This window comes from Providencia sp. NPDC089933, assembly GCF_049545585.1.
In the GTDB taxonomy this organism is placed as follows: domain Bacteria; phylum Pseudomonadota; class Gammaproteobacteria; order Enterobacterales; family Enterobacteriaceae; genus Providencia; species Providencia huashanensis.
Map to the genome: position 1 here is coordinate 1 of NZ_JBMWDT010000011.1, position 57,671 is coordinate 57,671.

46 protein-coding genes and 1 rRNA gene (1 of these 47 running past the window's edge) are annotated in these 57,671 nt (G+C 39.1%); 26 read left to right on the top strand and 21 right to left on the bottom strand.

The window, feature by feature from the left end; genetic code table 11:
* The 5 genes from rrf to aceK form a co-directional block, all read left to right on the top strand.
* Window positions 1-90, top strand: a 5S ribosomal RNA gene (gene rrf, locus ACPEH5_RS15490); the annotation flags it as partial.
* Window positions 91-1,849: 1,759 nt separating this feature from the next.
* The gene (gene metA, locus ACPEH5_RS15495; protein ID WP_048608842.1) at window positions 1,850-2,779 is read left to right on the top strand and encodes a homoserine O-acetyltransferase MetA; all 930 of its coding nucleotides are present in this window, start codon (window positions 1,850-1,852) and stop codon (window positions 2,777-2,779) included.
* A 365-nt stretch (window positions 2,780-3,144) separates the two neighbouring features.
* Entirely contained in the window at window positions 3,145-4,743 is a 1,599-nt protein-coding gene (gene aceB, locus ACPEH5_RS15500) for a malate synthase A (RefSeq protein WP_042848541.1), read from the top strand.
* A 55-nt stretch (window positions 4,744-4,798) separates the two neighbouring features.
* Window positions 4,799-6,106, top strand: a complete 1,308-nt coding sequence (gene aceA, locus ACPEH5_RS15505; protein WP_042848540.1) for an isocitrate lyase — start codon at window positions 4,799-4,801, stop codon at window positions 6,104-6,106.
* Between the two features lie 107 nt (window positions 6,107-6,213).
* Complete coding sequence (aceK, locus tag ACPEH5_RS15510; RefSeq protein WP_166687209.1) at window positions 6,214-7,956, top strand: bifunctional isocitrate dehydrogenase kinase/phosphatase; 1,743 nt, start codon at window positions 6,214-6,216, stop codon at window positions 7,954-7,956.
* A 94-nt stretch (window positions 7,957-8,050) separates the two neighbouring features.
* On the opposite strand, the gene ACPEH5_RS15515 is transcribed toward aceK, so the two are convergent.
* Entirely contained in the window at window positions 8,051-8,692 is a 642-nt protein-coding gene (locus ACPEH5_RS15515; protein WP_166686092.1) for a bifunctional 4-hydroxy-2-oxoglutarate aldolase/2-dehydro-3-deoxy-phosphogluconate aldolase, read from the bottom strand.
* Between the two features lie 27 nt (window positions 8,693-8,719).
* Entirely contained in the window at window positions 8,720-10,570 is a 1,851-nt protein-coding gene (gene edd / locus ACPEH5_RS15520; protein ID WP_166687210.1) for a phosphogluconate dehydratase, read from the bottom strand.
* Between the two features lie 290 nt (window positions 10,571-10,860).
* Here edd and ACPEH5_RS15525 point away from each other — a divergent pair, with 290 nt between their 5' ends.
* The 3 genes from ACPEH5_RS15525 (at window position 10,861) to ACPEH5_RS15535 (ending at window position 13,819) form a co-directional block, all read left to right on the top strand.
* Window positions 10,861-11,682, top strand: coding sequence for an N-acetylmuramoyl-L-alanine amidase-like domain-containing protein (locus ACPEH5_RS15525; protein ID WP_226619013.1), 822 nt, complete (start codon window positions 10,861-10,863; stop codon window positions 11,680-11,682).
* A 448-nt stretch (window positions 11,683-12,130) separates the two neighbouring features.
* Entirely contained in the window at window positions 12,131-12,394 is a 264-nt protein-coding gene (locus tag ACPEH5_RS15530; RefSeq protein ID WP_173424841.1) for a helix-turn-helix domain-containing protein, read from the top strand.
* 567 nt (window positions 12,395-12,961) lie between these two features.
* Complete coding sequence (locus ACPEH5_RS15535; RefSeq protein ID WP_042848535.1) at window positions 12,962-13,819, top strand: N-acetylmuramoyl-L-alanine amidase; 858 nt, start codon at window positions 12,962-12,964, stop codon at window positions 13,817-13,819.
* An 89-nt stretch (window positions 13,820-13,908) separates the two neighbouring features.
* Here the strand turns inward: ACPEH5_RS15535 and iclR are convergent, their stop codons facing one another.
* A complete protein-coding gene (gene iclR / locus ACPEH5_RS15540; protein WP_042848533.1) occupies window positions 13,909-14,739 on the bottom strand; it encodes a glyoxylate bypass operon transcriptional repressor IclR in 831 nt (276 codons plus the stop codon).
* Between the two features lie 202 nt (window positions 14,740-14,941).
* On the opposite strand from iclR, the gene metH reads away from it, so the two are divergent.
* The 3 genes from metH to ACPEH5_RS15555 all read left to right on the top strand — a co-directional run bounded on the left by metH (window position 14,942) and on the right by ACPEH5_RS15555 (window position 20,922).
* On the top strand, window positions 14,942-18,625 hold the full coding sequence (gene metH, locus ACPEH5_RS15545; RefSeq protein ID WP_166686091.1) for a methionine synthase: 3,684 nt from the start codon (window positions 14,942-14,944) through the stop codon (window positions 18,623-18,625).
* A 67-nt stretch (window positions 18,626-18,692) separates the two neighbouring features.
* Window positions 18,693-19,283: a hypothetical protein gene (locus ACPEH5_RS15550; RefSeq protein WP_173424840.1), complete on the top strand. Its 591-nt coding sequence runs from the start codon at window positions 18,693-18,695 to the stop codon at window positions 19,281-19,283.
* 175 nt (window positions 19,284-19,458) lie between these two features.
* Window positions 19,459-20,922 carry an SEL1-like repeat protein gene (locus tag ACPEH5_RS15555; RefSeq protein WP_129466969.1) on the top strand — a complete coding sequence of 488 codons (1,464 nt, stop codon included), beginning with the start codon at window positions 19,459-19,461 and terminating at the stop codon, window positions 20,920-20,922.
* A 52-nt stretch (window positions 20,923-20,974) separates the two neighbouring features.
* Here ACPEH5_RS15555 and lysC read toward each other — a convergent pair whose 3' ends face one another.
* On the bottom strand, window positions 20,975-22,351 hold the full coding sequence (gene lysC, locus ACPEH5_RS15560) for a lysine-sensitive aspartokinase 3 (RefSeq protein WP_042848527.1): 1,377 nt from the start codon (window positions 22,349-22,351) through the stop codon (window positions 20,975-20,977).
* A gap of 40 nt (window positions 22,352-22,391) precedes the next feature.
* The gene (locus tag ACPEH5_RS15565) at window positions 22,392-22,553 is read right to left on the bottom strand and encodes a hypothetical protein (protein WP_155405749.1); all 162 of its coding nucleotides are present in this window, start codon (window positions 22,551-22,553) and stop codon (window positions 22,392-22,394) included.
* 231 nt (window positions 22,554-22,784) lie between these two features.
* On the opposite strand from ACPEH5_RS15565, the gene pgi reads away from it, so the two are divergent.
* The 3 genes from pgi to ubiA all read left to right on the top strand — a co-directional run bounded on the left by pgi (window position 22,785) and on the right by ubiA (window position 26,261).
* Window positions 22,785-24,431, top strand: a complete 1,647-nt coding sequence (gene pgi, locus ACPEH5_RS15570) for a glucose-6-phosphate isomerase (RefSeq protein WP_272663749.1) — start codon at window positions 22,785-22,787, stop codon at window positions 24,429-24,431.
* Window positions 24,432-24,750: 319 nt separating this feature from the next.
* Window positions 24,751-25,254, top strand: a complete 504-nt coding sequence (gene ubiC / locus ACPEH5_RS15575; protein WP_131680234.1) for a chorismate lyase — start codon at window positions 24,751-24,753, stop codon at window positions 25,252-25,254.
* Between the two features lie 152 nt (window positions 25,255-25,406).
* Window positions 25,407-26,261 (top strand): 4-hydroxybenzoate octaprenyltransferase, encoded by an 855-nt coding sequence (ubiA, locus tag ACPEH5_RS15580; protein ID WP_042848521.1) that lies wholly within the window; start codon window positions 25,407-25,409, stop codon window positions 26,259-26,261.
* Between the two features lie 85 nt (window positions 26,262-26,346).
* Here the strand turns inward: ubiA and plsB are convergent, their stop codons facing one another.
* On the bottom strand, window positions 26,347-28,848 hold the full coding sequence (plsB, locus tag ACPEH5_RS15585) for a glycerol-3-phosphate 1-O-acyltransferase PlsB (RefSeq protein ID WP_042848520.1): 2,502 nt from the start codon (window positions 28,846-28,848) through the stop codon (window positions 26,347-26,349).
* 126 nt (window positions 28,849-28,974) lie between these two features.
* On the opposite strand from plsB, the gene ACPEH5_RS15590 reads away from it, so the two are divergent.
* Together ACPEH5_RS15590 and lexA are read left to right on the top strand one after the other, a co-directional pair.
* Window positions 28,975-29,349 carry a diacylglycerol kinase gene (locus tag ACPEH5_RS15590; protein WP_210815379.1) on the top strand — a complete coding sequence of 125 codons (375 nt, stop codon included), beginning with the start codon at window positions 28,975-28,977 and terminating at the stop codon, window positions 29,347-29,349.
* A gap of 135 nt (window positions 29,350-29,484) precedes the next feature.
* Window positions 29,485-30,102 carry a transcriptional repressor LexA gene (gene lexA / locus ACPEH5_RS15595; RefSeq protein WP_042848518.1) on the top strand — a complete coding sequence of 206 codons (618 nt, stop codon included), beginning with the start codon at window positions 29,485-29,487 and terminating at the stop codon, window positions 30,100-30,102.
* A gap of 197 nt (window positions 30,103-30,299) precedes the next feature.
* Here the strand turns inward: lexA and zur are convergent, their stop codons facing one another.
* On the bottom strand, window positions 30,300-30,815 hold the full coding sequence (zur, locus tag ACPEH5_RS15600) for a zinc uptake transcriptional repressor Zur (RefSeq protein WP_042848516.1): 516 nt from the start codon (window positions 30,813-30,815) through the stop codon (window positions 30,300-30,302).
* A 940-nt stretch (window positions 30,816-31,755) separates the two neighbouring features.
* Here zur and ACPEH5_RS15605 point away from each other — a divergent pair.
* The 7 genes from ACPEH5_RS15605 to ACPEH5_RS15635 all read left to right on the top strand — a co-directional run bounded on the left by ACPEH5_RS15605 (window position 31,756) and on the right by ACPEH5_RS15635 (window position 38,187).
* Window positions 31,756-32,352: a fimbrial protein gene (locus ACPEH5_RS15605; RefSeq protein WP_042848515.1), complete on the top strand. Its 597-nt coding sequence runs from the start codon at window positions 31,756-31,758 to the stop codon at window positions 32,350-32,352.
* Between the two features lie 93 nt (window positions 32,353-32,445).
* A complete protein-coding gene (locus ACPEH5_RS15610; protein WP_166696955.1) occupies window positions 32,446-34,932 on the top strand; it encodes a fimbria/pilus outer membrane usher protein in 2,487 nt (828 codons plus the stop codon).
* A gap of 34 nt (window positions 34,933-34,966) precedes the next feature.
* Entirely contained in the window at window positions 34,967-35,704 is a 738-nt protein-coding gene (locus tag ACPEH5_RS15615; RefSeq protein ID WP_071547649.1) for a fimbria/pilus periplasmic chaperone, read from the top strand.
* Window positions 35,705-35,772: 68 nt separating this feature from the next.
* Window positions 35,773-36,222 (top strand): fimbrial protein, encoded by a 450-nt coding sequence (locus tag ACPEH5_RS15620; RefSeq protein WP_226693422.1) that lies wholly within the window; start codon window positions 35,773-35,775, stop codon window positions 36,220-36,222.
* A gap of 10 nt (window positions 36,223-36,232) precedes the next feature.
* Window positions 36,233-36,727 (top strand): fimbrial protein, encoded by a 495-nt coding sequence (locus ACPEH5_RS15625; RefSeq protein ID WP_042848511.1) that lies wholly within the window; start codon window positions 36,233-36,235, stop codon window positions 36,725-36,727.
* Entirely contained in the window at window positions 36,727-37,266 is a 540-nt protein-coding gene (locus tag ACPEH5_RS15630) for a fimbrial protein (protein ID WP_042848509.1), read from the top strand. The genes ACPEH5_RS15625 and ACPEH5_RS15630 overlap by 1 nt, the downstream gene beginning before the upstream one ends.
* 63 nt (window positions 37,267-37,329) lie before the next feature.
* Entirely contained in the window at window positions 37,330-38,187 is an 858-nt protein-coding gene (locus tag ACPEH5_RS15635; RefSeq protein WP_042848508.1) for a hypothetical protein, read from the top strand.
* Between the two features lie 70 nt (window positions 38,188-38,257).
* Here the strand turns inward: ACPEH5_RS15635 and ACPEH5_RS15640 are convergent, their stop codons facing one another.
* From ACPEH5_RS15640 to ACPEH5_RS15675, 8 genes are all read right to left on the bottom strand, one after another.
* Entirely contained in the window at window positions 38,258-38,734 is a 477-nt protein-coding gene (locus ACPEH5_RS15640; protein WP_129466974.1) for a FidL-like protein, read from the bottom strand.
* Window positions 38,735-39,571 carry a winged helix-turn-helix domain-containing protein gene (locus ACPEH5_RS15645; RefSeq protein WP_129466976.1) on the bottom strand — a complete coding sequence of 279 codons (837 nt, stop codon included), beginning with the start codon at window positions 39,569-39,571 and terminating at the stop codon, window positions 38,735-38,737. It lies immediately after the preceding gene.
* 454 nt (window positions 39,572-40,025) lie between these two features.
* Complete coding sequence (locus ACPEH5_RS15650) at window positions 40,026-42,020, bottom strand: TonB-dependent receptor plug domain-containing protein (protein WP_221078380.1); 1,995 nt, start codon at window positions 42,018-42,020, stop codon at window positions 40,026-40,028.
* A 133-nt stretch (window positions 42,021-42,153) separates the two neighbouring features.
* Window positions 42,154-42,999, bottom strand: coding sequence for a ModD protein (modD, locus tag ACPEH5_RS15655; RefSeq protein ID WP_042848502.1), 846 nt, complete (start codon window positions 42,997-42,999; stop codon window positions 42,154-42,156).
* A complete protein-coding gene (locus ACPEH5_RS15660) occupies window positions 42,996-43,814 on the bottom strand; it encodes a class I SAM-dependent methyltransferase (RefSeq protein WP_129466980.1) in 819 nt (272 codons plus the stop codon). The genes modD and ACPEH5_RS15660 overlap by 4 nt, the downstream gene beginning before the upstream one ends.
* An 11-nt stretch (window positions 43,815-43,825) precedes the next feature.
* Window positions 43,826-44,593, bottom strand: a complete 768-nt coding sequence (locus ACPEH5_RS15665) for an ABC transporter ATP-binding protein (protein WP_281110903.1) — start codon at window positions 44,591-44,593, stop codon at window positions 43,826-43,828.
* The gene (locus ACPEH5_RS15670; protein ID WP_071547650.1) at window positions 44,590-45,606 is read right to left on the bottom strand and encodes a FecCD family ABC transporter permease; all 1,017 of its coding nucleotides are present in this window, start codon (window positions 45,604-45,606) and stop codon (window positions 44,590-44,592) included. Before ACPEH5_RS15670 ends, ACPEH5_RS15665 begins: the two co-directional genes overlap by 4 nt.
* A complete protein-coding gene (locus ACPEH5_RS15675) occupies window positions 45,603-46,640 on the bottom strand; it encodes an ABC transporter substrate-binding protein (RefSeq protein WP_042848496.1) in 1,038 nt (345 codons plus the stop codon). Before ACPEH5_RS15675 ends, ACPEH5_RS15670 begins: the two co-directional genes overlap by 4 nt.
* A gap of 199 nt (window positions 46,641-46,839) precedes the next feature.
* On the opposite strand from ACPEH5_RS15675, the gene gntR reads away from it, so the two are divergent.
* The 3 genes from gntR to gntU all read left to right on the top strand — a co-directional run bounded on the left by gntR (window position 46,840) and on the right by gntU (window position 50,260).
* Window positions 46,840-47,835, top strand: coding sequence for a gluconate operon transcriptional repressor GntR (gene gntR / locus ACPEH5_RS15680; protein WP_129466983.1), 996 nt, complete (start codon window positions 46,840-46,842; stop codon window positions 47,833-47,835).
* Window positions 47,836-48,365: 530 nt separating this feature from the next.
* Entirely contained in the window at window positions 48,366-48,908 is a 543-nt protein-coding gene (gene gntK, locus ACPEH5_RS15685) for a gluconokinase (protein ID WP_042848493.1), read from the top strand.
* On the top strand, window positions 48,905-50,260 hold the full coding sequence (gene gntU, locus ACPEH5_RS15690; RefSeq protein WP_042848492.1) for a gluconate transporter: 1,356 nt from the start codon (window positions 48,905-48,907) through the stop codon (window positions 50,258-50,260). Before gntK ends, gntU begins: the two co-directional genes overlap by 4 nt.
* Before the next feature lie 56 nt (window positions 50,261-50,316).
* On the opposite strand, the gene ACPEH5_RS15695 is transcribed toward gntU, so the two are convergent.
* The 6 genes from ACPEH5_RS15695 to ACPEH5_RS15720 form a co-directional block, all read right to left on the bottom strand.
* Window positions 50,317-51,543 carry an SGNH/GDSL hydrolase family protein gene (locus tag ACPEH5_RS15695; RefSeq protein WP_042848490.1) on the bottom strand — a complete coding sequence of 409 codons (1,227 nt, stop codon included), beginning with the start codon at window positions 51,541-51,543 and terminating at the stop codon, window positions 50,317-50,319.
* A complete protein-coding gene (locus ACPEH5_RS15700) occupies window positions 51,515-52,684 on the bottom strand; it encodes a GDSL-type esterase/lipase family protein (protein ID WP_071547652.1) in 1,170 nt (389 codons plus the stop codon). Before ACPEH5_RS15700 ends, ACPEH5_RS15695 begins: the two co-directional genes overlap by 29 nt.
* Window positions 52,671-54,089: an MBOAT family O-acyltransferase gene (locus ACPEH5_RS15705; protein WP_129466985.1), complete on the bottom strand. Its 1,419-nt coding sequence runs from the start codon at window positions 54,087-54,089 to the stop codon at window positions 52,671-52,673. Before ACPEH5_RS15705 ends, ACPEH5_RS15700 begins: the two co-directional genes overlap by 14 nt.
* A gap of 229 nt (window positions 54,090-54,318) precedes the next feature.
* Window positions 54,319-55,125: a protein bax gene (locus ACPEH5_RS15710; RefSeq protein ID WP_042848487.1), complete on the bottom strand. Its 807-nt coding sequence runs from the start codon at window positions 55,123-55,125 to the stop codon at window positions 54,319-54,321.
* Between the two features lie 481 nt (window positions 55,126-55,606).
* Complete coding sequence (locus ACPEH5_RS15715; RefSeq protein ID WP_181469044.1) at window positions 55,607-56,752, bottom strand: DUF4056 domain-containing protein; 1,146 nt, start codon at window positions 56,750-56,752, stop codon at window positions 55,607-55,609.
* On the bottom strand, window positions 56,752-57,671 hold the 3' portion of the coding sequence (locus tag ACPEH5_RS15720) for a BamA/TamA family outer membrane protein (RefSeq protein ID WP_240133493.1). Its footprint extends 226 nt past the window's final position; 920 of the gene's 1,146 nt are visible here — the last part of the coding sequence; its start codon lies beyond the right edge, outside the window — the gene reads right to left on this strand; its stop codon occupies window positions 56,752-56,754. The genes ACPEH5_RS15715 and ACPEH5_RS15720 overlap by 1 nt, the downstream gene beginning before the upstream one ends.

Consider the following 57,671-nt stretch of genomic DNA (forward strand, 5'->3'; position numbering starts at 1 on the left):
ACCTGACCCCATGCCGAACTCAGCAGTGAAACGCCGTAGCGCCGATGGTAGTGTGGGGTCTCCCCATGTGAGAGTAGGGAACTGCCAGACATTAAATTAGTGAGAAAGCCACCCATTGGGTGGCTTTTTTGCGTTTGGGGTTAGGTGATGAGGCGTGGCAGTGTGGAGCGAAGAGTGAGGTGTTCAGTCTCAGGGCGACTCTGATTGTGAGGGCTCTGCCTAGGGTAATGAGGCATTGAGACCACTGCATATTTTATTATCCTGTAGGCTAACTTCTAACTGCTTATGTCTAGCTTCTAAATTAACAGTCTGATTAGCAGAGGACTAGGTTAACCCCTCATTAGTACAGAGATATTCTTTTCCTGCCCATCTCGTTTTAACTTGTTTATTCCTTTATTCCTTTATTCCTTTATTCCTTTATTCCTTATGAACTGAGCGGACTCTGTTTTGTAACCCATCATCCTGATTTTTTATTCCTCAAGTTTTCGTCTGGCCGTGATTTGAGGCGGTGTTAATCCTCCCTCAACGGTGCAATAACATTGTTATGTTGAATAAGTGTGTGGAATTTAAAGTAGTAAGTAACAGCTCACCTATCGAGGTTGGTTTAACACATTGAGAAATAAAAATAAATCAATCAGCTAGGGGAGAGACTAAAGCTAGGAGTAGAGAGGTTTAGCATCAGCTCATCCGAAAAGTGTAATGATATTGGTATGGTGAATAGGTGTGTCGTATTTGAAGTGGTAAGTAACAACTCACTGAGTTGGGGGGAGCAAATACAGAGTGAAGCTAGCGTGAGCTTGGCTGTAGAGTAAGGACTGAGCAAGGCATGAAGAAGTTGGGCATCTGTTCACTCTGAATGCACTGTGATATGGATGTGTTGAATGGGCATGTCGGATTTAAAGTAGTAAGTAACAACTCACTTATCGGGGTGAGTTTAATATGCTGAAAAATAAAATTAAATCAATTACCTACGGGAGGAGCTAAGCTGGGAGTAGAGATGTTTGGCACTAGTTTATGCGGAAAGTGTAATGATATTGGTGTGGTGAATAGGTGTGTCGTATTTAAAGTAGTAAGTAACAACTCACTTATCGAGGTTGGTTTAATCCACTGAAAAAATAAGAATAAATTAATCAGCTAGGGAAAGGCTAAGCAGGGGGTAGAGATGTTTGGCTCTAGTTCATGCGGAAAGTGTAATGATATTGGTATGGTGAATAAGTGTGTGGAATTTAAAGCAGTAAATAACAACTCACTGAGTTGGGGGAGCAAATGCAGAGTGAAGCTAGCGTGAGCTTGGCTGTCGGGGAAGTATCGCACAAGGCATGAGGAAGTTAGGTATTAGTTTACGTGGAAAGTGTAATGATATTGGTGTGTTGAATAGGCGTGTCAGATCTAAAGTAGTAAGTAACAACTCACAAGTTTTGGGATATAGGGCATTTTAGAGCTTAAATTAACGACTACATATTATTTTAGTAATAGCTAAAGCTGCCATTTGATAATGACATAAAGACGTTTATTAAATAATTTTTGGTACAGTATTTTGAAATAATTTTGCGATGTATAACTAAATAATACAGTCACTGCTCAGCAGCGATGAATACTGCCCTAGTTTTACCTAATGCTTAAAACGTCTAAGTAGAATATCTATCTATAAAATATCACTATTGATTAAAAAATATATAAAATCAATACATTATAAGATAGGTATACTCAAGTTAATGCCATGACAAATGAATCTACGTGAAATTATTTCAATTAGTCTTGAAAAGCTCGACAAGGTAAGTAACATTGGTTAGATTATTTAGCATTCTAGAAGTCTAAACGTATAAAAGTATATAAAAGGGGATGAATGATGCCAATTCGTTTACCAGACGAGTTACCCGCAGTTAATTTCTTACGTGAAGAAAATGTTTTTGTCATGACAACGACAAGAGCTAGCCTTCAGGAGATCCGCCCCTTGAAAGTGTTAATACTGAATTTAATGCCTAAAAAAATAGAAACGGAAAATCAGTTCTTAAGGCTTTTATCTAATACACCATTACAGGTTGATATCCAGTTATTGCGTATTGACCAAAGGGAATCTAAAAATACTCCTACAGAGCATTTGAATAATTTTTATTGTGATTTTGAAGATATTAAAGATCAAAATTTTGATGGTTTAATCGTAACAGGAGCTCCGTTAGGGCTAGTTGAATTTACCGATGTATGTTATTGGGAACAAATAGAAAAGGTAATTAGATGGGCGAAAAGCCATGTTACTTCAACGCTCTTTGTGTGTTGGGCCGTACAGGCTGCATTGAAAGTTCTTTATGATTTGCCAAAATGGACTAGAGAAGAAAAACTTTCAGGCGTATATCAGCATGATACATTGGAGCCGTATGCATTATTAACGCGAGGGTTTGATGCTTCATTCTATGCTCCACACTCTCGTTATGCGGATTTTCCTGAAGAGCTTATCCGCAAGCATACCGATCTTGAAATTTTAGCCAGTTCAGAAGAAGCCGGTGCTTATTTATTTGCATCAAAAGATAAACGCTTGGCATTTGTTACTGGCCACCCTGAATATGATAGAGATACGCTCGCTCAAGAATACTGGCGAGATGTTGATGCAGGTATTTCACCAGAAATCCCATGTAATTATTTTAAAAATAATGATCCTAATAAAGGCCCAACAATTAGCTGGCGAAGCCATGGGCACTTACTTTTTTCGAATTGGCTTAATTATTATGTGTACCAGATCACACCATTCGATCTTACTCACATGGAGCCTACACTAGATTAAAATAAGGGATATTAAGCTTAAAATGTTTGTTATGTCACTCTAACTAATTATATTTAGCATTTTATTTAGATTAATATTCCAGAAAATTTACAATATTTAAAACTAAAGCAGCCATTTATGGCTGCTTTTTTTATTTTTGGGGTAAATTATTTAACAATTTTACTTTTTAGTAATTGTTTTATTTAACAAGTGCTTAACACTATTTATCTTGTTATAAGAATCGTTGTTCAAAAATAAATGATTGTAAAATGCCATTAATATCATAAAGATAAGGTGTATTTCATATAAAATGGAAACGGTTTTTGATTTATTTGTTATTTGATCGTAAGCTTAATTTATAGTCAGATGTGAATGAGGAAAGGTCAATGGAAAATCAATTGTTAATATCAAAGTTAGCATTTTCAAAGGAAATATCTCAGCAAGATACTAGGGTCTTACATAATGATTCTATTGAGTTTCTTTCAAATTTGGTTGAGGCGTTTTTACCACGTCGTGAAGAGTTACTAAAACAAAGAACCATAAGGCAACAAAAAATTGATGCGGGCGAATTGCCGGATTTTATTTCGGAATTTGATTCCATTAAAAAATCAGAATGGAAAATACAGAATATACCTGAGGATTTACGTGACCGCCGGGTTGAAATAACAGGTCCTGTCGAACGAAAAATGGTTATTAATGCTTTGAATTCTAACGTTAAAGTATTTATGGCTGACTTTGAAGACTCTCTTTCTCCCTCATGGGAAAAATTGATTGATGGGCAAATCAATTTAAGTGATGCAATTAATGGCGATATTTCTTACACCAATGAAAAAGGTAAGGTTTATCAGCTTAAATCTGACCCTGCTGTTTTAATTGCACGTGTACGAGGGCTACATCTAGACGAAAAGCATGTATCACTTGCGGGAAAAAATATTCCGGGGGGGCTATTTGATTTTGCACTTTACTTTTTTAATAACTATCAAGCGTTGTTGAAGAAAGGAAGTGGGCCTTATTTTTATATCCCTAAATTGGAATCTTGGCAGGAAGCAAAATGGTGGAGTGATGTATTTAGTGCTGCAGAAGATGCTGTCAGTTTGCCTCGTGGAACAATTAAAGCAACAGTTTTAATTGAGACTTTACCTGCGGTATTCCAGATGGATGAAATTTTGTATCACATGCGTCACCACATTGTCGGGTTAAATTGTGGTCGTTGGGATTATATTTTTAGTTATATCAAAACATTAAAAGAGCACCCAGATAGGGTACTACCCGATCGCCAAGTGGTTACGATGACCCAAGATTTTCTAAGTGCTTATTCACGTTTGCTTATTAAAACTTGTCATCGTCGTGGGGCTTTTGCTATGGGGGGAATGTCCGCATTTATCCCAAGTAAAGATGAAACAGAGAACCAAGCTATATTGGCTAAAGTAAGAGCAGATAAAGAGCTTGAAGCAAAAAATGGTCACGATGGTTCGTGGGTTGCTCACCCAGGTCTTGCAGATACAGTGATGGATGTCTTTAATCAAGTTCTAGGAGAGAACACCAATCAACTGCATGTTACTCGTGATTCTGACGAACCAATCACAGCGGAGCAACTATTAAAACCTTGCGCAGGTGAACGAACCGATGCAGGTATGAGAGCAAATATTCGGGTCGCTGTGCAATATATTGAAGCATGGATTTCAGGTAATGGGTGCGTTCCTATCTATGGGTTAATGGAAGATGCTGCTACCGCTGAAATTTCTCGAACTTCGATTTGGCAATGGATCAGGCATGAAAAGTCACTAACCAACGGCGAAAAAGTGACAAAAGCGTTGTTCGAAGAAATGCTAGATGAAGAGCTTCAAGTTATTCAAAAAGAACTTGGTGATAAGCGTTTTCAGCATGGTCGTTTCCGTGAAGCAGCGGAGCTAATGCGCCAAATTACGACACAAGATGAACTTATTGAGTTCTTAACTATTCCTGGTTACCAATTATTAGATTAGTAACAACAAATATAAATTCGATAAACCCTACATATTCTTATAAAGGAAGTTAATCATGACGACATCGCGCTTAGACCAAATTGCCCAATTAGAAAATGAATGGAAGAAACCACGTTGGAAAGGCATTAATCGCCCGTATTCTGCTGAGGAAGTTATCAAACTTCGCGGTTCTGTTAATCCGGAGCATACCCTTGCTCGTAGGGGGGCAGAGCGCTTTTGGGAACAACTGAATGGCAAATCTAAGAAAGGCTACGTCAATGCACTAGGTGCATTGACAGGTGGGCAGGCATTACAACAAGCGAAAGCTGGTGTTGAGGCCATTTATCTTTCTGGTTGGCAGGTTGCTGCTGATGCAAATACAGCCTCAAGTATGTACCCTGATCAGTCACTTTACCCAGTTGATTCGGTTCCTTCTGTCGTTCAGAAAATTAACAATACTTTTCGCCGGGCAGATCAAATTCAATGGGCGAATGGCATTGGGCCAGATAATAAAGAATATATTGATTTCTTTTTACCGATTATTGCAGATGCAGAAGCCGGTTTTGGTGGGGTATTGAATGCCTTTGAGTTAATGAAAAATATGATAGAAGCAGGGGCAGCGGCTGTGCACTTTGAAGACCAATTGGCTGCGGTGAAAAAATGCGGTCATATGGGCGGTAAAGTATTGGTTCCGACTCAAGAAGCTGTTCAAAAATTAGTTGCCGCACGTTTAGCCGCTGATGTCTCTGGTGTACCAACGATCCTGATCGCAAGAACTGATGCCGATGCAGCTGATCTTCTGACATCTGATTGTGACCCATATGATTCGGCATTTGTCACTGGTGAGCGTACTTCTGAAGGGTTCTTCCGGACTAACGCAGGTATCGAGCAAGCGATTAGTCGTGGTTTGGCATACGCGCCTTATGCAGACCTCGTGTGGTGTGAAACATCAAAACCAGACTTAGATGCTGCACGCCAGTTTGCTGAAGCAATTCATGCTAAATACCCAGGTAAATTATTGGCTTACAACTGCTCACCTTCATTTAATTGGAAGAAAAATTTAGATGATTCCACAATCGCACGTTTCCAAGATGAGTTGTCAGCCATGGGTTATCGCTTCCAATTTATTACTTTAGCGGGCATTCATAGTATGTGGTTCAACATGTTTGACCTTGCACATGCTTATGCACAAGGTGAAGGTATGAAACATTACGTGGAAAAAGTGCAAGAGCCTGAATTTGCGGCGATAAATAAAGGCTATACCTTCTCTTCTCACCAACAAGAAGTAGGTACTGGTTATTTTGATAAAGTTACAACGGTTATTCAAGGGGGGACTTCTTCAGTCACTGCTTTAACAGGGTCGACAGAAGAAGAACAATTCTAGTTAATTGGCTTCATTTCATTCGGTGTCCTTATTGGTTAGGTGTATCTATTAATTTGCAGGCACGTTGAGTGCCTGTTTTTTTTAAATTAGTTCAAATAGGAGCGAGTATGATACTCACGACTGAACAGATAATAGCCCAAACCATTCTACAAGGATTTGATGCGCAATATGGGCGTTTTCTAGAGATAACCTCAGGAGCTCAGGAAAGGTTTGAGCAAGGGGATTGGCATGCTATCCAACATGCAATGAAAAGAAGGATCCAACTTTATGATCACCATGTTGGTTTGGTTGTTGCCCAGCTACAATTCATGGGGTTAGTTCAATCTTTAACACCAAACAAACTATCAGAAATAAAAAATGTGTATAAAACGTTGTTGCCAGATTACCCACGCTTCGAGATAGCAGAAAGTTTTTTTAATTCAGTTTATTGCCGTTTATTTCAACACCGAGACCTTACACAAGATAACTTATTCATTTTTACTTCTCAGCCTGTAAGGCGGTTTTCTATTTCCCCTCGGCCATTGGCTTGGGAGTATCAGGTTGATGATAATCTGTATGGGTTACTATTTTCGATTCTAAGTGGGTTACCATTAAGAATAAAATGGCGAAATTTAGAGTTTGATATTCATTGTATTATCAATATATTGCACTCACGGTTTTCAGGATTTGAAAAGCGAAAAGTCTGTTTTCATATTGCCAATGAACTGTTTTATCGTAACAAAGCTGCTTGGTTAGTTGGTAAAATTTATATTGATGATGAAGTCTATCCATTTTTACTTCCCATTCATCATGATGATGATAAGCAAATTTACATCGATACCTGCCTCACCGAATTTGATGAAGCGAGTATTGTGTTTGGCTTTGCTCGCTCTTATTTTATGGTGTATGCACCTTTCCCTGCGGCATTAGTATTTTGGCTGCGGGAAATTTTGCCCAGTAAATCCATTGCTGAATTATATATGGCGATTGGTTGTCAAAAACATGGAAAAACAGAGTATTACCGTGAGTATCTTGCTTATATTAATTTTGCCCGAGAGCAATTTACGCTTGCACCAGGCGTTAAAGGAATGGTGATGCTTGTATTTACAGCGCCTTCTTTTGACCGTGTTTTCAAAATTATCAAAGATAAGTTTGCCCCACAAAAGGATGTCACGAAAGAAAGGGTGCAGGAATGTTATCGGCTTGTCAAAGAACACGATAGAGTTGGGCGTATGGCAGATACACAAGAATTTGAAAATTTTGTGATTGATAAAAGCGCTATTAGTGAAGAATTGATGACAGAGCTATTAAACGAGGCTCCTTCACAAATTGAAGATTTAGGAGACCAAGTGTTGATCCGCCATTTGTACATGGAAAGAAAGATGGTGCCTTTAAATATCTATATGGATAACGTAAATGAGGAACAGCTAAAAAGTGTTTTGAATGAGTATGGCTTGGCAATTAAACAGTTGGCGGCGGCGAATATTTTCCCTGGTGATATGTTATTTAAAAACTTTGGTGTTACGCGTCATGGTCGGGTTGTTTTTTATGACTACGATGAAATTTGTTATATGACAGAAGTTAATTTCCGTAAAATTCCTGTGGCATTATATCCTGAGCAAGAGCTCGCTAATGAGCCATGGTATAGCATTGGTGAACAGGATGTTTTTCCTGAAGAATTTGTTTCTTTTATTTGTCAAACGGCAGAAATTGGTGATTATCTGCGACGTTATCATGCTGATTTATTTTCGGCAGATTACTGGCAAAAGTTGCAAAAGCGAATTTTGGCAGGTCATGTCGAGGATGTTTATGCATATCGAGAAGAGCTACGTTTTTGCCATAGGTTTAATGAAATAGCTTATGATTCATGAGATAAAAAATTGATAGGGTTAAAGAAAGCTACATTGAGAACGACTCAGTCAGTAGTATCGAATCGTTCTCAACGGTAAATAGAATTTCGCTGTTTTAACGCTTTGCACCCAATACTGCTTCTTGGGCAAGTTGGGTTATTTTTTCGTAGTTGCCAGTAGTTAAAGCCTCTTCGGGCACTAACCAAGAGCCACCAATACACAGAACGCTCTCTAGTTCTAAATAACTACGATAGTTTTCTGGTGAAATTCCCCCTGTTGGGCAGAACTTTACGTGTGAGAAAGGGCCGGCAATGGCTTTTAAGGCTTTAACGCCACCATTCGCTTCTGCTGGGAAAAACTTGAATGCTTTCAAACCATAATTCATACCCAGCATTAGTTCTGAAACCGTTGAAATGCCGGGGATCAGTGGGATATTTCCTTGGGTTGCAGCACTCAATAATTCTTCGGTTAAACCGGGGCTAATAGCAAATTTAGCGCCAGCTTTTGTCACATCAGCAAGTTGTTTCGCATTGAGTACAGTCCCTGCCCCAACAATGGCGTCAGGGACTTCTTGAGCAATCAGGCGAATTGCTTCAATTGCACATTCGGTACGTAATGTGACCTCAAGTACATTAACGCCGCCTTTCACCAAGGCTTTAGCGAGAGGGACGGCTTGTTCTAGTTTTTTAATGACAATGACTGGGACCACAGGGCCTTGTTTGAGCACGCTTTCAGCGGTTATGTTCCAATTATTCATTTTTTATTCCTATTTAATACCAATAGATTAAAAATCAATGCTACAAGCACCTTCTTCTGCGCCAGACAAGTTTCTTCTTAATGCGCCAAAAAGTTCTCTGCCACAACCGCTACGTTCTGCGATTAAGTCCGGTTTGAAAGATTGTCGTTTGTTTAATACAGTGTCATCGACAAGTAATTGTAATTCACCAGTTAACGCATTTACTCTAATGATATCGCCATCTTTTACTTTTGCGAGTAATCCACCGTTATAGGCTTCGGGAGTGACATGGATTGCGGATGGAACTTTACCTGATGCTCCTGATAGCCGGCCATCAGTCACTAAGGCAACTTTATAACCTTTATCGATAAGCACCCCCAGTGGTGGCATTAATTTATGAAGTTCAGGCATCCCGTTAGCGGATGGGCCTTGGAAGCGAACTACGATGATACAATCTCGATTAAGGTTGCCTGACTCAAAGTGTTTTGCGATATCATTTTGGTTATTAAATACTACAGCAGGCGCTTCAATAATTTGATTTTCTTCCGGGACCGCGGACGTTTTCATCACAGCACGGCCTAAATTACCTGAGAGTAATTTAGTACCTCCATGGGGTGAAAAAGGCGTGTCAATTTCAGCAATAACATCTGTATTGAATGAATGTTTGGGGCCTTCTCGCCATTCAAGTTGCCCGTTATTTAACCAAGGCTCTAATGTGTAACGCGTTAAACCAAAGCCTGCTACAGTATGAACATCTTGGTGTAACAAGCCTTTTTGCAGCAGTTGGTGGACTAGTAATGCGACGCCACCTGCGGCTTGAAATTGGTTGATGTCAGCTTGGCCATTAGGGTAAATTCGGCAAATGAGCGGTACAATTGCAGAAATATCAGAAAAATCATCCCAGTTGATAATGACCCCGGCAGCTCTAGCGATGGCAACAAGGTGCATCGTTAAATTGGTAGAGCCGCCAGTTGCTAGTAAGGCAACAATGCCATTGACGATAACTTTTTCATCAATGAGGCGACCAATTGGTAAATAATGGCCAGATTGCTCGGTTAACCGGGTAATTTGCTGTGCTGTTGCATCTGTTAGCGCATAGCGTAATGGGGAATCAGGGGGGACAAACGATGCACCTGGTAAGTGTAACCCCATGACTTCCATAATCATTTGGTTTGAATTAGCGGTACCATAGAATGTGCAGGTACCAATACCATGGTATGATGCTGCTTCAGCTTCTAATAACGCAAGTCTATCGACTTTTCCTTCCACATACAGTTGGCGAATACGTACTTTTTCTTTATTCGGTAGGCCCGTGGCCATCGGCCCAGCAGGGACAAATATAGCAGGTAAATGCCCAAAAGAGAGGGCTCCAAGTAATAAGCCTGGAACAATTTTATCGCAAATACCCAAATAAAGAGCGCCATCAAACATATTATGGGATAAACCAATTGCTGTAGACATCGCGATGACATCTCTACTTAGCATAGAGAGCTCCATCCCATCTTGCCCCTGAGTTACACCATCACACATGGCAGGGACACCAGCTGCAACTTGCCCAATAGAACCCGATTCAAGTAACGCTTTTTTTAGTTGTTCAGGGTATTTATCATAAGGTCGGTGAGCAGAAAGCATGTCATTGTAAGAGCTGATGATAGCAATATCAGAACGCGTCATACTTTTAAGGATCTGCTTTTCATCATTTTGGCAGGCAGCAAAACCATGAGCAAGGTTACCACAAGCCAGCGAGGCTCGATGGACAGTTGTACTACGAGCACGTTCAATTTTATTGAGGAAAGCTGCTCGAGCTTGTGCAGAACGAGAGATAATGCGCTGTGTAATGCGCTCAAGTTCCTCATTGAGTGCTGGAGATTTTGTCACTTCAGAGATATTAGAACTCATGGTAATTGCTCCATCATGCAGACCTATAGTCAATTAATCTGCAAGTCATGTAAGTTGTGCTTATCGTTATACCTATTCCAGATAACGTTACAAAATAATGTTACCGGTAACATTGTTAAATGAAAATAGAACAGTTGCAATATTCAAAATGAATATTTGAAGTTATATGTGATCTTAATCAAGGTTGACTATGGAATAAATCGAACAAGAAATGGACTAAAACTCATGCTATAGTCATTAAATAGAAGCAGTTGCCTGCAAAATTAAGGTAAATTGGGAATATTGTTAATGTGTATACTAAAAATTCAAATAGTGGGCGAATGCGTCGCTTAGTTACTGCAACCTTGATGTTGCTAATGGTTAATTATGTCCAAGCTCAGGTAGTGTTGACATCGGGGTCGCATAAAATTTTAACCAGTATATTCAACCAACAAAATGAAATGCAGCGATATCATTCAACATCGGCAGAAAAAATTGATGTGCTCACTCAGTATTTTTTAAATACCCCCTACGATAAACAAACGTTAAATATGAGCCCACTCTTTGCTGAAAACTTAGTCGTTAATTTAGAAGCGATGGATTGTATGACCTTTATTGAGTACGTTGAGGCATTTAAAGGGGCTGAAAATAGTGCACAATTTTTTAGGAACCTGACTAGTATTCGTTATTTTAATCAAGATATTACATACAAAAACCGCCGCCACTTTTTTTCGGATTGGGCACAAGGTGATAGCGCGGTTGCAGAGGACATTACGGCTAAAATTAGCCCATATGCCGTTAACGTTTCTAAGCAGCTTAATTTAAAAGGTAATCGAAAGACGTATATTTTAGGGTTGCCCATTACCTATAGAGATATAAACTATATTCCATCTAAACATATAGATAATGATTTGATTAAAAGGCTTAAGACCGGTGATTATATTGGTGTGTACTCAACGAATAGAGGCTTGGATGTTAGTCACGTTGGTATTGTAATACAAAAAGGAAACAAAACAATTTTTAGAAATGCTTCTTCATTACGTGAAAATTTCAAAGTTAGTGATGTTGAATTACAGCACTACATACAAGGAAAAGAAGGCATTATTGTATTTAGGTCAAAAATAGATTATTAATCTGTTAATTGGTGGTTATTGAATTGAAAAATGAACTTTTGACCTAATTATATTGTATAAATATGAGTTAATCTTTGTTTTTATATGGTTTAGCTGCGAATATAAAATATATTTTAAATTAAAATATTCTAAGAATTGAAAAACATAATCGTTTTTATTGGTTGCTAATTATTTCTAGTGACATTTAAAGTGTAAAATTATATTAAATTATCGATTTGATCAAGAAAAACCAACAAAAGAAATTATGTAATTAAGAAGTGAAAAACTTTTTATAAAGCAATGCATTGCTACATAAATAATACAAAGGTCTCATTTTTTTGTATATAAAAAACATGTTTACCTATCAATTGATATGTATTTGATTGTTCATAACTATTTTAAATGATGAAGATTAATTTTATAATGAATATTACTAGCTAAAAATTTTTTTTCTTATTTAGGAGATGGTATGCATATGCATATAGTTAAAAAGGAAAATATTTATGCTTTATTAGGAAATTATTTACGAAAAGCTAGGGTGAGCAAGGGGTTATCAGGCAATGAATTAGGTTCGGTCATTCATTTGAGCCAGCAGCAAGTATCACGCTATGAACTAGGGATTAATAAATTAAGTTTAGATAAATTAATTGAAATTGTCATTTTTCTCGATATTGATATTAACGAAATAACTAAAATTATTTCTAAACAGGTAGAGAATGAAAAAAAGAGTTAGATGGGGTTAGTATCTTTATTTTGGTAAGTTTTTATAACTATTTTATATTATTAGAAAAGTATTAAACTTAAAAAACATGCTTTGAATCATAATTTTAATTTATAGGAAATAACCAATTAATTTGACTAATCTCCTTTGGCACTATTTATTGTGGTAATTACTTAAAGGAAAAAACTGATTTTAAAATAAATTCTATAAATGTAAATAATCAATTGTATTTTTAAATTGAATTTTTATGATTTTATATATGGTTAGGGAAGGGGTTGTAGCTAACTGATTATTATAGATAAAATATAGTGCTATTGATCAATAAACCTTTTCAGTTTCAGTAAAGGGCTTAAAAGGTTTAACGTGAATATTCATGTGCATTTTATCAAATTTCTTATTTATAAGTAACCTTTATTATTATACATAACTAGTTGTTATTTATTTTATATTATTACTTTTTATCTTGAACCCTGCGTTTTTTCCTACTTTTTTTCTTTAAGATGTCATTATTTAATAGTGTTCCCTATAACATTATGCTTAAATAAAACTTAACTAATTATGAGTTAAGGTTATGGTTTTATGTTCAAATATATAGGGATATTATTTGTGTTTTTGCTTGTTGGTTGCTCGATTTCAGCATCTAATAAAGGCTACTACCTTGATAATCGTTACCCATCAAGAAATACGAGTGAACGGATTCAATATATTATTTTACACTACACTGTTTCTAATGATGCACGTTCGATAGAGCTTTTAACAAAAGGGAATGTGAGTTCACACTATCTTATTCCCAGTAAACCTGAATTTAAATACGGTAAACCAGTTGTATTACAATTGGTACCCGAACAGCTAAAAGCTTGGCATGCTGGTTATAGTCGTTGGCAACATCAAAAAGGTTTGAATGACACTTCCATCGGTATTGAGATAGTAAATCCCGGTCTTCAAGAAAATAGCCTTGGGAACCAAACTTGGGTACCTTTTAATGAATCGCAGATTGTTGCATTGATTCCATTAGTTCAAGATATTATGCAACGGTATAATATACCGCCTGAAAATATTATCGGTCATAGCGATATTGCACCATTACGTAAACAAGATCCAGGTAGGGCATTTCCATGGCAGCGTCTTGCTCAGCAAGGAATTGGTGCATGGCCTGATGCTAAAACAGTTAGTAAATACTTAGCGGGGCGAAATGCTAACGAACCCGCTAATGTGTTACGTGTTCAAAAGGCTCTGAAATTTTATGGTTATTCGGCGATCCCTCTATCTGGCGAGTTGGATGACCAAACCAAAAAGACATTGCGTGCCTTTCAGCTGCACTTTCGTCAGCGGGATATTGAAGGGTTAGCCGATGCAGAAACAGAGGCAATTGCGTTAGCCTTAATTGAAAAATATCGAGATATGGAAAATTTCAAATTATTTGAGCAAACGGAGTAGTTATAAATATAAGCTACATAATGGTTAACATTGCTGATGAGTATAATAAAAGTGAAATGAGGTTTGGGCCTCATTTCACTTTTTGTCATTTAACGGTTTGCGCCGTACTCACGGCTAATTTCTTTTGCAGCCTTGATAACCATCGCACCTAATTCAGTAATGCGGTCATCTGTAATACGTGATAACGGCCCTGAAATAGAAATAGCAGCAAAGGCTTCTTTATGTTCATCATAAATACAGGCACCAATGCACCTTAAGCCTAAAGCATGCTCTTCATCATCATAGGAAAACCCTTGTTTTTTAGCTTGTTGCAAGTTTTCTTTTAAGGCTGATGGGTTAGTTAACGTGTATGGAGTATAGGCATGTAACCCTTTGCGGCTTAAAAGAGGGATTAGCTTTTCTTCGGGTAAGTTTGCAATAAACGCCTTACCGGCTCCAGAGGCGTGTAAAGGCAGTTTCCCGCCAATAGGTGCTGACATCCTCATTAATGCGTTGCATTGCACTTGATCGACAATAACAGCATCATATTCCGAGTGGTCGAGGATAGCTAAATTGACGGTTTCCCCTGACCCATCCATTAAACGGCGTAATATAGGGTGAACCAACGCTAATAAATTACGACTTTCTAAAAAGCTACTTCCAATAATAAAGGCATGAGATGCAATAACCCATAAGCCAAGATCGCCCGTTTGGCGCACAAAACCATGCTGTTCTAATGTCATCAACAGTCGATGTGTCGTTGAATTTGGTAAGCCAGCTTGTAATGCAAGGTCAGTGAGTGCAATGCCACCGGTGGATTCAGAAATGTATTCCAACAGTGTCAGCCCACGACTTAATGATTGAACTTGCCCCGCAGCGGTAGCTCCACTTGCTGGCCCTTTTGCTTTTTTTATCTTTTTAGTAATTGGTGCCGTTGCCATTAAGTCTCTCCTGACGGTAATTTTGTTTCTATTATGTACTATCTCACCTAAAAATACTCATCGGATCAGTTGAAAGACCGATTTTATGCAACCTGAAAAACTCTCATCATAACAGCGAATTTTCGAGTTAAAAGTTGTGATAGGATGTTATAAGTAAAAATTTGACTTATTTCTCAGTGTTCCATTTTAGGAGGGCAGTGCAGTGTCCGAAAAAATTAATCAATTAGAACAAGAATTAAAAAAACGTATATTGGTATTAGATGGTGCAATGGGAACAATGATCCAACAACATAAGTTGTCGGAAGAACAATTTCGTGGGGATAGGTTTGCTGACTGGCCCTGTGATGTGAAAGGTAATAATGACTTATTAGTACTAACACAGCCTGAGATTATTAGAGATATACATCATCAATATTTTGCAGCAGGTGCAGATATCGTTGAGACAAACACCTTTAACTCCACGCCTATTGCGATGGCTGACTATAAAATGGAAGCCATTTCCGATGAAATTAATGAAACTGCTGCACGTATTGCGCGCGAATGTGCCGATGAATGGACACGGAAAACGCCAGAGCAGCCTCGCTATGTGGCGGGTGTTTTAGGCCCAACCAATCGTACGGCTTCTATTTCTCCGGATGTAAATGACCCTGCTTATAGAAATGTTACTTTTGATCAACTTGTTGAAGCTTACAGGGGATCTACACGATCTTTAGTTAAAGGTGGGGTCGATCTAATTATGATCGAAACTATTTTTGATACCTTAAATGCTAAAGCGGCGATTTTTGCAGTTGAAACAGAATTAGACGCGCTAGGTGTTTCGCTGCCTATTATGATTTCAGGCACTATTACTGATGCATCTGGGCGTACTTTATCGGGGCAAACGACAGAAGCATTTTATAACTCATTGCGTCACGCGGCCCCACTTTCATTTGGTTTGAATTGTGCACTGGGTCCTGATGAACTTCGTCAGTATGTTTCAGAGCTATCAAGAATTGCTGAGTGTTATGTCAGCGCTCACCCAAATGCCGGCCTGCCAAATGCATTTGGTGAGTATGACCTTGATGCACAAAATATGGCTGAACAAATTCATGAATGGGCAACAGCAGGTTTTTTAAATATCGTCGGTGGGTGTTGTGGCACAACACCATTACATATTAAAAAAATGGCGGAAGCGGTGAAAGGGGTGATGCCGCGTCAGTTACCTGAATTGCCTGTTGAATGTCGTTTATCAGGTTTAGAACCATTGAATATCAGCAAACAGTCACTGTTTGTAAATGTTGGGGAAAGAACGAACGTAACGGGTTCAGCAAAATTCAAAAGGCTGATTAAAGAGGAAAACTATTTAGAAGCGTTAGATGTGGCGCGCCAACAAGTGGAAAGCGGTGCTCAAATCATCGATATAAATATGGATGAGGGGATGCTGGATTCCCAAGCTGCTATGGTACGTTTTCTGAATTTAATCGCGGGTGAACCTGATATTGCTCGTGTTCCTATTATGATTGATTCTTCAAAATGGGAAGTCATCGAAGCTGGGCTTAAGTGTATACAAGGTAAGGGAATTGTTAACTCTATCTCCATGAAAGAGGGGGTTGAAACCTTTGTCGAACACGCCAAACTGCTGCGTAAATACGGGGCTGCGGTGGTTGTTATGGCCTTCGATGAGGTAGGGCAAGCCGATACACGTGAGCGTAAAATTGAGATTTGCCGACGCGCCTATCAGGTGTTGACCGAAGAGGTTGGCTTTCCCCCTGAAGATATCATTTTCGACCCAAATATTTTTGCTGTCGCGACAGGGATTGAAGAGCATAATAATTATGCTGTTGATTTTATTGATGTTTGTAAGGATATTAAACAACAACTACCACATGCCATGATATCCGGTGGGGTATCGAATGTTTCCTTCTCTTTCAGGGGGAACGACCCAGTCCGTGAAGCTATCCACGCCGTTTTCTTGTACTACGCCATTCGTAATGGAATGGATATGGGGATCGTGAATGCAGGGCAATTAGCCATTTATGACGACCTACCCGCTGAGTTGAAAGATGCAGTTGAAGATGTGGTATTAAATCGCCGTAATGATAGTACTGAGCGGTTACTGGAATTAGCGGAAAAATACCGCGGGGCTGGTGCTCAAGAACAGCAAATCCAACAGGCGGAATGGCGAGGTTGGGACGTAGAAAAACGCCTTGAATATTCGCTTGTTAAGGGGATCACTGAATTTATCATTCAAGATACAGAAGAAACTCGCCAACGTGCATCAAGCCCCATCGAGGTTATTGAAGGCCCGCTGATGAACGGGATGAATGTTGTGGGGGATCTGTTTGGTGAAGGAAAAATGTTTTTACCACAAGTGGTGAAATCTGCCCGGGTGATGAAACAAGCAGTTGCGTATTTAGAACCGTATATTCAAGAACTTAAACAATCGGGAAGTAGTGCTGGTAAAGTGTTGTTAGCAACAGTCAAAGGGGATGTTCACGACATTGGTAAAAATATTGTTGGCGTAGTGCTTCAGTGTAATAACTATGAAATCATCGACTTAGGCGTGATGGTGCCATGCGAAACAATTTTAAAAACGGCACGTGAGCAAAATGTCGACATTATCGGCCTGTCAGGCTTGATAACGCCATCCCTTGATGAAATGGTTCATGTGGCAAAAGAGATGGAAAGACAAGGCTTTACGTTGCCGTTATTGATTGGGGGGGCAACAACGTCGAAAGCACATACCGCAGTGAAAATTGAACCTAACTACAGTGGACCAACCACGTACGTCCAAAATGCATCACGTACTGTTGGTGTGGTTTCAGCGTTATTGTCTGATACTCAAAAAGCAGATTTTGTTGAGCGTACTCGCCGTGAATATGACACGGTACGTTTACAACATGGGCGTAGACGACCAAAAACACCACCAGTCACTCTTGATATTGCCCGAGCCAATAAGGTGAAAATTGATTGGTCTAATTATCAGCCGCCGGTGCCGAAATTTTTGGGTATTCAAGAGGTCAATGCATCAATAACAACCTTACGTGAATATATTGACTGGACGCCATTTTTTATGACGTGGTCGCTCGCTGGGAAGTACCCACGTATCTTAGACGACGAAGTCGTGGGGTCAGAAGCACGTAAATTATTGAATGATGCTAACGCGATGTTAGATAAGCTCGAAAAAGAACGTTTACTGACACCAAAAGGTATTTTTGGCTTATTCCCCGCGAACTGTGTTGGTGACGATGTTGAAATCTATACAGACGAAACACGCCATCATGTGCAAGCAGTGAGTTTGAACCTACGTCAGCAAACCTTAAAGACGGATTTCCCGAATTATTGTTTATCTGATTTTGTGGCACCTAAAGACAGTGGTAAAGCCGATTATATCGGTGCATTTGCTGTTACTGGTGGTTTAGAAGAGGATGCGCTGGCGGATGAATACGAAAAACAGCATGATGATTATAATAAAATTATGGTTAAAGCGCTGGCGGATAGGCTTGCTGAGGCATTTGCTGAATTTTTACATCAACAGGTTCGTATGCAGTATTGGGGTTATGCGAAAGATGAAAATTTAAGTAATGACGAGTTGATCCGTGAAAATTACCAAGGTATTCGGCCTGCACCGGGCTATCCAGCTTGCCCTGAGCACACAGAAAAAGAGAAGATTTGGCAGCTATTAGATGTTGAAAACCAAGTGGGAATGAAACTCACTAGTTCATATGCGATGTGGCCTGGGGCATCTGTATCAGGTTGGTATTTTAGTCATCCAGATAGCAAATATTTTGCAGTGGCTCAATTACAGAAAGACCAAATTGAAGATTATTCAAAACGTAAGGGGCTGTCGGTGACGGAACTTGAGCGTTGGTTAGCACCTAATTTAGGCTATGACCCAGAAGATTAATAAAACAGTGTATTGATTTTTCAGGTGTTCGGCACCATCTTATGGGTAAAGACATTAAAGGGGTCTAATGATGAGCTATGAATTTATTATTGAAAATGAACTGCCGCATTCAGTGGCATTTCCTTATCAGATCCAAAACAGTGCGGCGCCTGAAACATTTCTCATGAGCGAAGATGCGGTCAGTGCGATGATGAGTATCTTACAAATTATGGACAAACTCGATACGGATGAGTCCCTTGATGAGCACTGTTTTAACCAAATTTGGCTAAAAAGCGAGTTAACACCGGCGCGTGCAGAAGAAATTTATTTATTTCTGGAAGAGCGTTTAGCCGTAGAACCAGTGCCTTCACAAGACGAAATAGCTGCATTTCATCAAGCACAACTAGATGAAAACAAACTGTTATCGCAAGAAAGTAGTAAAGAAGGCATGATCCCAGTCCATAAATTTTCTACCAATGATGGTTGGTTGGTCACGACTAAAGAATGTGAATGGATAGCTGAAGTTTTCGCCCCAGAATTAGTGAGTGAAAACCACTTTGTTGTGTCGCAAATTTCTGAGTTATGCAAAATTAGTCACCAAAAACTGGAACATTTACTGATTGAGTGGGGTAAATTTAATTTATTTGCCAGTAAACATGGTGGTTACCGCGTTAATTAAGCCTTTGATAGGTTAATCTTTGGTTTAGGTAGTGGCCGTTTTAGCGATGAATGAACACTACCTAAATTTTTCGACGAAATTTCTTCCTAATAGCGTTTTTTCAGCTTGAATCCCTTATGAATTTTTTATTGGAATGTTATGTTAATAACATAACGCCAATGAATGGGTAATGGTGATGAAATTACGGTATTTATTTCTAGCAGTGTGTTTGAGCACCGCGTCTTTGGCTCAAGCGACTTCGGAAGCTCCTTCTACAAAAAATAAGCCGCTAGAAACCGCAAGTCAGGCCAACGATGTCGTATTTCCTGATGATTTTAAAGCTAAATTAAAATCTGCTAAGGAAGGGGATGTCGATGCGATGGTGGATGTCGGGCTAGCCTATATGGATGGAACCGATTTTTTGCAGAGCAATGATCAGGAAGCTTATCGCTGGTTTAAAAAAGTTTCTGATTTAGATAATACAGATGGCGATTATTATTTAGGTATGCTGCTGCAAAATCAAAAAAAATTTAAACAAGCGGAGTACTGGTATCGCCGAGGCGCTGAAAAAGGGGATGCTTATTGCCAATATGCCATGGGGTATTTATATGAACATGGTGTAGGAGTTGAGCAAAACTATCAGCAGGCTAAAGCGTGGTATTCAGAGGCTGCGGAGCAAGAGCATGCAAATGCACAGTTTGCTATGGGGTTATTTTATCATGATGGGCTTGGTGGCGAAGTTGATTATTCAAAGGCTCGTGAATGGTATGAAAGAAGTGCGGTAAATAATGTTGCAGCGGCGGTTAATAACCTTGCTGTTATGTATGAAAACGGTGACGGGGTAGAGCAGGATGATGATACGGCCGTTTACTTGTATCGACAAGCCGCAAATATGGGTTCAGCAATTGCGCAAGTCAATATGGGCGATTTTTATCAGGAAGGCCATAACTCGATTGAGAAAAATAGTTATCAAGCCATGTATTGGTATAAAAGGGCTGCGCAGCAAAACAATGCTTCGGCGCAACTGGCTATTGCAAAAGTTTATGAGCTTGGCAATGGGGTAACTAAAGACTTAGCTGAAGCATTCACATGGTATGAACGAGCTGCACAAAACAAATCATTTGAAGCAGGAATGAAGGTCGCTGAGTTTTATGAGAAAGGGTTAGGTGGCATTCAAAAGAACCCTGTAAAGGCAGTAGAATTGTATCAAAATTTAGCCAATCAGGATTATAACGCAGCACAAATTAAGCTCGCCAAATTATATTTGGCTGGTGAATGGAAAGAAGCCGATGTTACGCAAATTGCAAATTGGTTAATACTGGCACAAGGGGATAGCATTGAGGCGAAAAACCAATTAGCAATTTTCTATTTAACGGGGACTGGCGTTGCGCAAAACTCGTTAAAGGCCCGAGAGCTTTTGGAAAATGCGGCATTTAAGAAAAACAGTGATGCACAGAATAACCTTGCTGTAATGTATGCTCGTGGCGAAGGGGGAGAAAAAAATATCTTCCGTGCAGTCATGTGGTTTGAGCGCGCAGTCGAACTCGGTAATGCCACTGCCAAACATAATTTAGTACTATTACAGCAGAACAAAGGTGTGAAAGCCGCAATGTTAAAGTACACTGACAGTGTTAAAACAAAAAATAAGTCAACTGATTGAATAAGAAGGCGATTATGAATATCGCCTTCTTTGTTTTAGAGCGGTAGTTTGGTTACTCGAATAAATTACTATGTAATGTACGAACGATATTTTCAGCATCGTCACCGGGAACCAGTAAACAAATATTGTGGCTACTGGCCCCGTAGCTGATCATGCGAATATTGAAAGATTCTAAAGCACCAAAGATTTGTTTCCCTAACCCATTTACTTGCGATAATTCATTACCGATGATGGCCACTAAGGCTAAGTTTTCTTCAACTTCAACACGGCATAGAGCCGAAAGCTCAGTCATCAGTGCATTAGTTAGCAAACTGCCATTTGTCCCTGTTGAACCGGTTGTATCTAAGGTTAGAGCGACACTCACTTCGGAAGTTGTGATTAAATCTACCGAGATATTATGACGTAGTAAAATCGTAAATATTTCAGCTAAAAAACCACGTGCATGTAGCATTTTTAGGCTATGCAGAGTTAATAATGTTTGTTTACGGCGTAGCGCTAATGCCCTGAATTGTGGTGGGTTACTGGTTTTATCAGAAACAATGGTGCCACCTGCTTCTGGGGCTTTACTTGAACCAACGAAAACCGGGATACCAGCACGTACAGCGGGGAGCAGTGTTGCCGGATGCAAAATTTTTGCCCCAAAGGTTGCCATTTCAGCAGCTTCATCGAATGCTATTTCATCAATACGCTGTGCATTTGGCACGACCCGTGGGTCAGTAGAGTAAATACCTGGAACGTCAGTCCAAATATCAACGCGAGATAAGCTTAGGACTTCAGCTAGCAGTGCAGCGGTATAATCACTCCCACCACGCCCAAGTGTTGTTGTACGGCCTTTTGGATCACGGCCAATAAACCCTTGGGTAATAACTACCGATTCTGCTAAGCGAGGTAACAGCTGTTGTTCTGCAAGGGTTTTCAACTGCTCCAACTCAGGTTCTGCACGACCAAAACTTTCATTGGTTCTCATGACTTTACGGACATCAAACCATTGTGATTCGGTATTGCGCTGGCGGAGGACTTCTACGAATAATAGGGTCGACATTAATTCACCATGACTAACCATTTCATCCGTCAATGCGTCAGAAGTGGCGAGAGACGCGGAATCAGCTAAATGAGCGATATTATCAAGTAATCGATTGATTTCTTCACGGATCACATCAGCAGTTTGCAGATTATCAATAATCGCATATTGGATATCTTTAACTTTTTTCAGTAGCTCATTGCGTTTATCAATATCACAACCTTCAGCGAGTTCTATTAGCAAATTAGTGACTCCAGCGGAGGCAGAAAGCACAACGACTCGAACATTTGGATTAGAAAGAATGATATTGGCACTATTGTTCATTGCCTCAAAGTTCGCGACACTAGTGCCGCCAAATTTTGCGATAACAAACTGACTGTTGTCTGATAAAGACGCTACTGTATTCATGGTATCGATCCCTGTCGTTAAACTATATTTTTATATAGATTTATCGGGTAATTAGCGTTGCGTCAATCAAGAATCGAAGTAAATCAGTAATTCTAATGATAGGTAATTCATTATCGGTTTTCTCAATATACTCGTCATCCTTCAAGCTGCATGGGTGTTGACTGCGCTCAGATAGCCGAATCACATACTTTTGTATGCTCATCGGTCTATCTTCCCTTGTCGCCTACATGCAACTCGAATGATTTAGCGTGTACTCGCTACTGTTAAAGTTAAATGACATTGAAAGTGCGTATTTCAGTGAAAGAGTTAATTATGTCTGGAAAAGTGCCGTGGAATTGGGGAATATCAACATAACGCAGAAAACCGATAAGTCTCGTATCTTTGACGAGGTACAATATATTTATATTTTAAATTATTTTGGAGAGTGTTATCCATGAAAAGTATTAATCCAAGCCAAACGGCTGCATGGCGGGCGCTAGAACAACATTTTGCGCAAATGAAGGATGTTCATATGCGTGACTTGTTTGCGCAGGATAAAGACCGCTTTACTCATTTTTCGGCAACGTTCGATGGTCAAATCTTAGTGGATTTCTCCAAAAATAGAATTACACAAGAAACATTAGATAACCTGTTAGCGTTAGCAAAAGAAACTGAGCTAGAAAGCGCTATCAAGAGCATGTTCAGTGGTGAAAAAATCAACCGTACCGAAGACCGAGCGGTGTTACATACGGCTTTACGTAACCGTGATAACACACCGATTTATGTTGATGGTAAAGATGTAATGCCAGATGTTAATGCTGTATTAGAAAAAATGCAGAAATTTAGCGAGCGCATTATTCGCGGAGAGTGGAAAGGTTATACAGGTAAAGCGATAACAGATGTTGTTAATATCGGTATTGGTGGTTCTGATCTTGGGCCATTTATGGTTACAGAAGCATTGCGTCCATATAAAAACCATTTAAATATGCATTTTGTTTCTAATGTGGATGGCACACAAATTGCGGAAACGCTGAAGAAACTGAACCCTGAAACGACATTATTTTTAATTGCATCAAAAACGTTTACGACCCAAGAGACCATGACAAATGCGCATTCAGCACGTGAATGGTTATTGGCTACCGCAAAAGACGAACAGCATATTGCCAAACACTTTGTGGCACTATCAACGAATAGTGAAGAAGTCGCTAAGTTTGGTATTGATACTAATAATATGTTTGAGTTTTGGGATTGGGTTGGAGGCCGTTACTCTTTATGGTCAGCAATTGGCTTATCGATTATTTTATCCGTGGGTTTTGACAATTTCATTCAGTTATTGAATGGTGCCCATGCTATGGATAAACATTTCACCCAAACACCACTAGAAAAAAACATCCCTGTACTGTTAGGTTTGATTGGCATTTGGTACAACAATTTTTTTGAATCAGAAACTGAAGCGATTCTGCCATACGACCAATATATGCACCGTTTTGCAGCGTACTTCCAGCAAGGCAATATGGAATCAAATGGTAAGTATATAGGCCGAGATGGAAAACCAGTTTCATACCAAACGGGCCCAATTATTTGGGGGGAGCCAGGAACCAACGGTCAACACGCTTTTTATCAGTTGATTCACCAAGGGACAAAAATGATCCCTTGTGACTTTATTGCGCCTGCGGTGACCCATAACCCGTTAGGCGATCACCATGAAAAATTATTATCTAACTTTTTTGCGCAAACTGAAGCGCTAGCTTTTGGAAAAACTCGTGAAGTTGTTGATGCGGAATTTGCTGCGCAAGGTAAAAATGTCTCTGACATGGAATATGTGGCACCGTATAAGGTATTCGAAGGTAACCGCCCAACCAACTCAATCTTATTGAAATCAATTACCCCTTATTCACTGGGGGCATTGATCGCAATGTATGAACATAAGATTTTCACGCAAGGGGCGATTTTGAATATCTTCACTTTCGATCAATGGGGTGTGGAATTAGGAAAACAATTAGCCAGCCGTATTTTGCCTGAGTTAGAAAATAGCGAAACAGTCAATAGCCATGATAGTTCGACTAATGGTTTGATTAATAACTATAAAGCTTGGCGTTAACCTTTCTTATTACGTCATATCACTGTCTTATGAAGAAAAAGCGGGAAGCTGTAAAAACTTCCCGCTTTATTGAGATAATGAATGACGGAGACTTGCCTAATAAATTCTTATTATTACGATGTTAATAAATTTTATTATCGTTTATAACTCGTTAGTAATTAAAAATTTATTCACTATTTTTTTACATTTTGTGTTGAAAATGTGACTTTTTATATAAATTGTTAGCTAACTTTAACCCTGTAGCAAAACAACGTGATATCCTACCGTCTAAGAAATACAGTAAATCATAACCATGTTATCCATGGTGGAAATTTAAGTAATGGATGAAACACTATTTACCTCCCATCCCATTCATTGGTTGGCTGAGGATGATAAAATAGTTCCTGCCAATACGTTAGATTGGTTGTTAGAACTTGGTTCCATGACAAAACGCTTTGAACAACACAGCCAGCAAGTTACCGTGATACCTTATTTAGAACGCTATGTATCGCAAGGTATGTTGAGCACTGAAGAGGCACAATCTTTACCTGAAAGCCCTCGTTATTGGGTCAGGGAAGTCGTCATGTATGGGGATGGTATTCCTTGGTTACTAGGCCGTACTGTCATTCCAGAAGAAACATTGACTGATGAAGACCAGCAATTGGTTGATATAGGTAGAATGCCTCTAGGGCGCTATTTATTCAGCCGTGATGGCTTAACTCGGGATTATATTCGCATAGGTTCTAGTGCTGGTCGTTGGGTTCGCAGTTCTCGATTAAAACTATCGGCTAAACCATTGTTATTAACAGAAATATTTTTACCTGAATCACCTGCATATCGTTAATTATCCTAAATATTTTAAATTTTCATAAATTCAGTAAGTACGCAACACCAACAAACATAAATCAGTGGCTTACAGAATTGAGTGGTATAAACATATACCCAATTTGAAGTATGATGGAATCGAATAAGGAGCACGACAAAGTGGAGGGAAGTATGACGCTAAGTAAATGGCATGCATACAGCCGTTTAATGCGTATAGATAGGCCCATTGGTTCACTATTACTCTTGTGGCCAACGTATTGGGCATTATGGATTGCAGCTCAAAGCACACCAAGTTTACATCTTTTGATCGTGTTTACTGCTGGGGTGTTTTTTATGCGTGCCGCAGGTTGCGTCATTAATGATTTTGCCGATCGTCATTTTGATGGTCACGTAGAACGCACTAAGCATCGGCCACTCCCTAGTGGGGATGTAACTGAAAGGGAAGCTAAAATACTGTTTGCGGGGCTTGTTGGCTTTTCCTTCTTACTCGTTTTAACGCTTAACTCAATGACAATTTGGCTATCTATTGCGGGCCTAGCTTTAGCATGGGTGTATCCTTTTGTTAAGCGAGTCAGTCATTTACCTCAGGTAGTATTAGGTGCTGCATTTGGTTGGTCAATTCCGATGTCGTTCTCTGCAGTCAATGAAACACTGCCTCTGGTGTGTTGGTTATTATTCTTAGTGAATATTATTTGGTCTGTGATTTACGATACACAGTATGCCATGGTTGACCGTGATGATGACTTAAAAATCGGTGTGAAATCGACAGCAATCTTATTTGGCCAATATGACAAATTAATTATCGGCTTATTGCAATTGCTGATGGTGGGTTTGCTGGTGGTTGTAGGTTCTTTAGCAGGCTTAGGGATAACTTATTATCTTTCTTTGGCGCTTGTTGCAGGGTTATTTATTTATCAACAACAACTAATGGTGAACCGCGAGCGTGCTCCTTGCTTTAAAGCCTTTATGAATAATAATTTCGTTGGTTTGATTTTGTTTATTGGCATTATGGTGAGCTATTTTTAGCGAGTAAATCATTTTCCATGAGCCAACAAAAAAGGTAATGTTGAAAAACATTACCTTTTTGCTTTATAGGCTTTACAAAACCGAACTAGTCTTTTTCTGGCTCAGTAGTTTGTGCCGTTACCTCGGGTATTGCTTCTTTCTTTTCTTCTGAAAATTCATCAGCTTGGCTAACACTTTCAATGGTTAAACGAATTTCTGGGGACATTAGGCGCACAAGGACTGCATACAGCTTCTTGGCGTTAGTGGTAAAAATATCGTTTTCATTATTATCGATATAGCCTTCTTCTCTAAGCGTTTCAACGAGAGTTGAAAACACTGCTTTATCAAAGAACTCAGGGGCGTTAATACCGTGCAGCACAGAAAGGCGTTGAGCAAGGATGCGGCTTTCTTTTTCCAACGTATTACGGCTGATTTCAGGGCTGGCATTGAGTAATGACAACGTGATTGCGTAGCGCTGTAGTGTTTCACGGACACCTGCTGCTAAGAGCTGTAATGGGCGAATACGGCGTGGGTTCAACACTACCATATCGTCGTCTCTTAAGCAGATAAGCTTTTGATTATTTAGTTCATCAATTAGAGTATCTACCGTTTCACGCAGCTGTTCATCGTTATAACGCATAAACAATTCTGCTTTTAGGAACGGGTAGATTTGGCTCACTTGATAGTAAATTTCTTGACGGCTGATGCGTTCATGATGCAGCACAATACTGGTTATTAATGACGGTAGTACCAGTAAGTGATGGATATTGTTACGGTAGTAGGTCATTAAAACGGCATTTTCGCGAGGAAGAATAATAATATCCCCCATGCTGTCTTTTTCTACCTCGAATTTATCCATCTGCAATGCATGTTCGAGCAGTTGTTCCGGCGTTTTATTAGGCGTTGTCGCATCAGGCGTATACGGCACATTACGTAATAATTGCAGGTAACATTCCACTTGCTCAATGAGTTGTTCACGTGTTAATGAACGTTGGCGTGAGGCCAGTAAAGCCGTTGCACATAAATTTATCGCGTTAGCGGCGGCAGCATTATTGATATTTACCATAATGTTATCCGCTAACGAGCTAACTGTTGGGTTTAGCCACGATGGGCGCTGTGGCTCAATTGGATCAATTGAGTCACGCCAATCTGGGACACGCTGGTTCAGATAATGAGAAAGAGAAATTGGCTGACCAAAGTTCACATACCCTTGACCTAAGTTACGCAGTTTGCGCAACCCGCGGATCATGGAAAATAAACCTTCTTTCTCTTTTTCTGCCCCGCGCAGTTCTTTTGCGTAGGTCCCTACCTCCATTACGTGTTCATAGCCAATATAGATAGGCACAATAGTAATAGGGCGTGAGTCGCCACGTAGCATGGCTTGCAGCGTCATTGATAGTGTCCCGGTTTTGGGCTGCAATAAACGGCCTGTTCGGGAGCGCCCACCTTCAACGAAATACTCGATAGAGTAACCACGAGCAAACAGTTCACTTAAATATTCACGGAAAACCGTGGAATACAATTTGTTGCCTTTAAAAGTACGGCGGATAAAAAATGCGCCAAGACGGCGAAAAATCGGACCGGCAGGCCAGAAGTTTAGGTTAATACCAGCAGCAATGTGCGGTGGAACGAGACCTTGATGGTAAAGAACATAGGAGAGCAGTAAGTAGTCCATGTGACTTCGGTGGGAGGGCACATACACAATTTCATGACCATCTTGCGCTAATTGGCGAACGCGCTCAGCATGCTGCACGTTAATACCTTGATAGAGGCGGTTCCATGTCCAACTGAGCACACGGTCAGTTAAACGCACTGCTTCATAGGAGAAGTTCGCAGCAATTTCTTCCATCATATTCACTGCGTTTTGCTGCGCTTTTTTCAATGGAATTTTTTTACTGCGTGCTTCGTCTTCGACGGCTTTTTCAATTGCTTTTGAGGTCAGAAGCTTATTGAATAGTTCATAGCGTGCCGGCAGTTTCGGGCCAACCGCAGCAAGGCGCTGGCGTGAATAGTGAATACGGGCGACACGTGCCAGTTTATTGGCAATAATGGTGTCAGTACCGTGGTCCTGAGCCATTTTCCCAATAGAAACGGGTGGCGATAGGCGAACAAAACTGTCACGACCTAACCACAGGATAGCAAAAAACTTTTGCACCCCATTTAATAGTTTCAGTGGTGGTGCAGGGGTATGCCCTTCACGACCAGGAGAGCGCCCGAACATTACAGACGCGGGTAACATTTGAATATCTAGATTAGGGTTGTTTTTGTGCAAATCTAAATAAGCATGGAATGTTTTGACGGAATCTTTACGCGGGTCCGGTGAATAATAGCGAAATACGCGAGGGCCATCATCGATAAACACATAAGCAGGGAGCTTAGTGCCATTGATGTCGTTATCAACCAAAGGGTCAGGTAAACCGATAGCCAAGCATTGATGCCGTAGCGTTAGGAGGTCGGACTTAGAGTGGTAAGGCAATACATACAGTGTTGGCCTGTTAGTATCAAGCTGCAACTCTGCAATGGGGTCCGATGGAATTAGTTTACTTTTTACCAATAATTTAAGTGGTAAATTCAACGTGTTGTAATATATTTTACGCCATAGTGACATAAATGATTATAGCCTCTTGTTAACAATGCTGCGCAATCATACCAGAAATCTACTGGCAGATCTGTTACTGACAATTCACTTTGACCGTAAAAATCGATTATTGTTTGTATTTTTTAAGGAATAAATATGGCAAGTCAAACTAAGGGCTTTACCCGTGTAATTAAAGCCGCGGGATATTCCCTTAAAGGGCTAAAAGCCGCTTGGGTAAACGAAGCGGCATTTCGTCAAGAATCTGTTACAGCAGTAATTGCGATTATTATCGCCTTTTTCTTAGATATCAGTTATATAGATAGAATACTGCTAATTAGTTCAGTGGTGCTGGTGGCGATTGTTGAGCTATTAAATAGTGCCGTAGAAGCCGTTGTTGACCGTATTGGTAGTGAATACCATGAGCTTTCAGGCCGCGCGAAAGATATAGGCTCTGCCGCAGTGTTTGTCAGTATTGGTTTAGCACTTTTTATTTGGGCTCTGGTTTTATGGCAACGTTATTTTGCCAGCTAGTTAATAAAAACAGTTTAAAGTCGAAAAAGAAGTCAATCGATAACAAATGCCTAAATTCAGCAATTTAACTGTTCCAAATCTTCATTTACCTGTATATACTCACAGTCTGACTGTATAAACAAACAGGGGAACGGAATGAAAGCACTGACGGCTCGACAACAGCAGGTTTATGATCTGGTGCGTGATCACATTTCGCAGACGGGTATGCCTCCTACACGTGCTGAAATAGCAGCAAGCCTGGGTTTTCGTTCGCCTAATGCGGCAGAAGAACATTTAAAAGCCTTGGCTCGCAAGGGTGTAATTGAAATTGTTTCTGGGGCATCACGGGGTATCCGCTTGCTTCTTGAAGAAGAAGCTGATGATCAAGGGCTACCTTTGATTGGGCGTGTTGCCGCTGGCGAACCTTTATTAGCGCAAGAACATATCGAAAGTCACTATCAAGTTGATCCAGAACTCTTCAAACCTCACGCAGATTTTCTATTACGTGTGAATGGTATGTCGATGAAAGACATCGGTATTATGGATGGTGACCTACTAGCGGTTCATAAAACACAAAATGCACACAATGGCCAAGTGATTGTTGCGCGTATTGATGATGAAGTGACTGTTAAACGCTTTAAACAGCAAGGTAATCGTGTTGAGTTAATTGCTGAAAATCCTGAATTTGCACCAATTATTGTCGATTTACGCGAACAAAGCTTCACAATTGAAGGTTTAGCGGTTGGCGTGATCCGCAATAGTGATTGGTATTAATTCTTAAATTATCAGGTTGGTAAGCGGTAAGTTGACGCTGCTTGTTTGATAATTCAATGATTGCTGGCAGATTTCAAATTGATGTGTAGAGATCTGCCTGCTTTACTTGTTCCTTTTCTTTTGTCTCTTTTCTTTGCATCTCATCGAATATTCTTTTCTTATATAAGCAACACCGTTAACTCTACCACTTCTATTTATTACTTTTTCTTTGTAGTAATAGGCTGTTGATGGTCATGGTGGCAATGTGCGTGATCTTGGCAGCTATCAATCTCATCACAGTTTTTACATAAGCCATGGTTTTCAACCACAGTATGACGCAAACGGAACTGGTTGGTTTCCGCTAGGCTGATAATAGCGGCTTCAATGGTTGTGCAATCACTTTCAGTTACGCTACCGCAGTGGTCACAAATTAACATCACTGAAATATGGCTAGGGTTATCAAAGTGGTGACAAACGACATAACTGTTGGTTGACTCTATTTTATGAATAAAGCCTTGTTCCATTAAAAACTCAAGCCCACGGTAAACGGTAGGGGGCTTTGCTTGTGGTTCAACTTCACGTAATAAGTCTAATAAATCGTAGGCACTGATAGCACCGTGTTGTTGCGCGATAAGGCGTAATACAGTTTCTCTCTGTGGAGTCAATCTAACGCCTCTTGACTGGCAAATGCGTTCTGCCATTACCAGTATCTTATCTTCATTCATTTTTTTCATTTTACTGACCCCAACTTCGAAAACAAAGTATCAACTATGGTAACAAGTTTATCATAGTTTTCTGACTGAAATAGCTTGAAAAGAAAAAGTGAAAGGATGAAGACAGCTATCTAGCTAAGCTTTGTTAGATAAAAAAATGAAAAATAAAATTTATAACTCATGAAGGAGATAAAGAAGATATTTTTTATATACAGCATTATCAATATATAAATAACAAAAATTAAACATTTAATTTTTAAAAGAGTAACTAGTCTAAAACAATTCTTTGAAACTAAGTGTTACCTTTTGATATAAATTTTAATTAAGATTTATCTTATCTGAAATTTTATTTTTCCTATAAATGAGTGATAAAATTTTTTTCCCTTGGATTTTGTTCAATTAAGTTACTATTTATAGATTAAATATATTAATTTCCTCTGCTGTATAGTTTTATATTTTAGTGGCTAATTTTGTTTATTATGAAATATTTTGAAAATCTTATAAATAGAAAGTGAAGGTTTTATATAAATTTTCCTAAATGACATATTTGATTTATATATAAATGAGTTGTTTTGGTTTTTTATTTTATATTTAAGTGAGTATAGGGTTATTATTCTGTATAAACTCATCTTAAGTGTTATTTTTGACAATATATATTGAGATTGTAGAATTGACATCAGAAAGAATTGAAGCGTATGTATAAATATTCATTTAGTTTTCTACGTCAATTTTTAAAAGTTACAGCGAAAATTGAGTTGTTAATTAAAAAGCAAGAAAACTAGTGTAATGGATTTACGTTTTTAAAAAAGATGATAAATGAGAAGGACCTTATTTATATATAACCCTCTAATCTGAAAGAAGTTTATAAAGCTGGAGTGCTGAAAAACTTTACTGATAAGCGCAAATTATCAATAAAAATCAGAAAGAGGAAAATCCTTCCTACTTATTTAAGGAAATGTTTATGAAATTGAATAAATTAGCATTAACTCTAGCTATTGGTTTTGGGATTGGTTTCTCTGGAGCTGCATTAGCTGAAGATCCTGTCGTTCCAGCAAAAACAGTAGAAAGCTCACAAGGTGAAATCCGTTTCACTGGTTTCATTAACGATGTTCCATGTTCAATTGATGCAAATAACCTAAAACAACTAGTTGAGTTTGGTGAAATCGCATTACATGAACTGACATCAAACCAATATCGTTCAGACAGCAAAGATTTCGATATCGTATTGAAAAATTGTTCAACTGAAACTTACAAAAACGCAAAAATCACGTTTACTGGTCCAACAATCTCTGGATTCCAAGGCTTTACAGGTGAATTACTTGGTTTAGGCGGAAAAGTTAAAAACGCAGGTATCGTAATTACTAACGGTGCAGACAAAGTTGTTGAATTTGGTAAAGCATTCCCAGGTACTGGTGACGGTTATGCGTTAAATGCAGGAGATGGCAAAGAAACAACCCTACATTTTGCAGCATATGTTAAAGGTAATGAAGATGCTAACGCTAAAGCAACAACGGGTAGTTTCAATACTGTTGCTAACTTCAAAATCGTATATCAATAAGACTTATTTGAGTTAGATAAATAGAAACATGTGGCGTATGGAAGGCCATATGTTTCTATACCTTTTTACTTTGTTTGATAGGCGCATAATTAAATGAAAAGCATAAGACTCAATTTAATTACAAAATTAATGCTTTTAATATTAACGCCGATGTTTGTATTTTCCGAAGAGGCTATTGATTTTAACACGGACTTTCTTGAAACAGACAGCACTGAAAATGTCGACTTCAGTAAATTCTCTCACGCAAATTATATTCCTCCTGGAAATTACTCATTAGCGGTATCTGTTAATAGAGTTAAAATTTCTATGGAGCAACCTATTATTTTTTTTACACCTGATTATGACGATAAAATATCTCTTGCATGTATTACACCAGAGCTTTATAAGCAACTCGGTTTACAAAGTAATTGGAGTAAAAAAGTAACGTGGTTGCATAATGACCAATGCTTAGATATTCGTTCTATTCCTGATATGAGTATTCAGGGTGACTTAGCAAAAAATAATGTCGATATAAAAATTCCTCAAGCATTTATGGAGTATCAAGACCCTAATTGGGATCCTCCATCTCGTTGGGATGATGGTATTTTAGGTGCGTTTATTGATTACAATGCAACTGGGCGTATTGTTAATAAGCGTACTGGTGATAAAGGGACTGAGTCTGGTATTACTGCGACAGGAACCATGGGGACAAATATCGGTGCATGGCGCGTTAGAGCAGACTGGCAGACTCAAAAGGGTGAGTTAAATAAAGGTGGCCAATCATGGTCATGGAACCAACTTTACCTGTATCGCGCAATTCGAGCGTTAAATTCACGCTTAACATTTGGTGAGCAATATTTATCTTCTGAATTATTCGATAGCATACGTTATGTGGGAGCGAGCTTAGAAACTAATGAATCTATGCTTCCACCTCGTTTACAGGGGTATGCCCCTGAAATTGCGGGAGTTGCAAAATCAAATGCAACGGTGATTGTTAAACAAGATGGCCGAATTATTTACCAGACAGAAGTAAGCCCTGGTCCATTTAGAATTCAGGATGTTAACTCTTTTGGAGGAGGGACATTAGACGTCTCTGTTCAAGAACAGGATGGTAATGTCACAAATTATAAAGTTGAAACTTCGAGGTTGGGAACATTAACGCGACCGGGGCAACTTATTTATAAACTTGTTTTGGGTAAGCCAAGTAAAAATGAGCATAGTACTCAAGGGCCTGTATTTAGTTTAGGTTCTTTATCGTGGGGAGCAACAAATAACACGACTGTTTATGGTGGGGTTTTAGGTTCTTCAGAATATCAAAATATTGCGTTAGGGATAGGGCGTGATTTCGCTCCATTTGGTGTGCTTTCAGGTAATATTAGTGTATCTAGAGCGGAGATGGGAAGAGCGGATAATCATCGTACTTTGACAGGGAACTCCTATAATTTAACATATTCTAAACAGTTCGATGATATCAATAGCCAAATTACATTTGCAGGCTATCGATTTTCTGAAAGAAACTATATGAATATGAGTCAATTTATTGATAGGCGTTATAATGATAGCACGATGGATAGTGGTAAAGAATTATATACCATTATATTTGGCACGGCGTTTCCTGAATATAATACAAATATGTATTTAAATTACTCGCATCAAACTTATTGGAACCGTTCTTCAACTGACCAATATAACCTAACGGTTTCTAATTATTTTGATATAGGGAAAATAAAAAATTTAAGCTTAAGTTTAACTGCATATAAAACCAAATCTCATCAAAATGATGATAATGGCGTTTATTTAAATTTAAATGTGCCATTAAATGATAATCAAGCAAGTATTAGTTATTCAGGCTCATTTTCTAGTAATAGTAGTCATAATGTCAATTACTATGACCGTATTAATGAGCGAAGCACATATTCTATTTCTGCGGGAACGTGGGATAAAAATAAAGTAACGACATCAGGTATGTATAATTATGATGGTGATGCAGCACAAGTTAATATCAATGGAACGTACACTCAGGACAATCAAACTGCATTATCTATGCAACTAAAAGGTGGGCTAACAGTTACTCCAGAAGGTGGAGCATTGCATCGTAATACCTCAATAAATGGAGGGTCAAGAGTCTTAATCGATACGAATGGTATTGAGGGGATCCCTGTTCGAACTGGAGTAACACCCATTAAAACAAATCGTTATGGTAAGGCTGTTATCACGAGTATCATGGATTTCAACCGTAATAATTTACGGATTGATATAAATAGCATACCGGATAATGCCGAAGCATTGGATTCAAACCAATATGCAACCTTAACTGAGGGGGCGATTGGTTATCGGAAATTCAATGTGATTAAAGGTGAAAAAATATTAGGAACTATCAGTTTAGAAAATAATAGTTATCCACCTTTTGGATCATCCGTTATCAATGAGAAAAATATTGAAGTTGGAATTGTATCAGATAATGGGTTTGTTTATTTAGCAGGTATTAATCAATCAGATATCCTTAAAGTTAAATGGGGTGATAAATCATCATGTCATATTCAAATACCTGAAAAAATAGAAATTGGCATGGAAAAAATAATATTATTACCATGCAAATAATTATAAGTAATGTATTAACGTCAACGGTGAAAATATGAATATAAGTCTAAATGCTAAAATAGTAACAGTAATGAGTTTGTTTTTATTAATGCAATCGGCTTATGCGGCTATTGCGCTTGATAGAACTCGTGTTATTTATAATGAAAATGATAAATCGGTGAGTATGGGGCTTACAAATGAACACTCAACAAGCCCATACTTAGCACAAGCATGGATAGAAAATGATAATAATGAGAAAGTTACATCGCCTTTTATTGTGACTCCGCCGGTTCATAGAATAGAAGCAAATTCTAAAAGTCAAATTAAAATCCAATCTTTGCCGGCTATTTCTCAGTTACCAAAGGACAGGGAAAGTATCTATTATTTGAATGTAAGGGAAATTCCACCACGTAGCGAAAAGGCCAATGTTCTACAAATTGCATTACAAACAAAAATTAAGATTTTTTATCGACCGATAACGATAATGATAAAAGAGCGTATGGAATTTATCCCACAAGAAAATAATATAAAAATTGTTAAGCGTGGTGCTGATTATTTAGTAAAAAACCCATCACCTTATTTTTTATCAATTACTAAATTGAAAAAAGGTAATACAGACGTTACAAATTTTGAGCCGGTCATGATAGCCCCTTTTGATGAATCCAGTTTAGGTACGGTTTCTGGAGGCTTAGGCTCTATGCCAACCTTAGTTTATCTTAATGATTTTGGTGGTGCGGTTGATTTGAAATTTAGTTGTCAAGCAACAGAATGTTCCGTAGTACCTAGAAAATAAGGCTAATGATTATGTCCATTAATTTTATGATATCCAGAAAAAATGTAATGCGGATATTGGGGGTTTTAATGACTTTTAATATATCAAATGTATTTGGATTTTCAGGATTCTTATATATTGATATTAAAGGTGAAGTTTTATCCAAACCTTGCACAATCAATAATGGACAAACCATCGAAATAGATTTTGGCGATGTTATGACGACTCGTGTTCAAGATGAAGTTTACAAAGAGCCCATAGAGTATACGGTGAGTTGTAAGGATGGAATTAAACCTAAATTAAACATATTTATTGATGGACTCTCATCTTCATTTGATCAGGGGTTATTAAAAACAAGCGTTGGAAATTTGGCTGTGCGTTTTACAGCAGATTCAAAAGATTTTCCACTTAGAAGTAAACGTTCTTTTAATTTTGCAAATCCTGCAAAGCTTGATGCGATATTAGTTAAAAAAAGTGGAACAGACCTTCCTGCAAAGAGTTTTACAGCGACAGCAACATTGAAAGTGGAATATCAATAAGGACTGAAACATGTTGAATGTAAAAATGATTATGAGTGCAGTCTTATTGATGGTCTCATTGCCTTTTGTTTCAAATGCAAAGGATTATGAGACTGAAATCAGTATAAAAGGTAATTTAATCACGCCACCACCATGCCACATTGATGATGGCAAAGATATTGAAGTAGATTTCGAGACTATTTCAGTTAAATCGATACAAGGTAATGATCAGAAAAAACAAGTAAATTACCAAATTCAATGCGGTGACAATAAAAATAATTGGGCCATGTACTTAAAATTAAATGGTGCGAAAAGCGCTTTTGACCTTAATGGAATAAGTACAGGGGTCGATAATCTTGCTGTTAAGTTTCAATTAGCAGACCAAGATTTAGAGCTTGGAAAAAAGTATTTGATTGACCCAAGTTCTCCTGGCGTTTTATGGGCTGTTTTAATACGTAATGGAAATAATGAAATAAAAACAGGTGATTTTGTTGCCAATGCAACGATGGTTGTGGAGTACGAGTAATGAAAAAAATCAACCAGCTATTATTAATCGGATTTTTTAGCTTTACAGCTAGCCATATTGTTGTAGCAGCAACAAATAATGTCAAAATAAAAGGAAGGTTGGTTAACTCACCTTGTGTGGTTTTGCCTGAAAATAAGAATGTTGAGGTGGATTTTGGTGATATCCGTTTACTGGATATTTATGACCCAACATATCAATTACCGCGACGTGAAATGACGCTTACTCTATCTAATTGTGATCTCAGTATTGCAAAGAGAATGAAAGTAAAAATTTCTGGGGCTGAACATGGTCAGATGCCAGGTTTTATCGCCCTGACAGGTGCAGAATCTAATCCAGGCTTAGGCATTGGTTTTAAGCTCAGTAGTGGTGAGGAAATTAAAATCAATCAGGTTTCTCCATTAATTCCTATTACTCAGTCAGGAAAAAATGAGTTGAAGTTTGATACTTTTCTCAAAGCGACACCTGATTCTATTGCTAACCAGCAAATTAAAACCGGGCATATTTCGGCAATCGCTACGTTTTTATTTGAGTATGAGTAATTCTATTTTCAGACGCCTACTTTTATAGAAATAACCTCTAATTCAACTATAAAGAGATTTAAAATGGGAAAAAGAATACAGCAATTACTATTTATACCTCTTTTTTTAATTACATCAATAAGCTATGGTTCAACATATTTTTCATATGTGGAAGATATAGTAAAAGGAAATGGATATACCTATTACTATCAGATGGATTATTGGAAAGCAAACTCACCTACGGAGCCGAACCCTTGTGTTTCCGTATTAGGTAGCAAAGGGGCTAAGAATTGTTATTTTAGTATAAACCATTTGCATTCAGGAAAAACTAAAGGGGGAATAGCTTCCCGAGCTGATTGGTCATGTGGGATTAATTTTGCTAATTATCCTACTATGGCTTCGATAATTGAAGCAGCACAATCACAGTGTGGGTTGACATTCCCTCGTAGAGGAGAGAGCCGCCATAGTGGTTCGATCACTACTGATGAATGTGTGGGGATTTTTGTAGGAGAAACTGCGAAAAAAAGCTATGCAACAATGTTACCTGGGGGAATTTGTGGTATTGCTCCGCCACCAGCAGGTAAATGTTACTTTACTTCTCCTGATGGTAACGGAGGTATACTTGAACTCAATCATGGGTCATTAAACGCTAATGAATTAAATGGCAACATGCAAACAAGCTTATTTTATGTTATTTGTAACCAAGATATGAGTGTGAAAGTCTCATCAAACTTACAATATGATGATGTAAATTTAAGACCAGATGGTTCATTAAAATCACATGTTACATTAAATAACCGTTCCGCAGCGATTGGAATTGTACAGTCGGTTCAAGAGAATAAAGTTTGGCCTGTGCGTGTAGAGTCGACTTTGAAAACAAATGGTACTGTTATTCCAGGGAAGTTTAGTGGCCGCATTACACTGGTTCTTACTATACCATAATTTAAACTATATTTTGTATTCGTCATTTTCCCATGTTGACGGTTTTGCCTACTATTTAGTAGGCTTTTTTTTACTTGATATTACAGGTAAAGGAAGAGTAGCTTTCATCATTTAATATATAAATGTTATCATCCATTTTAGTAATATTGACATAGTATTTTATTTTATCTTTTTCTAACTGAATGAACTTGGAAAAAATGGACTCGGGTGTACTATCGGATGATGTAATAGACAAAGTTTTAAAGTTAATAACATAATTATTTTTATAATCAACGGCGTGATAATCAAAGTAAACGGCTCTATCTAAACGATAGGTTACCTCATTATTTTTAATATAACCGTATAAATTCATTCGGCCATGATTATCTTGATCTAATTGGATGGCAACTTTTGATTTCATATTCAATCCATCTTGAGTTCCATTATCTTTAATCCAAACAATTTCAGAATGGCATATTTTTATCTCATTTTGTTTTTGTTTCAAGGTATATGAAGTGATTGATGCAGTGGAGACTAGAAGAATAGAGGCAATAATATATTTTTTCATTTAAATTCTCTGATCGTTTATTGATACACAATCATATTTATTATTCATTTCTTTGCAGATACTAAGGGAAAAATTTTTATCAAATGAATATGTTCTATTTAAATTAGATAAAAGAATAATACGTTTTGGTTCATTACAGGAGATATTATATTTATCGAGTCTGGCTTGTATAAAGCTTATGTTTTCATTTGAAACCTTTCCTATCATGCCTAGGGGGGTCTGTATAACACAGTTTTCCCGAGCACTTAAAGTTAAATAACTACTTGTAGCATTAGCTTTAGGTGTTAAGTTATAAATAAATAGATAGGCTAAGTAACAAACTGTTAACGTTGATATTGCTAGTAATATCAATTTGATAGGTTTTTTATTTATTTGTGAACTTTTAACTTGATGATTTTGTACTGTGATTATTTTTTGCTTATTGACTGGAGTTGGACCAAATTTTATTTCAGTTTCTTGCTTATCTAAATCTTTATCGATAATTTCATTTTCGTGGATAGAAATATGACTATCAAGGCGGAACCCTTTTTTAGGTACCGTCACGATTGATTTAGGATCAATACCAATCTGCTCAAGCTTTTTTCTTATTTCACTGATGTAAGTGTTTAAATTATTATTTGAACCTACAAGACCGTACTCTTCCCACACATTAGTAAGAAGTTCATCTCGTGTTGCGATTCCTTTTTTCAGATTTAATGAAATAATCTCACCGAACAATCGAGATGCTGTTTTTGATAACTCAATATATTGACTGCGATCAAGTTTTAAGAAAATTAAACTTGAGTTTTCCTCGAAAATATATTTATCATCAATGGTGTAACCATGTAAATTATTCATAAATACTTTCTGTTCTCTCTAAATTAAAGGCTTAAACAGCATTAAGTTATAAAAAATATAATTATTTAAAGTTATCTTTAATTAATTTGAGGTAAGTGATTTTTTGAGTTTTTATTTTTGTACTTATAGTCTAAATAGGGAATCAATTAACTTCAAGTATTGTGGGGTGAGCATTTTTGTGGTTTGTTAACAAATTTATTGAATTGAACTGATTATCGTTATTTAACGCTGAATTTTTTTATTTTGGTGAGATTTAAGTCTTAATTTAAATCATCTATGTTGTAAAAAAAATATATAAACCTATAGAGTTGATGGCATTAGAAATAATTTCATTATTTGGGATTTGCAGTAAGTAAATATACTTAGTTTTTGAGGCTTTACTTATGCTATAATTTAAACTCTAATGCAATTTATATTAGGCAAAGGATTAAATCTCTGCCTAATATATTAAATGTTAGTATTTATATTCAATACCTAACCAATAGTTACGACCTTCTTCTATATAGCCATTGGTGTATTCGTAGGATTTATCAAATAGATTATTTACAGAGGTGTTGACTGAAATACCTTTCCCTAATTCATAATCGAAACGAAGGTCAGTTTTGGCGAACCCACGTACTTTGCTGTCATTATCGACATAGTTAAATGCCCAACTTCTTGCTTCTTCGGTAAGCGTAATGCTAAACGGTTCGTAAGGAGTCAATTTCACCCAAGCAAAGGCTTTGTGGGTAGGTAGCTCGGCGACATGTTTGACACTGTAGTGTTTTGGATCAGCATGAATATAGCCGTAGCTTAAGCCTGCTTCTAACCAATCGGTGATTTGCCCTGTTGTTCCTATATCAGTGCCAAAGTAGTCGACTTTGCCACTATTGCGGTTTTGTAGCAAATCACCGCCATCAGCATTTTTGCCAATATGGTGTGCCATGATGGCATCCGAAACGTGGTTATAGTAAACACTGGTTGTGTAGGTCCATTGTGGTGTGACATATCCTTTGTAGGTTAAGTCGTAGGTAAGGGCACGCTCTGCATCAAGGTGAGGGTTAATAACGAAGGAATCATCACTCTTCATTTTGTTTTTTGTATAACGCTCTTTTTGCGTTGGGAAACGGCTTCTTTCTGACACAGAAAATTGGATGGTATCTTCATTCGTTAAGTGGTAGCGAGCCATCACTTCCCAGTTAAATGCATGTTGGTTATTTCCATCATAGGTATTAAAGTCGCCTGATTTATAATCATAACGTTTGCTATCAGCACTTTTGCGCCAGTCATAGCCAATACCGCCGACAATATCTAGCTTATCAGTCGCAACCCATTGATATTCCGTAGCAATGGAATAGGTATTATCTTTATAGCGGTCGAATGGCACATCTCTTTTAGACCTAGCGCGGTGTATGTCTTCTTTCCAGTGTGCGGCAAATGAAAGCATATCTAATTCACGCACCGTGAAGTCAACACGCATATCGGCACCATTGCTATAGTCATCATAACGACTGTAGTTGTAAGTACCTTTCTTATAGTCTTTCACAGACTTATATTGATGGAGTGTATTCTTAAAGGTATCGTGATATAGGCGGCTTTGTAGTGCGATATCATTAGTTATTTGAGTTGTACTATTAAAGTAGATGCTTTCTTTATCATAGGCAGGCCATTGCCAAATTTGTTGTTTCTTACTGGTAACGCTCGGTGCACTGTTTTTATCACCATCTTGTTTTAGGTAAGTAATCACATACTCGTCGGCTTCGCGGGGTGTCCAACCGACTTTTACCATCATACGTTTATCATCTGTGGCTGAATTCGGGCGGCGACCATTGCTACCTGCTAATGGATTGTTATTTTCTGCATCTGGTATTCCCATAAAACGCTGCTTATATTGGCTACCGCTAACTTGGATAAAACCTAGGTCGTTACGGCCACCTAAGCGTGCACTAATATTGTGAGCGTTATCTGCACCGCGGGCAAAGCCTTGGTTGAAGTTGATATTGGCTTCAAATGGCTTTTTAGGTGTAGCGGTCGTTAAGTTAATCGCACCGCCCATCAAGTTAGGCCCTTGCAGTAATGAGGTATAGCCTGTAGAGAGTTCAACACTCGCGAGTTCGCTAGTCATAAAACGCCCAAGATCAAGGGTGCCGTCATAAGGGACATACGTTGGGACCCCATCAAAAAAGATAGGGACTTGGCGGCTATCAAAACCTCGCACATTAACTTGAGTTTCGTTACGATTCCCTGACTTTTGAATAGAAACCCCTGGCATGGTACTCAATGCTTGTGCTACGTTGGTTTTATTCAACTGTGTCATTTGCTCTTGCGTGATGATATTCGCATCCGCAGCAAGTGGTGTACTCCAAACTGACATTACATCAGTATTTTTTTCGCTGTTAACTGAGGCGGCGTGCCCTTGCGCTGTGAATAAAGCCATCCCAACCAAATAGGTTATTTGTTTTATTTTCATTATGTCTTTCCCGTTTCATTAATTTCGATATATTGTTTTTTATATAACGATATGCGTGATTAGCCATAAGTTAATGCAGCCTACGGGGTAGGCTGTTTTTGGCAAATAGCTTTTTTTATGCGAACTTTTTCGGTTATTGTTTAAAAATGTTCACTTTTATGTCTCGAGGCGCCGCATAGTAGGGAGCTGATGTGACTAGCAACGGCACACCTATTTGGGCAAACTCTTCAATGGTTGTTAAATTAATTCCCCCTGCAATTGATAACTGGCAAGGAGAATGTTGCTGCTGTACGAGTTTTTGTAATTGCTGAATTTGGTCAGGTGGGAGTTTATCCAGTTGCACAATATCGGCCTGTGCCTCAATCGCCAAAACGGCCTGTTGGTAGTCATCAGCCTCAACAATAATCAGTTTTTCGGGGGCGTTTTGGCGCAATGTTTTTACATGTGTATGCCAATCATCTGGTTGTTCAAGGCACTGCCGGTGGTTGGTGAATAACAAGATACTTTCAGCACTACCTGCTCGATGAACAATAGCGCCCCCCGCCAAAATCGCAGTTAAGGCAAGGGGCTTAGTGTTTGGGATTGTTTTTCGCGTACAGGCTAGCTGTGCGTTAGGTTGATATTGTTTCAAGATACTGACCATTTGCTGAGTATAGTGACTCACACCGCAACACCATTCGAGCACGTTTTGTGTGGCTTTCCAGCCCTGATGCAGAGCTTCAATAGGCCCAGTAGCACGAATTAGAATACTTTGAGGTTCAACGTGTTGGCCATCTTGAAAATGGCACTCACAACGGATACCGAGTTTTTCTAACATGCGTTTGGCGATGTGGAGCCCACTAATACAGCCGCCGTGTTTAGAGGAAAATGTCATTACACCAAGTTGGGAGTGTAGCCCTAAGGCGCGAGTGGTCAGGTCGCCGTATTGGATATCATCCAACAGCAATTGGTCGATTAATGCATCAGGTAAATAAATCATAATGTTAAATCGGCCTCATCGACAACATCCCATGAGACCATCGCCCAATCTCTTGATGGATAAGGAATTTTCTTACCTGACGCAGTTCGTGCATGATAGTAGTGATACAGAGCTTCTGTTTCTTGCGGCGTCATGTTTTTTAGTGACCAATTGACGCTATCGGCAAAGGCTTCAAAGCTATCAAAACCGCCTTGATTCGGGCTCTTAATAAAGTCTACACGGGCATTGATACCCATTTGGTGTAGGATATTCACTGCATAAATATAAGTTGGTAAACGTATTACTTCGCGACCAATTTCTCGAATAATATTTTCATCAATAAAGGTTGGGTTGATAGTATGAGTGGTGTAAACGCGCAGTTTTGTTTGGCGGTTGAGTTTTAGCAGCGCGGTTTTTAAATCATCCACTAATGTCGAACGGGAAGCGACGGCAATATCCACTTTAGGCAGAGTGTCCCAGTTATCTTCCCACGCTAATTTTTCAAAGTGGGCATTGGAAATGCCGAGCTCTTTTGCACGAATTTTCGCCATTTCCAGCATGCCACCACTGTAATCAATACCAATGACCTCTTTGAATTGATTGGCGAGACACAGGCTAATAGAGCCTGGGCCACAGCCGACATCCAGTAGGCTTTGAGCCCCAGTAAAATCCATTAACTCACGAAACTGAACCAAATATGGGTCATTTGGATTGGCACAATTTTGTGCCATTTGTTGGGCTTTTTTATCCCAATGCTCAGGTTCTTTACGGGTGCGTTGTGCCTGCTGCATATGTTGCTGGTACATTTTTGCGAAATCAATTTGGTTAATTAACATGATCCCTGACCTTAACAAGAAAATGATGATGGAAATTGGAAGTGAGCTTCAATACTTTGCTCATCCACATTATAAAGTACTGCCAAGTTAGTAAGTGTTAACATACTTTTTGATATCCCTTGCCTTGCTCTGTGTTGCTTATCAAGCAAGATAACATGGTCAGCGACCGCCGCAGCATGTTGTGGGTGGTGAGTTGACATCAATATCGTCATACCATGGGATTTAAGCTTTTCAATTTGTTCAAGTAGGCGTATTTGGTTACCAAAATCAAGGCTAGCTGCAGGTTCATCCATAATTAAGAGTAATGGCCTTTGTATCAAGGCTCTTGCTATCAATACTAACTGTTTTTCCCCCCCGCTCAATGTGCTGTACAGTCGAGTTGCAAGGTGTGGAATGCTGAGCCGCTCTAATTGTTGAAGTGCTAAGTTTTTTTCGGCATTACTGGGTACAGAAAATAATGAAATATGCGGGGTGAGCCCCATCATTACCATATCTAATACGTTGAAGGTGAAAGGGGTATCGTGTGCTTGAGGTACGTAAGCAATTACTTTCGCGATATCACGCTGTGATAGTGAATTTAGAGAGCGGTTATTCAGTGAAATATCACCACTGATCGCGGGCAGCAAACCTAAGATGGTTTTCATTAGCGTTGTTTTGCCACACCCATTGGCTCCTAGTAGGCAGGTAATTTCTTTTTCAGGCAAAGAAAGATTGATGTCATCAATTATTGCTGTGTGATGATAACCAATAGCGACATTTTTTAGGGTCATAATACTCATTTAACCCGCCTAGTTTGTAATAATATAGCCAAAAAGAAGGGAGCGCCGACGGCAGAAGTTAAGATCCCTAATGGAAGTTCGATTGCTGCAATAGTCCGAGCTAGTGTATCAGTAATAAGCAGTAAGATTGCCCCAATCGCCATTGAGGCAGGAAGCTGATAACGAAAGTTAGCACCCACTATCATTCGGGTGATATGCGGAACAATTAAGCCAATCCAGCCAATAATTCCTGCAATAGAAACAGCACTCGCAGTGAGTAACGTGGCACAAATAATGAAAATGGCGCGTGTCAAACTGACATTGACCCCGAGACTTTTGGCTTCTTCATCCGATAAGCTGAGTAAATTCATACGCCAACGCAATAGCAATAGTGGGATGATAGCAATGACCATGAGTGGCAAGACGGATATTAAGTCTTCTTGCGTAATGGAAGATAGGCCGCCAAGTAGCCAAAATGTGATAGAAGGTAGTTGTGTATAGGGGTCTGCAAGGATTTTCATTAAAGAGATAGCGGAGCCACAAATAGCACTGACCGCAACTCCGACGAGAACTAGCGAGAGGATTGGGTCATGTTGCCTTGCTAAGTGAGCAATAAAGCAAACTAAGGCAACGGTAATTAGGCCACCAATAAACGCAAACAGCTGGATATAAAATAGTGATTGACCGAAGAATATCCCGATAACCGCCCCGACACCAGCCCCTGCGGAAACACCTAAAATATCAGGGGAAACTAAGGGGTTACGAAACATTCCTTGGTATGCAGCTCCTGCAATAGAAAGCCCACCACCAATTAAAATCGCGGCCAATGTACGAGGGAAGCGTATTTGCCAAAAAACTGTTTCATGACGAAGGTCGTTCAGTGTTGTTTGTGATGAAAGTGGGTTCACAAGCAGGTGATAAAGCTCACTGAAAGTAAGTGAGTACTTACCACTTGTAAGAGCAATAACCAAGCTGATAAGTAAAATAATAACTAATATGAAGGGTTTTGCGCCTTTATTAAGTCGTTCATTCATGATTTTTCTATCAGCAAGTCAACTTGCTCCGGCGTTAAAGATGAATGATAAAAAAGCTCAAAATATTCGGTAATATCGGATTTAATGTGTATTGCAATATTTTTATCAAAATGACTTTGTAATCGCCTCATGCCGAGTAGGCGGTTAATGCCTGGAGGCCCATCTAGCCAGCCGAATGGCATTCCACTGAATATAAGTAATTTATTGTTTTTAATCGCATTTAAGCCTTTCCACAACGGGGAGGTCGTCATAAACCCAATGGCTTCTTCATATTGCGTTATAATGATATCTGGGTTCCATTGATATAGTTGTTCCATCGAAACTGTGGTAAGACCATGGAAGTTAGGAATATCTACAACATTATGTAACCCAAGCATTTCAATGGCTTCAGTATGAATTGAGCCTTTAGCACCGGTTTCTAAACCTTTTGCTCCGCGTGCAAGGTAAAAACTCAGTGGTTTTTGTCGGTTTTTACTCGCAAATGAAATCGCATCATCTAGGTATCGCTGAGCAAGGTGGCTGAGCTTTTGGGCTTGTGGAATGGCACCAAGGATTTCACCTAGCTGAGTGAGTTGTTGCGGTGAGTTTTGTAGCCCCCCAGAGATTAATAAATAAGGAATATTTGTTTGTTTGGCGACTTTCTCTCCTTGTGAGCGATAAGTTTCGTCTATATTTCCAGTGTCAATAATTAGGTCTGGGTTATAGGACAACAGTTGTTCAAGGGATAATGTGCTACCACGACCCGCTAAACGACCATAAACAGGTAATTCAAGCCACTGTGGAGCGAAAAGGCCAGTTTGCCCTTTTTTTAGGGAGATAGAAGCGAACCCGACCATTTTTTCAGGGACAAGTGCAAACAGTAATAAGTCTGAAGGTGGGCCTGAACTTATTACCCGTTGAATATTGTTTGGCGCGGGGAGTTTACCAAATAGGGCTTGTTCAACTTTATAACGAGTTTGTGCAAAACTCGGTAAGCTGTAAAAAGTAGCGAGAACGGCACTCAATTTAATAAAATGCCTACGATTTATGGCCATATTTAAATTTAACCTATTCGTTATGATAATAATTATATAACGCGGAAATTAACGGAGTCATGATAGAGAGTCAACCACAAAAATGGCGTTCTTAGGAAAAATCGACGTTTATGTGATGTGAATCAGCAACAAAGATTGCTATCCAGCAAAAGATCGCAGAACATAGCACCGTTAACGAATGGGATATCACTTTGGAATTATGAAGAAAAAAAGACCTTCTTTGCAGGATGTTGCCGACCAAGTTGGCGTGACAAAAATGACGGTGAGCCGTTTTTTACGAAACCCAGAGCAAGTTTCGGAATCTCTGCGTGAAAAAATTGCTCAAGCTGTTGAAATATCAGGGTATATACCTAATAAAGCTCCTGATATATTGTCAAATGCAACAAGCCATGCAATTGGGGTGCTATTACCTTCATTGACCAACCAAGTTTTTGCTGAGGTGATCCGAGGTATCGAGGCAGTCACTGACTGTCATGGTTATCAAACGATGCTGGCACACTATGGCTATTTGCCTGAAAAAGAAGAGGAGCGGCTGATGTCGTTACTTTCTTATAATATCGATGGGGTGATTTTAGCTGAGCGTACCCATACGGAACGGACGCTTCGCATGCTGAAAACTTCAGGGATCCCTGTGGTTGAAATTATGGATAGCGTTTCCCCTTGTTTAGATACTGCCGTGGGGATTGATAACTTTGAAGCTTCCCGCCAAATGACTCAAGCGATGCTCGAACGCGGTTGTCGTCATATTGTGTATTTGGGGGCAAGGCACGATGAGCGTACGTTTATTCGTTTAAAAGGCTATGAGCAAGCAATGTTGGATGCCAACCTTGAGCCGCGTAATCTGATGACAGAAGTCAGTTCATCATATTCACTAGGTGCTCAATTATTGCATGAGTGTCGCGCTAAGTACCCTGATACCGATGGCTTATTTTGTACTAATGATGACTTGGCTATAGGCGCTATTTTTGAATGCCAGCGCTTAGGTATTCAAATTCCGGAAGACCTTGCCATCTCGGGGTTCCATGGTCACGATGTGGGGCAAGTCATGACACCGAAATTAGCCAGTATTTTGACGCCAAGGGACCTTATGGGGCGAAAAGCCGCAGAAGTGTTGCTGGCGAGAATGTCAGGGAATAAGCTGACGGAGACGCATTTTGATGTGGGGTTTTCTCTACTCACGGGCGAGAGCATCTAATTATTTCCCGTCATACTTCAAATTATAGGGGGGTTGGCTGCTTTCGGCTACTCAGGTCACATACTTATGTATGCTCCCTGAGATATCCTCAATTTGCCGCCTACCTCTAATTCGAATTATTTAGGGAAATAGTGTGGTTTAATATAGCCTTAAAGCTAAATTTCGGCGTATGCACTAAAAGTATTAGCTGCACTCACCAACCCTAGTCACATACTGGAGTATGCTCCTAGGACTTGGCTCGTTTGCCGCCTAGCGACACCACGAATTATTTAGATGAATATTAAAGATGGGTTAATTGAAATTTAAAATAAAACATACTTTTAAATTTCTATATTGTTAGTGCCTCTTTTTTCTTTGCCTATCTTCACTAAACTCAGATTGAGATAATCATCACAGATCTGTTCTCTTCTTCGCCAATTTGATTGCTAAATAAATCCTCACTGCTGATAATGTTACCCGTAACTTGTTACCAGTAACATAACGGTATTAATTAAAAGCCAGAATAATTTTGAATGCCTGAGGAGTTTCCTATGAGTGATACCCAACAACAAAACTATGCATTTGTACTAATGGGGGTATCGGGTAGCGGTAAATCTGCAGTAGCAAATGGCGTTGCTCAGGAATTACATGCCGCCTTTCTTGATGGCGACTTTCTGCACCCTAAAGCAAATATTTTAAAAATGGCATCGGGTCATGCGCTAAATGATGATGACCGCCAACCTTGGTTAGTCGCATTAAACCAGGCAATTTTTGCTATGCAGAGAACAAATTCTATTTCTTTAGTTGTATGTTCAGCATTAAAGAAAAAATATCGAGATATATTAAGAGAAGACAATAAAAATTTATTTTTTATCTACTTAAAAGGGGATTCAGAGGTTATTGAAGAAAGATTAAAAGCCCGTAAAGGGCATTTCTTCAAACCTGAAATGTTAAAAACACAATTTGCAGCCTTAGAAGAACCCAATGCAGCGGAAACTGATGTTCATATAGTTGATATTCGCCAAACTCTTGAAGATGTCATCGGTAATACCTGCTTAACGATTAAACAAATTGTCGCGGGAGAAAAATCATGAGCACGGTTGAGACGCTTAGCACATTAACATTGGTACTCACAGCGGTTGGCTCGGTAGTTTTATTACTGTTTTTAGTCATGTATGCACGCCTACATGCTTTTGTTGCACTGATGATAGTGTCAATTGGTGCAGGGTTGTTTTCAGGAATGCCAGTTCAACAAATAACCGAGACGATGCAAAAAGGAATGGCTGGGACTCTAGGTTTCCTTGCTATTGTTGTGGCATTAGGGGCAATGTTTGGCAAAATCCTGCATGAAACAGGGGCATTAGATCAGGTTGCGAATAAGTTACTTAACCTTTTCGGTGAGAAACATGCGCACTATGCGGTAGGTATCGCAGGGTTAATTTGTGCACTGCCATTATTTTTTGATGTCGCCATAGTGCTGTTAATCGGTGTGGTATTTGCAGTGGCAAATCGAACTGGGCATAACGTTGTCCGTTTAGCTATCCCATTATTTGCTGGGGTTGCTGCCGCTGCGGCATTCTTGTTGCCTGGGCCGACACCGATGCTGGTTGCTTCACAAATGGGCGCAGATTATGGCTGGATGATTCTCATTGGTCTATGTGCTGCAATTCCTAGTATGATCCTAGCGGGTCCTCTATATGGGCGATTTATTAGCCAGTTTGTACACATTGATATTCCTGCGGATTATAAAGCACCAAATACAGAACATGGCAAAATGCCAAGTTTTGGGTTCAGCTTATGTTTAGTGTTATTTCCATTAGTTTTGGTGGGTTTAAAAACAATTGGGACTCATTTTGTTGAGAAAGGCTCAACTCTGGAACATTGGCTCGAATTTATTGGTCATCCTTTCACTGCTTTATTACTTGCATGCTTGCTTGCCATATATGGTTTAGGTTTCCGTTATGGTATGAATAAAGAAAAATTGATGGAAGTTTGTTCGGCGGCGATCCAGCCTGCGGGGATTATCCTGTTGGTGACTGGGGCTGGTGGTGTTTTCAAACAAATTCTTGTGGATTCAGGTGTTGGTCCAGCGCTAGGGGATTCGCTAATCGGCGCGGGTTTACCTATTGCGGTAGCCTGTTTTGTTTTAGCGGGTGCTGTACGTGTTATCCAAGGTTCTGCAACGGTTGCGTGCTTAACAGCGGTAGGTTTAGTTTTACCCGTTATCAGTGAATTAGGGTATTCAGGTGCGCAGCTTGCTGCTTTATCAATCTGTATTTCCGGTGGTTCATTGATTTTAAGTCATGTTAATGACTCAGGTTTCTGGTTGTTTGGTAAATTTACTGGTGCAACTGAAGCGCAGACTCTAAAAACGTGGACGGTAATGGAAACTATCTTAGGGACGACGGGCGCCATTGTCGGTATGATTTTCTTCGTTTTCTTGTAATTTTTTAGGTATAAAGACAAAGGTCAGCTTTAATCGGCTGACCTTTTTGCTTTTCGTTACTGTAAAAGCTGGCTCAACTGGCTATATAAACCTTGAGCACTCTTTTTGTAACCATCAACAGACAAGTGTACATTGTCTGGTCGTGCTAAGTCTTGTGCTGCCCATGTACGGATTGAACAAGGGCCACCCATAAAGGCTTGCCAGTCCCAAAACAGCGTATGTTCCTGAGCTGAAACAGATTTCTGAATTTGAATAACATTCATTAAGTTTACAGGCATTTGAGCTTGGCAATTCATGGCATCATTAAATTTAATCGAATCATTCGGCCCGACTAATAAAATAACGCTATTTGGCATTTGCTGGCGGATTAAGCGGATTTTAGCGCGTAAATTTTGCTCATAAGCGGCAAGGTCTAACGTATCATTAAAGGCTTCATTAGTACCATAAGCTAAAATCACCATATCAGGTGACAGCTGAGCTAAAGTCTCACTCCATTGTGGTTGCCATTTATCTACCATACTAAGTGTTGCACCATTGATCCCTAGCGCGGAAAGCATAACCCCTGGCTTTTGTGAACGTACGAGCCAGCCACCAATCTTTAACCCAGCACTTTTATTGACCGTAACCTCTGCGGGTAACTGGGTGTTAACCGGGGTTGAAAAATACCACTGATAGCCTGTTGCCGGGAGTGCAACATTAGGTGAAACAGCTGGAGCCACACTCATTTGAGAGTCATTCGCGCTCTGGTATAGCGTTTGAAGCTGATAGGCCCCTAGAGCCGGTTGTAACGGCTTGAGTAGCACTTTACTCTTTGCGGCTTGTGGTTCAGCAATCATTCCCCCTAAGGGGTAATCAAAACGCTCATCTTTACGGCTAGAAGAAAGTGACCATTCTTTTTTCTCGCTCATGCGGTTAATGGTTGCAGTACGTTGTCCCGGAATAGAAATAGGAGGAATAAAGCCAGGACCTGCATCACCATAACGTTGCTGAAATAAACTCCTTAAATTGCCGCTGAAAAAATCAGCCGCAGTGTGGGAATCACCAATTTGAATAATATGAACTTGCTGGTTACCTTGGCGTAATTTATTTGCTAATTGCGTTAAATTAGGCTCAGCATTGTTGATTAATTGCCCTTGAGATATAACAGTTTGTCCTTGTTTCGAACTTGGTATGCGCGTTTTGTCTGATGTATTTTGACAAGACAATAAGCCCAACGATAGCAGTGCAATGATGCTACCTGCTAAAATTTTGAGCTTAGCTTGACGCAGATTGTTCAGTTTCATGAGGTTCCTTTTCTTCCTCTGCTTCGAAATGGATCAATGAGAAAACTTTTTCTGCAATAAGTTGTTGCCCTTTACTGCTGAAATGAATCCCATCGCCACTTCTCAATTTAATTGTACTGCTTTCATCGCCGATATAGTCAGAGTAGTTATCGCCTTTATATTTAAAGACATCATTGACAGAAAAATAAATTTCGCCGTTACTTTCAACTTCAGACTGGTAGAGGCTTCTTAAGAATTTCATACCATCGGATAGCGTATTTTTACGCATATTAGGAGGACCAACCCAAATAACATCTACATTGTGCTGGCGTGCGGTCGATATTATATCATTAATACGCTCTCGGTAAACTTTTTCCCAGTCTTCACTTTTAAATTTGACGTATTTATAACCTGTTTTTGGTGGCATATCCCAAGGGTCATTAGGCCCTAAGAAAACAACAAGAACTTTAATATTAGGGTTATCATTCAATGCCTTAGCAATGGTTTGGGGCCAGTTGAAAAAGCGTGGATAGGCAAGGCCAGTGCTTTGTTTGCTTAAATTAATGCTATCGATATTATATTTTTTCAATAGCTTGTTCTTAACATGTGGAGCAATGCCTTGCATCATTGAGTCTCCTGCAAATAGAACTTGCTGGCCTTTTTCAATGTTGGCTATATGCTTCTCTACAATAGGTTGGTTTTGCTTGATAGCTAAGTGACTTAAATTGCCCTTGAGGCTTTTTGCTCTCGCTTGTGGGCGCTTAAGCAACTCAGGGAAAGTTATTGATAAGCTGTCTGCTGGGTAGATATAACCATTCATAAAATGCAGGCCCACTTGAAAACCGTCTGGGAAACTCAGCTTCTTGTTTTTATTTGCTAATGCTAATTCAGCGGCTTGCTGGTCGTCTTGTGCTTTTTGCCCTGAAGCATGATAAGTAAATACACTTCCCGCCTCGAGAGCACCGTCATGTAAATAAGCACCGTAATCCCAAATAGGGTTTCCTGCCATTTTCGCCCATGGTGTATCTTGATGATATTTTTGTTGCCAGAATCGCTCCAAAGAACCTTGGTTTAACCAAATCAACAACAGTCCTGCTAGTAACACAATAACTAAAACTTGGCCGGTTTTAATTAGGTTTTTTTTAAACTCAGAAGTTAGCATAAATAAACCCCGGCATACCTGAAGGTGAAAGCATAAACATAATTGTTAAAACAAGAGCAAGTGGAATAGGGTAGTAATACCAAGGGATATCTTGGTATTTTTTCGCCGCATAATGGTAACCTTGTACAAAGTAAGGATAGGTAATGAGTAAGACCCAAAATGCAATAAGCAGACCTAGGCTTGCATTAATTGATGCAATAAAGCCTGGGGCAATAATTTGATTAATCATTAATATCGCATCATCAAAAGAAGCACTACGGAAAAAGATCCAAGCAAAACAGACAAAATGGAAAGTGATAATTCGTGAGACCCAAATTGATAATGTTTTATTAGGGAGTGCCTTTGTCCAACCCAATTTTTCCATACACAAACTCTTTAAATTGAGTAAAACAATCCCTAAGCCATGTATTGCTCCCCACACCACGAACGTCATTGCGGCACCATGCCAGAGTCCGGAGATCACCATAGCAAGGAATACATTAGCATTCATACGGCTAAAGCCTTTGCGGTTACCTCCTAGTGGGATATAAATATAATCACGAATAAAAGTCGATAGGCTAATATGCCAACGTGCCCAAAATTCTTTTAGGTTTGCGGCTAAATAAGGGGCATTAAAGTTAACGGGTACTCTGAAACCTAATAATAAGGCGATGCCCGTAACAAGGTTGGTGTAACCGGAAAAGTTAAAGTAGATATTCCATGCATAGGCATAAGTGGCTACTAAGATCTCTCCTGCGCTATATCCGATAGGGGCATCAAAAACAGGGTTAACAAAATTTTCGGATAAGTAAGAACTAAATAAAAAGAGCTTAATTAGCGCCAGTGAAATCAACAGGATTGCCTTGCGACTATTGAGAATGGTTCGGCTTTCTGCTTGGATTTGAGGCATGAAATTTTTTGCGCGGTTAATCGGCCCCGCCACAATACTTGGAAAAAATGCAAGGTATAAAGCGACATCGAAAAAATCAGCTTTAGGAATTTCTTTGCGGCATACTGAAACTGTATAACTAACAGAGTGGAATGCATAAAAAGAAAGACCGAGTGGAGCCAGTATTTCAAGAATAGGGAGCCCAACACTAAAACCAAATTTATCTAAAGTTTGCTGAATACTTTCTTGAAAGAAAGAATAATATTTAAAGTAGGTGAAGTAACCGATAATAACTGTGGCTAGGATGAGATAGACCCATCGATTTGATAGCCAATTTGTCACCCAGTTTGTGAGAAAATAAATGAATAGGGTATAACCAAATAAAATATAGGCAAAATCAGGGTTAAACGAATAAACAAAAAAATAGCTTGCGGTAATTAGTAGACCATTTTGTAGTTTTGCACTGGGCTGACAAGCCCAATAAATAAGAAAAAATATCAAGAAAGAGCCAAGAAACTCAAAAGAGAAGAAATTCATATTAGACTCAAAGATGTTAATTATTTTGGTAGAAGATGAGCATATGATATTTGATCTCTTCTTCTATGCAATCAGAATATTGCTCGTCATATTTTGAGTAATGATTTTGTTGGCGGCATTCAATTCCCCCGCAGGGTATCTGCCTGCTATAACATGAGCAATTTATAGCGATAAAAAAATCCACTTTGTTAAGTGGATTTTTTATATCTTGTACCTGGTGATACAATAATTAGATGCGAGTGGCTGCTCTTTTTTGAGCTTGTGTAATCAGTTCTTCATTACTCGCGTACATTTCTTGTAAATAACGGTTATAGGATGAACCTAACTCGGAGTACCCTTTCATATCATTGATAAGTTTTGTGGTATCTAACTCATCTTTTGATAGGCGTTGTTTTGCTCGTGAACTACGTAGTGATTCATAAGCATTATGGGTATTCATATTCTTCATATACGCTGTCACGGTATCTTCAACTGAAGAGTATGCTGAATAGCCTTTAACTTTACCTTTGTTAGTTCGGCACCCACTTCCGCAGCGCATACCAAATAAGTTGCCGTTCTGTAATGCAAGTTGTGATGTACCCCAACCTGATTCTGTTGCTGCTTGTGTGGCCACTAAATGCGTTGGCATGATATCTACGCGACTTAATAGCTTATCCCAATTGATGCGTTTTGGGTTGCTACATTTCATACCATAGCTATCACAGATTTGGCTAAGACGGCGCAGTTCTTGAGCGCTCCATTTTTTATTTGCGCGAACGGATAATAACCAATTGCGCTCTTCCATAATCTGCTTATTAACTTTTTCAATAACAGGGACAACCGTTTTCAAAAATGCTTTCTTTCGTGGTGTACCAGAAGGGTATTTACGTAAATCAGGGAGTGATGTTTTGGCCTGACTTACATTTTGCACAGTTTTATTAGAGTACTCTTTATTGAGCATTGTGCTGGTACTGGTGGAGCCCATACTGAGGCTCGAAAATAAAAGTAAAAATAAGAAAGCGAAGACGGCGTTTGTCCTCATCGTTCGAGAGGGCATTTGCTTCTCCTAAGTATCTCTGAACAAAATTCGAGCGAATATTAGCAGATTAAATTTTTACGAGCTACTTTTATCCGGCTAATATTAGGTAAACTTCTGTATTGGATTGTAGGTTTTTTTGTTTATTTTTAACTGTATTGATTTTGATGTAAAAATAATATTTTTACATCTAGTTTTTATGGTTATATATTAAAATGTCTTACTTGTTTTTACTTTGAATGGCTGCACTTAAGTTAAATTCGATTATTTATCACACAGTTCACTTAGTTATTATAAGGCTATTTTGCTCAATAAATAGCCACTTAGTCGCTTATTTTATAATCAAAATGGGAAAGGCCTCTTTTTCCTAACGATAAAAGAGGGAACAAAAGTGAAATACAAATAGGCGGTATGAAAGGTAAAAAAAGCGAGTTAAGCTTCATTTTTACTCGTCACCTTGACCGTGATAATTTCGTTTAAGTGAGCAATTTTTAGGGGAAATTTAGGGTTGTAAAATCTGTTGCTGTATATCTTGTTGTTTAGCTTCTTCTGCAAGGGCCGGGAAGTCCGCAACAGTCCAATAATGGTTTGGTACAGGAAGTTGTCTCATATTTTCAGTGGGTTGCAAACGTAACTGAGCAAGTAGTGGTAAATTGTATTGTAGGTAGTTATCTGGCAGCGTTAATCGCAACCCTCCCCGAGGTATGATTTGAGTCGGTATTAAAGGTAGCCTGTCATCGCTGGTATTATAGTCCCTTGTTAATACAAGGAATTTTTCAGGTACTCTCCGGTAGCTATTCCACCATAGGCCATCAATGTTATCGAACATTTTACTTGTTTCGGCTCTATTTGATGCGCCCAATTGGTGCAGGGCTAAAGGTAGGATATTTTCTATGGATTGAGAAAAAACCGGCAAAGAGTTCGCTCGACCCTGCAAAATAACGGTCATTGCAAGGCGTGCTCCGAGCAAATTAGAGTAAAGATCTTCAGGGGAAAAAGCCGAGATCCCTTCTGAAAAGCCTGGAACCGATTGATAACCATACCATTGTGCAATTTCGTGCCATACGGCAAGTTGGAAAGCAAGTTTAGCCGCAAGATAGGCACTGAGCGTATAACGTTGGTGTGCAGATGGCGGTGGCGTAAAGGGGCTGAAATGAATTTGTCTACTGGCCAGTTCTTCACTTAGTGAAAGTGTCCATTCTTGGCCAAGGCGTGGATAAATTTGGCTGAATAAGTAAAAAGTATAATCTGCAGTATCTCTGACATGCGAGATATCAATAAACCCACCTTTATCTGTATATAATAAGCCAATTTTTTCATTACTAAGCCCCATTAAAGCTGCACTTGCCCCTAAAAAGCTATCATTATAATGATGCTCACCAAGGCTATCGGCTTCTACAATATTATCGATAGTATAAAAAGGAACGGGGAGCCCCCATAATTGTGCTTGGAGGTTGTACCCGAAGGCACAGCATGCACGTAAGCCTTGAGGAGGAACTAATGAAGGAATAACGGACCAATCTTGTGTAGCTTCTTCAAAGGTATGCGAAGTTAATACGGGGGAAATAGCGGGCAATTCAAGCTTGCTATGATTTTGGCATGCAGTTAATAGCAAGGCTAAACAAGACGCTTGAACCCACTTAAACATTAAAACGCCTCCCCGACCTGAAAATAGACACCAGTGCTATTACGGCCAATGCCGAAATCCAAACGTACATTCATTCTTGGCTTAAATTCAAAGCGATACCCGACACCAACAGTAGGGAGCCAGTGGCTTTGACCTAGTTCGGACGGTGTATCGCTCATCGTCCCTGTGCCTAACCAACCGACAATACCATGACGCCAATCTAGCTTATGCCTAATTTCTATTTGGCTAGTGAATATATTATTGTCGCGATAGCGACCTTCGTAATAGCCTCGCATTCGATTACCATTACCTAATAACGATAATTGATTCCATGGCACATTACCTATTGAAAACCGCGCATAATTATCAAGTGCAACCACGGTATCTTCGGCAATCTGATGGTAGTAAGCGTATTGTAATTGCGTGGTTTGAAAACGGGTGTCGCTACCAAGATTTGGCGCAAAATAAGTGTAAGTCACTTCAAAGGTTTGCCCTTGGTATGCGTTAGGCAAAAAATCGCGGGTATCATAACTATAATAGGCGCTGACCCCTGAGTTGATAACAGAACGCCCACCGACGGAATTAGCGAAGTACTTTTTTGCACCATCATCTGGGTCGCTGGCATTAATTGATGAAAAGTTCCAACCGAGTCCAATATAAGTGGCATCCGTTAGTTTATACAATGCTCTTGGCGTTATTTGGAATTCTTGGGAATGGTACTTTTCTTTATTACGGTCGTTTTTACCTGCAGAATAGCCCTTTCCCCAATAATAAGTAGGAATGTTATTGATGGTACCCGAAATAAATAATCGCCACTGGTCGTTATCAATAAAATTATAATTAGTGAAATTCAAACCAAATGCGCCTGTAGATGAAGCGAAGCCACTTAACCCAATTGAAGAAGGTTGCGTTTGTTTATCTTCTTTATCTATCCGGTATA

Excerpts from the sequence above, each read along its gene's own strand:
- ACPEH5_RS15665 (WP_281110903.1), bottom strand. The coding sequence starts at position 44,593 with ATGAGTATTATGACCCTAAAAAATGTCGCTATTGGTTATCATCACACA.
- ACPEH5_RS15590 (WP_210815379.1), top strand. The coding sequence starts at position 28,975 with ATGGCAAGTCAAACTAAGGGCTTTACCCGTGTAATTAAAGCCGCGGGA.
- gntK (WP_042848493.1), top strand. The coding sequence starts at position 48,366 with ATGAGTGATACCCAACAACAAAACTATGCATTTGTACTAATGGGGGTA.
- ACPEH5_RS15705 (WP_129466985.1), bottom strand. The coding sequence starts at position 54,089 with ATGAATTTCTTCTCTTTTGAGTTTCTTGGCTCTTTCTTGATATTTTTT.
- aceA (WP_042848540.1), top strand. The coding sequence starts at position 4,799 with ATGACGACATCGCGCTTAGACCAAATTGCCCAATTAGAAAATGAATGG.
- iclR (WP_042848533.1), bottom strand. The coding sequence starts at position 14,739 with ATGGCAACGGCACCAATTACTAAAAAGATAAAAAAAGCAAAAGGGCCA.
- modD (WP_042848502.1), bottom strand. The coding sequence starts at position 42,999 with ATGATTTATTTACCTGATGCATTAATCGACCAATTGCTGTTGGATGAT.
- ACPEH5_RS15620 (WP_226693422.1), top strand. The coding sequence starts at position 35,773 with ATGACTTTTAATATATCAAATGTATTTGGATTTTCAGGATTCTTATAT.
- lexA (WP_042848518.1), top strand. The coding sequence starts at position 29,485 with ATGAAAGCACTGACGGCTCGACAACAGCAGGTTTATGATCTGGTGCGT.
- ubiC (WP_131680234.1), top strand. The coding sequence starts at position 24,751 with ATGGATGAAACACTATTTACCTCCCATCCCATTCATTGGTTGGCTGAG.
- gntR (WP_129466983.1), top strand. The coding sequence starts at position 46,840 with ATGAAGAAAAAAAGACCTTCTTTGCAGGATGTTGCCGACCAAGTTGGC.
- ACPEH5_RS15615 (WP_071547649.1), top strand. The coding sequence starts at position 34,967 with ATGAATATAAGTCTAAATGCTAAAATAGTAACAGTAATGAGTTTGTTT.
- gntU (WP_042848492.1), top strand. The coding sequence starts at position 48,905 with ATGAGCACGGTTGAGACGCTTAGCACATTAACATTGGTACTCACAGCG.
- ACPEH5_RS15640 (WP_129466974.1), bottom strand. The coding sequence starts at position 38,734 with ATGAAAAAATATATTATTGCCTCTATTCTTCTAGTCTCCACTGCATCA.
- ACPEH5_RS15645 (WP_129466976.1), bottom strand. The coding sequence starts at position 39,571 with ATGAATAATTTACATGGTTACACCATTGATGATAAATATATTTTCGAG.
- ACPEH5_RS15515 (WP_166686092.1), bottom strand. The coding sequence starts at position 8,692 with ATGAATAATTGGAACATAACCGCTGAAAGCGTGCTCAAACAAGGCCCT.
- plsB (WP_042848520.1), bottom strand. The coding sequence starts at position 28,848 with ATGTCACTATGGCGTAAAATATATTACAACACGTTGAATTTACCACTT.
- ACPEH5_RS15550 (WP_173424840.1), top strand. The coding sequence starts at position 18,693 with ATGATGAGCTATGAATTTATTATTGAAAATGAACTGCCGCATTCAGTG.
- ubiA (WP_042848521.1), top strand. The coding sequence starts at position 25,407 with ATGACGCTAAGTAAATGGCATGCATACAGCCGTTTAATGCGTATAGAT.
- ACPEH5_RS15715 (WP_181469044.1), bottom strand. The coding sequence starts at position 56,752 with ATGTTTAAGTGGGTTCAAGCGTCTTGTTTAGCCTTGCTATTAACTGCA.
- ACPEH5_RS15675 (WP_042848496.1), bottom strand. The coding sequence starts at position 46,640 with ATGGCCATAAATCGTAGGCATTTTATTAAATTGAGTGCCGTTCTCGCT.
- ACPEH5_RS15635 (WP_042848508.1), top strand. The coding sequence starts at position 37,330 with ATGGGAAAAAGAATACAGCAATTACTATTTATACCTCTTTTTTTAATT.
- aceB (WP_042848541.1), top strand. The coding sequence starts at position 3,145 with ATGGAAAATCAATTGTTAATATCAAAGTTAGCATTTTCAAAGGAAATA.
- edd (WP_166687210.1), bottom strand. The coding sequence starts at position 10,570 with ATGAGTTCTAATATCTCTGAAGTGACAAAATCTCCAGCACTCAATGAG.
- ACPEH5_RS15605 (WP_042848515.1), top strand. The coding sequence starts at position 31,756 with ATGAAATTGAATAAATTAGCATTAACTCTAGCTATTGGTTTTGGGATT.
- ACPEH5_RS15610 (WP_166696955.1), top strand. The coding sequence starts at position 32,446 with ATGAAAAGCATAAGACTCAATTTAATTACAAAATTAATGCTTTTAATA.
- ACPEH5_RS15565 (WP_155405749.1), bottom strand. The coding sequence starts at position 22,553 with ATGAGCATACAAAAGTATGTGATTCGGCTATCTGAGCGCAGTCAACAC.
- zur (WP_042848516.1), bottom strand. The coding sequence starts at position 30,815 with ATGAAAAAAATGAATGAAGATAAGATACTGGTAATGGCAGAACGCATT.
- ACPEH5_RS15530 (WP_173424841.1), top strand. The coding sequence starts at position 12,131 with ATGCATATGCATATAGTTAAAAAGGAAAATATTTATGCTTTATTAGGA.
- ACPEH5_RS15695 (WP_042848490.1), bottom strand. The coding sequence starts at position 51,543 with ATGAAACTGAACAATCTGCGTCAAGCTAAGCTCAAAATTTTAGCAGGT.
- ACPEH5_RS15625 (WP_042848511.1), top strand. The coding sequence starts at position 36,233 with ATGTTGAATGTAAAAATGATTATGAGTGCAGTCTTATTGATGGTCTCA.
- ACPEH5_RS15535 (WP_042848535.1), top strand. The coding sequence starts at position 12,962 with ATGTTCAAATATATAGGGATATTATTTGTGTTTTTGCTTGTTGGTTGC.
- ACPEH5_RS15555 (WP_129466969.1), top strand. The coding sequence starts at position 19,459 with ATGAAATTACGGTATTTATTTCTAGCAGTGTGTTTGAGCACCGCGTCT.
- lysC (WP_042848527.1), bottom strand. The coding sequence starts at position 22,351 with ATGAATACAGTAGCGTCTTTATCAGACAACAGTCAGTTTGTTATCGCA.
- ACPEH5_RS15700 (WP_071547652.1), bottom strand. The coding sequence starts at position 52,684 with ATGCTAACTTCTGAGTTTAAAAAAAACCTAATTAAAACCGGCCAAGTT.
- ACPEH5_RS15710 (WP_042848487.1), bottom strand. The coding sequence starts at position 55,125 with ATGCCCTCTCGAACGATGAGGACAAACGCCGTCTTCGCTTTCTTATTT.
- aceK (WP_166687209.1), top strand. The coding sequence starts at position 6,214 with ATGATACTCACGACTGAACAGATAATAGCCCAAACCATTCTACAAGGA.
- ACPEH5_RS15660 (WP_129466980.1), bottom strand. The coding sequence starts at position 43,814 with ATGTTAATTAACCAAATTGATTTCGCAAAAATGTACCAGCAACATATG.
- ACPEH5_RS15630 (WP_042848509.1), top strand. The coding sequence starts at position 36,727 with ATGAAAAAAATCAACCAGCTATTATTAATCGGATTTTTTAGCTTTACA.
- metA (WP_048608842.1), top strand. The coding sequence starts at position 1,850 with ATGCCAATTCGTTTACCAGACGAGTTACCCGCAGTTAATTTCTTACGT.
- ACPEH5_RS15670 (WP_071547650.1), bottom strand. The coding sequence starts at position 45,606 with ATGAATGAACGACTTAATAAAGGCGCAAAACCCTTCATATTAGTTATT.
- ACPEH5_RS15650 (WP_221078380.1), bottom strand. The coding sequence starts at position 42,020 with ATGAAAATAAAACAAATAACCTATTTGGTTGGGATGGCTTTATTCACA.
- pgi (WP_272663749.1), top strand. The coding sequence starts at position 22,785 with ATGAAAAGTATTAATCCAAGCCAAACGGCTGCATGGCGGGCGCTAGAA.